58 protein-coding genes (2 of these 58 running past the window's edge) are annotated in these 54,595 nt (G+C 66.8%); 26 read left to right on the forward strand and 32 right to left on the reverse strand.

Features of this window, described 5'->3' with window-relative positions; genetic code table 11:
* The 4 genes from bla to AC07O0_RS13310 all read left to right on the forward strand — a co-directional run.
* Positions 1-3, forward strand: partial view of a class A beta-lactamase gene (gene bla / locus AC07O0_RS13295; RefSeq protein ID WP_494623696.1) — the end only. It extends 1,020 nt beyond the left edge of the window; the window shows 3 of its 1,023 coding nt (coding positions 1,021-1,023); the start codon falls outside the window, past its left edge; its stop codon occupies positions 1-3.
* A 215-nt stretch (positions 4-218) separates the two neighbouring features.
* Complete coding sequence (locus AC07O0_RS13300; RefSeq protein ID WP_091836184.1) at positions 219-428, forward strand: cold-shock protein; 210 nt, start codon at positions 219-221, stop codon at positions 426-428.
* Between the two features lie 148 nt (positions 429-576).
* Complete coding sequence (gene rpsU / locus AC07O0_RS13305; RefSeq protein WP_494623699.1) at positions 577-843, forward strand: 30S ribosomal protein S21; 267 nt, start codon at positions 577-579, stop codon at positions 841-843.
* Positions 844-866: 23 nt separating this feature from the next.
* Positions 867-1,148: a hypothetical protein gene (locus AC07O0_RS13310; protein ID WP_494623701.1), complete on the forward strand. Its 282-nt coding sequence runs from the start codon at positions 867-869 to the stop codon at positions 1,146-1,148.
* Between the two features lie 54 nt (positions 1,149-1,202).
* Here AC07O0_RS13310 and AC07O0_RS13315 read toward each other — a convergent pair whose 3' ends face one another.
* From AC07O0_RS13315 to AC07O0_RS13340, 6 genes are all read right to left on the reverse strand, one after another.
* Complete coding sequence (locus AC07O0_RS13315) at positions 1,203-1,919, reverse strand: cytochrome c3 family protein (RefSeq protein WP_494623703.1); 717 nt, start codon at positions 1,917-1,919, stop codon at positions 1,203-1,205.
* Between the two features lie 12 nt (positions 1,920-1,931).
* The gene (locus AC07O0_RS13320; RefSeq protein ID WP_494623705.1) at positions 1,932-2,435 is read right to left on the reverse strand and encodes a nitrate reductase cytochrome c-type subunit; all 504 of its coding nucleotides are present in this window, start codon (positions 2,433-2,435) and stop codon (positions 1,932-1,934) included.
* Positions 2,402-4,903, reverse strand: a complete 2,502-nt coding sequence (gene napA, locus AC07O0_RS13325) for a periplasmic nitrate reductase subunit alpha (RefSeq protein ID WP_494623707.1) — start codon at positions 4,901-4,903, stop codon at positions 2,402-2,404. The genes AC07O0_RS13320 and napA overlap by 34 nt, the downstream gene beginning before the upstream one ends.
* Positions 4,900-5,247, reverse strand: coding sequence for a chaperone NapD (locus AC07O0_RS13330; RefSeq protein WP_494623710.1), 348 nt, complete (start codon positions 5,245-5,247; stop codon positions 4,900-4,902). Before AC07O0_RS13330 ends, napA begins: the two co-directional genes overlap by 4 nt.
* A gap of 9 nt (positions 5,248-5,256) precedes the next feature.
* Entirely contained in the window at positions 5,257-5,454 is a 198-nt protein-coding gene (napE, locus tag AC07O0_RS13335; protein ID WP_494623712.1) for a periplasmic nitrate reductase, NapE protein, read from the reverse strand.
* A 180-nt stretch (positions 5,455-5,634) separates the two neighbouring features.
* Complete coding sequence (locus tag AC07O0_RS13340) at positions 5,635-6,540, reverse strand: DMT family transporter (RefSeq protein WP_494623714.1); 906 nt, start codon at positions 6,538-6,540, stop codon at positions 5,635-5,637.
* Between the two features lie 114 nt (positions 6,541-6,654).
* Between AC07O0_RS13340 and AC07O0_RS13345 the strand changes: the two genes are divergently transcribed.
* Entirely contained in the window at positions 6,655-7,536 is an 882-nt protein-coding gene (locus AC07O0_RS13345; RefSeq protein ID WP_494623716.1) for a type 1 glutamine amidotransferase, read from the forward strand.
* 115 nt (positions 7,537-7,651) lie between these two features.
* Here the strand turns inward: AC07O0_RS13345 and AC07O0_RS13350 are convergent, their stop codons facing one another.
* Positions 7,652-8,257 carry an NAD(P)H-dependent oxidoreductase gene (locus AC07O0_RS13350; protein ID WP_494623718.1) on the reverse strand — a complete coding sequence of 202 codons (606 nt, stop codon included), beginning with the start codon at positions 8,255-8,257 and terminating at the stop codon, positions 7,652-7,654.
* A 77-nt stretch (positions 8,258-8,334) separates the two neighbouring features.
* Here AC07O0_RS13350 and AC07O0_RS13355 point away from each other — a divergent pair, with 77 nt between their 5' ends.
* The 3 genes from AC07O0_RS13355 (at position 8,335) to AC07O0_RS13365 (ending at position 12,669) form a co-directional block, all read left to right on the forward strand.
* The gene (locus tag AC07O0_RS13355; protein ID WP_494623724.1) at positions 8,335-8,943 is read left to right on the forward strand and encodes a TetR/AcrR family transcriptional regulator; all 609 of its coding nucleotides are present in this window, start codon (positions 8,335-8,337) and stop codon (positions 8,941-8,943) included.
* Between the two features lie 80 nt (positions 8,944-9,023).
* Positions 9,024-10,646 (forward strand): ABC-F family ATP-binding cassette domain-containing protein, encoded by a 1,623-nt coding sequence (locus AC07O0_RS13360; protein WP_494623726.1) that lies wholly within the window; start codon positions 9,024-9,026, stop codon positions 10,644-10,646.
* 346 nt (positions 10,647-10,992) lie between these two features.
* The gene (locus AC07O0_RS13365) at positions 10,993-12,669 is read left to right on the forward strand and encodes a mucoidy inhibitor MuiA family protein (RefSeq protein ID WP_494623728.1); all 1,677 of its coding nucleotides are present in this window, start codon (positions 10,993-10,995) and stop codon (positions 12,667-12,669) included.
* A 5-nt stretch (positions 12,670-12,674) separates the two neighbouring features.
* Here the strand turns inward: AC07O0_RS13365 and AC07O0_RS13370 are convergent, their stop codons facing one another.
* From AC07O0_RS13370 to AC07O0_RS13380, 3 genes are all read right to left on the reverse strand, one after another.
* A complete protein-coding gene (locus AC07O0_RS13370) occupies positions 12,675-13,886 on the reverse strand; it encodes a M20 aminoacylase family protein (RefSeq protein WP_494623730.1) in 1,212 nt (403 codons plus the stop codon).
* Positions 13,887-14,071: 185 nt separating this feature from the next.
* Entirely contained in the window at positions 14,072-14,650 is a 579-nt protein-coding gene (locus AC07O0_RS13375; RefSeq protein ID WP_494623732.1) for a tyrosine phosphatase family protein, read from the reverse strand.
* 87 nt (positions 14,651-14,737) lie between these two features.
* On the reverse strand, positions 14,738-15,304 hold the full coding sequence (locus AC07O0_RS13380; protein WP_494623734.1) for a dihydrofolate reductase family protein: 567 nt from the start codon (positions 15,302-15,304) through the stop codon (positions 14,738-14,740).
* Between the two features lie 287 nt (positions 15,305-15,591).
* Here AC07O0_RS13380 and AC07O0_RS13385 point away from each other — a divergent pair, with 287 nt between their 5' ends.
* Together AC07O0_RS13385 and AC07O0_RS13390 are read left to right on the forward strand one after the other, a co-directional pair.
* Positions 15,592-16,884, forward strand: coding sequence for an adenylosuccinate synthase (locus tag AC07O0_RS13385; RefSeq protein WP_494623736.1), 1,293 nt, complete (start codon positions 15,592-15,594; stop codon positions 16,882-16,884).
* A 31-nt stretch (positions 16,885-16,915) separates the two neighbouring features.
* Complete coding sequence (locus AC07O0_RS13390; RefSeq protein WP_494623738.1) at positions 16,916-18,145, forward strand: serine/threonine-protein kinase; 1,230 nt, start codon at positions 16,916-16,918, stop codon at positions 18,143-18,145.
* A gap of 15 nt (positions 18,146-18,160) precedes the next feature.
* On the opposite strand, the gene AC07O0_RS13395 is transcribed toward AC07O0_RS13390, so the two are convergent.
* Positions 18,161-19,612, reverse strand: coding sequence for a S41 family peptidase (locus tag AC07O0_RS13395; protein ID WP_494623740.1), 1,452 nt, complete (start codon positions 19,610-19,612; stop codon positions 18,161-18,163).
* A gap of 88 nt (positions 19,613-19,700) precedes the next feature.
* Positions 19,701-21,323, reverse strand: a complete 1,623-nt coding sequence (locus AC07O0_RS13400; RefSeq protein WP_494623743.1) for a peptide chain release factor 3 — start codon at positions 21,321-21,323, stop codon at positions 19,701-19,703.
* 176 nt (positions 21,324-21,499) lie between these two features.
* Between AC07O0_RS13400 and AC07O0_RS13405 the strand changes: the two genes are divergently transcribed.
* Entirely contained in the window at positions 21,500-23,182 is a 1,683-nt protein-coding gene (locus tag AC07O0_RS13405; protein ID WP_494623745.1) for a methyl-accepting chemotaxis protein, read from the forward strand.
* 17 nt (positions 23,183-23,199) lie between these two features.
* Here the strand turns inward: AC07O0_RS13405 and AC07O0_RS13410 are convergent, their stop codons facing one another.
* The 5 genes from AC07O0_RS13410 to AC07O0_RS13430 all read right to left on the reverse strand — a co-directional run bounded on the left by AC07O0_RS13410 (position 23,200) and on the right by AC07O0_RS13430 (position 26,420).
* Positions 23,200-23,961 (reverse strand): ABC transporter permease, encoded by a 762-nt coding sequence (locus AC07O0_RS13410; protein ID WP_494623747.1) that lies wholly within the window; start codon positions 23,959-23,961, stop codon positions 23,200-23,202.
* A complete protein-coding gene (locus tag AC07O0_RS13415; RefSeq protein ID WP_494623749.1) occupies positions 23,958-24,884 on the reverse strand; it encodes an ABC transporter ATP-binding protein in 927 nt (308 codons plus the stop codon). The genes AC07O0_RS13410 and AC07O0_RS13415 overlap by 4 nt, the downstream gene beginning before the upstream one ends.
* A gap of 135 nt (positions 24,885-25,019) precedes the next feature.
* The gene (locus AC07O0_RS13420) at positions 25,020-25,184 is read right to left on the reverse strand and encodes a hypothetical protein (RefSeq protein ID WP_494623751.1); all 165 of its coding nucleotides are present in this window, start codon (positions 25,182-25,184) and stop codon (positions 25,020-25,022) included.
* On the reverse strand, positions 25,181-25,681 hold the full coding sequence (locus AC07O0_RS13425) for a hypothetical protein (protein WP_494623753.1): 501 nt from the start codon (positions 25,679-25,681) through the stop codon (positions 25,181-25,183). Before AC07O0_RS13425 ends, AC07O0_RS13420 begins: the two co-directional genes overlap by 4 nt.
* A gap of 112 nt (positions 25,682-25,793) precedes the next feature.
* Positions 25,794-26,420: a hypothetical protein gene (locus AC07O0_RS13430; protein ID WP_494623755.1), complete on the reverse strand. Its 627-nt coding sequence runs from the start codon at positions 26,418-26,420 to the stop codon at positions 25,794-25,796.
* A 150-nt stretch (positions 26,421-26,570) separates the two neighbouring features.
* On the opposite strand from AC07O0_RS13430, the gene AC07O0_RS13435 reads away from it, so the two are divergent.
* Positions 26,571-27,866: a DUF3422 family protein gene (locus AC07O0_RS13435; protein WP_494623757.1), complete on the forward strand. Its 1,296-nt coding sequence runs from the start codon at positions 26,571-26,573 to the stop codon at positions 27,864-27,866.
* A gap of 226 nt (positions 27,867-28,092) precedes the next feature.
* On the forward strand, positions 28,093-29,643 hold the full coding sequence (locus tag AC07O0_RS13440) for an FAD-dependent monooxygenase (RefSeq protein WP_494624212.1): 1,551 nt from the start codon (positions 28,093-28,095) through the stop codon (positions 29,641-29,643).
* Positions 29,644-29,663: 20 nt separating this feature from the next.
* Here AC07O0_RS13440 and AC07O0_RS13445 read toward each other — a convergent pair whose 3' ends face one another.
* The 4 genes from AC07O0_RS13445 to AC07O0_RS13460 form a co-directional block, all read right to left on the reverse strand.
* Complete coding sequence (locus tag AC07O0_RS13445; RefSeq protein WP_494623759.1) at positions 29,664-30,899, reverse strand: FtsX-like permease family protein; 1,236 nt, start codon at positions 30,897-30,899, stop codon at positions 29,664-29,666.
* Positions 30,896-31,606, reverse strand: a complete 711-nt coding sequence (locus AC07O0_RS13450) for an ABC transporter ATP-binding protein (protein WP_494623761.1) — start codon at positions 31,604-31,606, stop codon at positions 30,896-30,898. Before AC07O0_RS13450 ends, AC07O0_RS13445 begins: the two co-directional genes overlap by 4 nt.
* A complete protein-coding gene (locus tag AC07O0_RS13455) occupies positions 31,599-32,000 on the reverse strand; it encodes a hypothetical protein (protein WP_494623763.1) in 402 nt (133 codons plus the stop codon). The genes AC07O0_RS13450 and AC07O0_RS13455 overlap by 8 nt, the downstream gene beginning before the upstream one ends.
* A gap of 77 nt (positions 32,001-32,077) precedes the next feature.
* Positions 32,078-33,817: an alkaline phosphatase gene (locus AC07O0_RS13460; protein WP_494623765.1), complete on the reverse strand. Its 1,740-nt coding sequence runs from the start codon at positions 33,815-33,817 to the stop codon at positions 32,078-32,080.
* A gap of 211 nt (positions 33,818-34,028) precedes the next feature.
* Here AC07O0_RS13460 and AC07O0_RS13465 point away from each other — a divergent pair, with 211 nt between their 5' ends.
* Together AC07O0_RS13465 and AC07O0_RS13470 are read left to right on the forward strand one after the other, a co-directional pair.
* Positions 34,029-34,664 (forward strand): class I SAM-dependent methyltransferase, encoded by a 636-nt coding sequence (locus AC07O0_RS13465; protein WP_494623768.1) that lies wholly within the window; start codon positions 34,029-34,031, stop codon positions 34,662-34,664.
* A 152-nt stretch (positions 34,665-34,816) separates the two neighbouring features.
* Entirely contained in the window at positions 34,817-35,434 is a 618-nt protein-coding gene (locus tag AC07O0_RS13470; RefSeq protein ID WP_494623770.1) for a glutathione S-transferase family protein, read from the forward strand.
* A gap of 21 nt (positions 35,435-35,455) precedes the next feature.
* Here the strand turns inward: AC07O0_RS13470 and cynS are convergent, their stop codons facing one another.
* Positions 35,456-35,944 (reverse strand): cyanase, encoded by a 489-nt coding sequence (gene cynS, locus AC07O0_RS13475; RefSeq protein WP_346362232.1) that lies wholly within the window; start codon positions 35,942-35,944, stop codon positions 35,456-35,458.
* A 100-nt stretch (positions 35,945-36,044) separates the two neighbouring features.
* A complete protein-coding gene (locus tag AC07O0_RS13480; protein WP_494623773.1) occupies positions 36,045-36,986 on the reverse strand; it encodes a pentapeptide repeat-containing protein in 942 nt (313 codons plus the stop codon).
* Between the two features lie 243 nt (positions 36,987-37,229).
* On the opposite strand from AC07O0_RS13480, the gene AC07O0_RS13485 reads away from it, so the two are divergent.
* From AC07O0_RS13485 to rnk, 4 genes are all read left to right on the forward strand, one after another.
* Complete coding sequence (locus AC07O0_RS13485; protein WP_427363008.1) at positions 37,230-37,598, forward strand: DMT family transporter; 369 nt, start codon at positions 37,230-37,232, stop codon at positions 37,596-37,598.
* A gap of 141 nt (positions 37,599-37,739) precedes the next feature.
* The gene (locus AC07O0_RS13490) at positions 37,740-38,732 is read left to right on the forward strand and encodes an NAD-dependent epimerase/dehydratase family protein (protein WP_494623776.1); all 993 of its coding nucleotides are present in this window, start codon (positions 37,740-37,742) and stop codon (positions 38,730-38,732) included.
* Positions 38,729-40,177: an aspartate aminotransferase family protein gene (locus AC07O0_RS13495; protein ID WP_494623778.1), complete on the forward strand. Its 1,449-nt coding sequence runs from the start codon at positions 38,729-38,731 to the stop codon at positions 40,175-40,177. Before AC07O0_RS13490 ends, AC07O0_RS13495 begins: the two co-directional genes overlap by 4 nt.
* A gap of 328 nt (positions 40,178-40,505) precedes the next feature.
* Entirely contained in the window at positions 40,506-40,931 is a 426-nt protein-coding gene (gene rnk, locus AC07O0_RS13500) for a nucleoside diphosphate kinase regulator (protein ID WP_494623780.1), read from the forward strand.
* Between the two features lie 6 nt (positions 40,932-40,937).
* Here rnk and AC07O0_RS13505 read toward each other — a convergent pair whose 3' ends face one another.
* From AC07O0_RS13505 to AC07O0_RS13515, 3 genes are all read right to left on the reverse strand, one after another.
* Positions 40,938-42,248 (reverse strand): FAD-binding oxidoreductase, encoded by a 1,311-nt coding sequence (locus AC07O0_RS13505; RefSeq protein ID WP_494623783.1) that lies wholly within the window; start codon positions 42,246-42,248, stop codon positions 40,938-40,940.
* The gene (locus tag AC07O0_RS13510) at positions 42,245-43,153 is read right to left on the reverse strand and encodes a UbiA family prenyltransferase (protein WP_494623785.1); all 909 of its coding nucleotides are present in this window, start codon (positions 43,151-43,153) and stop codon (positions 42,245-42,247) included. The genes AC07O0_RS13505 and AC07O0_RS13510 overlap by 4 nt, the downstream gene beginning before the upstream one ends.
* A 155-nt stretch (positions 43,154-43,308) precedes the next feature.
* Positions 43,309-44,355: an MBL fold metallo-hydrolase gene (locus AC07O0_RS13515; RefSeq protein WP_494623789.1), complete on the reverse strand. Its 1,047-nt coding sequence runs from the start codon at positions 44,353-44,355 to the stop codon at positions 43,309-43,311.
* 93 nt (positions 44,356-44,448) lie between these two features.
* Here AC07O0_RS13515 and AC07O0_RS13520 point away from each other — a divergent pair, with 93 nt between their 5' ends.
* Together AC07O0_RS13520 and AC07O0_RS13525 are read left to right on the forward strand one after the other, a co-directional pair.
* Positions 44,449-45,375, forward strand: coding sequence for a tyrosine recombinase XerC (locus tag AC07O0_RS13520; RefSeq protein ID WP_494623791.1), 927 nt, complete (start codon positions 44,449-44,451; stop codon positions 45,373-45,375).
* Positions 45,376-45,456: 81 nt separating this feature from the next.
* Entirely contained in the window at positions 45,457-46,038 is a 582-nt protein-coding gene (locus AC07O0_RS13525) for a DUF4337 domain-containing protein (protein ID WP_494623795.1), read from the forward strand.
* Positions 46,039-46,058: 20 nt separating this feature from the next.
* On the opposite strand, the gene AC07O0_RS13530 is transcribed toward AC07O0_RS13525, so the two are convergent.
* Entirely contained in the window at positions 46,059-46,859 is an 801-nt protein-coding gene (locus AC07O0_RS13530) for an SDR family NAD(P)-dependent oxidoreductase (protein WP_494623797.1), read from the reverse strand.
* Between the two features lie 199 nt (positions 46,860-47,058).
* Between AC07O0_RS13530 and AC07O0_RS13535 the strand changes: the two genes are divergently transcribed.
* From AC07O0_RS13535 to AC07O0_RS13555, 5 genes are read left to right on the forward strand one after another with little or no spacing between them, the layout of a single operon-like run.
* Positions 47,059-47,382, forward strand: a complete 324-nt coding sequence (locus AC07O0_RS13535) for an ArsR/SmtB family transcription factor (protein ID WP_494623799.1) — start codon at positions 47,059-47,061, stop codon at positions 47,380-47,382.
* Positions 47,379-47,807, forward strand: coding sequence for an SRPBCC family protein (locus AC07O0_RS13540; protein WP_494623801.1), 429 nt, complete (start codon positions 47,379-47,381; stop codon positions 47,805-47,807). The genes AC07O0_RS13535 and AC07O0_RS13540 overlap by 4 nt, the downstream gene beginning before the upstream one ends.
* A gap of 38 nt (positions 47,808-47,845) precedes the next feature.
* A complete protein-coding gene (locus AC07O0_RS13545; RefSeq protein ID WP_494623803.1) occupies positions 47,846-48,067 on the forward strand; it encodes a hypothetical protein in 222 nt (73 codons plus the stop codon).
* 10 nt (positions 48,068-48,077) lie between these two features.
* The gene (locus AC07O0_RS13550) at positions 48,078-48,533 is read left to right on the forward strand and encodes a DUF1801 domain-containing protein (RefSeq protein WP_494623806.1); all 456 of its coding nucleotides are present in this window, start codon (positions 48,078-48,080) and stop codon (positions 48,531-48,533) included.
* A 22-nt stretch (positions 48,534-48,555) separates the two neighbouring features.
* Complete coding sequence (locus tag AC07O0_RS13555; protein ID WP_494623809.1) at positions 48,556-48,969, forward strand: DUF1801 domain-containing protein; 414 nt, start codon at positions 48,556-48,558, stop codon at positions 48,967-48,969.
* Here the strand turns inward: AC07O0_RS13555 and AC07O0_RS13560 are convergent, their stop codons facing one another.
* From AC07O0_RS13560 to AC07O0_RS13580, 5 genes are all read right to left on the reverse strand, one after another.
* A complete protein-coding gene (locus AC07O0_RS13560) occupies positions 48,970-50,367 on the reverse strand; it encodes an amidase (protein ID WP_494623811.1) in 1,398 nt (465 codons plus the stop codon).
* 28 nt (positions 50,368-50,395) lie between these two features.
* Complete coding sequence (locus AC07O0_RS13565) at positions 50,396-51,253, reverse strand: ABC transporter permease (RefSeq protein ID WP_494623813.1); 858 nt, start codon at positions 51,251-51,253, stop codon at positions 50,396-50,398.
* Positions 51,250-52,197 (reverse strand): ABC transporter permease, encoded by a 948-nt coding sequence (locus tag AC07O0_RS13570; protein ID WP_494623815.1) that lies wholly within the window; start codon positions 52,195-52,197, stop codon positions 51,250-51,252. The genes AC07O0_RS13565 and AC07O0_RS13570 overlap by 4 nt, the downstream gene beginning before the upstream one ends.
* A 208-nt stretch (positions 52,198-52,405) precedes the next feature.
* Positions 52,406-53,896 carry an ABC transporter substrate-binding protein gene (locus AC07O0_RS13575; protein ID WP_494623817.1) on the reverse strand — a complete coding sequence of 497 codons (1,491 nt, stop codon included), beginning with the start codon at positions 53,894-53,896 and terminating at the stop codon, positions 52,406-52,408.
* Positions 53,897-54,084: 188 nt separating this feature from the next.
* On the reverse strand, positions 54,085-54,595 hold the 3' portion of the coding sequence (locus AC07O0_RS13580; protein WP_494623819.1) for a GntR family transcriptional regulator. Its footprint extends 227 nt past the window's final position; only the last 511 of its 738 coding nucleotides appear in the window; its start codon lies beyond the right edge, outside the window; it ends in the stop codon at positions 54,085-54,087.

Consider the following 54,595-nt stretch of genomic DNA (forward strand, 5'->3'; position numbering starts at 1 on the left):
TAACCGTCAGCCGGGCGGCGGCCCGGACCAAAGCCGCCACCTACGCACGGGAAAGTTGCATTGACAAATCGGGGACAAGCCCCCATTTGTAGCACTCGATCTAGGCCGAACGAATTGGCCCGCGCCTTTGTGCGCTTTGCTGACGACATTCTCCTCATCGAAACACGCATGTGCGGTCGCCATGCGTGAACGATCACTTGCGACAAGGGAGCATGGCCATGGCCAACGGCACCGTAAAATGGTTCAACGGCACCAAGGGTTTCGGCTTCATCCAGCCGGATGATGGCGGCCAGGACGTCTTCGTCCACATCAGCGCCGTCGAGCGTGCTGGCCTGCGCGATCTCCGCGACGGTCAGAAGATCTCGTACGAGCTCGTCCAGGACAAGCGTTCTGGCAAGATGTCGGCCGATAATCTGCGCGCCGAGTAAGCTGACACGCTGTCCAGCGAGAGATCAGGGACAGGCGACCGCGGATGTACCGGCGCCAGACCCACTCCAGGCCGGATAGCTGAGGAAGGGTCGGGATCAGCCCGGCCCTTTTTTGTTTCGAACAGACGTTTTCAAGAAGGAAGCCCGAATGCAGGTTCTCGTCCGCGACAACAATGTCGAGCAGGCGTTGCGCGTCCTGAAGAAGAAGATGCAGCGCGAAGGCGTGTTTCGCGAGATGAAGCGGCGCTCGGCTTATGAGAAGCCCTCGGAGAGGCGCGTTCGCGAGAAGGCCGACGCCATCCGCCGCGCCCGCAAGCTCGCCCGCAAGCAGGCGCAGCGCGAAGGTCTGCTCCCCGCTCCCAAGCCGAAGCCGCGTCCGGTCCGGCCCCCGCGTCCGGCGGTCGCTGCATCCTGACCCTGACCAGAGGAGCCGCTGCCATGTCGACCAAAGGGCTCACCGCCGAACAGGCCAAGCTTCGCGCGGAACGCAACTTCGCCAAGACCGAGCAGCGGCGACAGGAGGCGGAGAGCGCGCTCGAAGCCGTCCGTGCCGAACAGCAGGCCGTCGCCGAGAAGACGGCCAGGCTGCGCGCGCTGCGCCTCGCCAAGGAGGCAGCTGACGCACAGACGGCAGCCGCCGAGGCTGCGACGAAACAGACGACTGCGAAGAAACCTGCAGCCGCTCGCCGTACGATACGGAAGGTCAGCCCGGCGCGCTGACCCGCAGGCGGCGCAACAGCATGCCGCCCTACCCGCTGCCGCCGCTACCCACGACTATTTCGGCTGGCTTTCGAGCCCGGCGAGATAGGCGCTCAAGGCCCGCTCCGGCCCGTGCCAGGAGGCGCCCTTGCCCTGCAGCTCCGGCGCCTCCTTCCAGCCGGGCTCGATCCCGGTCATGTTCGGCAGCAGATGGGCGATGCCCTTGTGGCAGTCGATGCAGGTCTTTTCCTTCGTGACTAGATAGCGGCTGTGAATATCGGCGGCGCGGCGCGTCTGTTTGGTGAAGTCCATCGCCACGGATGAATGGCAGTTGCGGCATTCGAGCGAGTCGTTCGCCTTCAGCCGCGACCATTCGTGCTTGGCGAGCTCGAGGCGCATGTCGAGGAACTTCTCGCGCGTCGAGATCGTGCCGAAGATCTTGCCCCAGACCTCCTTTGACGCCTGCATCTTGCGGGCGATCTTGTCGGTCCAGTTATGCGGCACATGGCAGTCCGGGCAGGTCGCGCGCACGCCCGAGCGGTTGGAGAAGTGCACCGTCGACTGCAGCTCCTGATAGACGTTGTCGCGCATCTCGTGACAGGAGGTACAGAACTTCTCGGTATTGGTGATCTCCAGCGCCGTGTTGAAGCCGCCCCAGAAGATCACGCCGCAGACGAAGCCGCCGAGCGTCAGGAAGCCGAGCGGCAGATAAGCGCTCGGCCGGCTGATGATGCGCCAGAAGGCGACCACCATCCCCCAGAGCCGCCAGAAGAGCGCCTTGAGCTTGCCCATCACCGCGCCCCGCTACGGTTTACGGCCGACATCTTGGGCATCCTGAAAGAGATTGGGCACGAGCGGCGGCACATCAGTCTGCTGGACATGGCAGGCGGTGCAGAAATAGCGCCGCGGCGTCACGTCGGAGAGCACCTGCCCGTCGCGATCCTGGAAATGGGTGACGCTGATCATCGGCGCGCCCGAGCCTTCGGTGAACTCGCGCTTGTGGCAGTCCATGCAGCGATTGGTGTTGAGGGTGAGCTGGTAGCCGTCGATCGCATGCGGGATCACCGGCGGCTGCTCCGGGTAGTTGCGCATACGCCTGACGTCGTCGACGATCGGCCGGCCGAGCGCCGGCACCCGCTCCAGCTCCATGGGTTGCGGCGTGCCGGTCAGCCGCGGCACGGTCTTCACCGGCGCGCCGTCCTGCGAAAAGGCGGCGCCGAAGGCGAGGACGAGGCAGGCCGCGAGCGCGGCCTTAAGAACGGTCGGCGCGCGCATCAGGCGGTGACCGGCAGGATCTTGACCGCGCATTTCTTGAAATCCGTCTGTTTGGAGATCGGATCGGTGGCATCCAACGTCGTCTTGTTGATCAGCTGGCTCGCATCGAACCACGGGACGAAGACCACGCCCGGCGGCATGCGGTTGCGCCCGCGCGTCTCGACGCGGGTGCGCATCTCGCCGCGCCGGGAGATGATCCGGACTTCGGCACCCTGATTCAGCCCGCGGCTGCGGGCGTCCTCCGGATGCATGAAGCAGCGCGCGCCCGGGAAGGCTTTGTAGAGCTCCGGCACGCGCATGGTCATCGAGCCGGAATGCCAGTGCTCGAGCACGCGGCCGGTGACCAGCCAGACATCGTACTCGCTGTCCGGCATCTCTGCCGGCGGCTCGTAAGGCACGGCGATGATCCGCGCCTTGCCGTCCTTGTTGCCGTAGAACTCGACGCCCTTGCCGGGCTTCACATAGGGATCGAGCCCCTCGCGATAGCGCCAGAGCGTCTCCTTGCCGTCGACCACCGGCCAACGCAGCCCGCGCACCTGATGATAGGTGTCGTAGGGCGCAAGATCATGGCCATGGCCACGACCGAAGGCGGCATATTCCTCGAACAACCCCTTCTGCACATAGAAACCGAAGGCCTTCGCCTCCCGGTTCTCATAGCCGGGATCGATCTCGGAGATGTCGAACCTGTCGACAGTGCCGTTGCGGTAGAGCACGTCGAACAGGGTCTTGCCCTTGTAGTTCGGATTGGCGTTCAGGATCTCCGCCGGCCAGACCTCATCGGTGGTGAAGCGCTTCGAGAACTCCATCAATTGCCAGAGATCGGAGCGCGCCTCGCCCGGCGCGTTGACGAGCTGGTGCCAGACATGGGTGCGCCGCTCGGCATTGCCGTAGGCGCCCTCCTTCTCGACCCACATCGCCGCGGGCAGGATCAGGTCGGCCGCCATCGCGGTCACCGTCGGATAGGCGTCGGAGACGACGATGAAATTGTCGGGGTTGCGATAGCCCGGATAGGCCTCGTTGCTGTTGTTCGGCGAGGCCTGCAGGTTGTTGTTGACCTGGATCCAGTAGAAATTGAGCTTGCCGTCCTTGAGCATCCGGTCCTGCTCGACGGCGTGGTAGCCCGGCTTCTCCGGGATGATCCCGTGCGGGACGCGCCAGATCTCCTCGGCATGCTTGCGATGCTCGGGATTGGTCACCGTCATGTCGGCCGGCAGGCGATGGGCGAAGGTGCCGACCTCGCGCGCCGTGCCGCAGGCCGAGGGCTGCCCAGTCAGCGAGAACGGGCTGTTGCCGGGCTCGGAGATCTTACCGGTCAGCAAATGCAGGTTGTAGACCATCTGGTTGGCCCAGACGCCGCGCACATGCTGGTTGAAGCCCATCGTCCAGAACGAGGTGACCTTGCGCTTGGGATCGGCATAGAGCTCGGCGAGCTGCTGCAGGAAGCCGGGCTCGACACCGGTCAGCGCCGAGACCTTCTCCAGCGTGTAGTCCTTCACGAAGGCGGCGAAGGCCTCGAAGTCGATCGGCGTCGTCGCAGCGGGATCGGCCGCCTTCTTCGCCTTGACCTCGCGCGGATCGTCGGGCCTGAGGCCGTAGCCGATCTCGGTCGCGCCCTTCACGAAGGTGGTGTGCTTGTCGACGAAGTCCTTGTTCACCCGCCCGGTCGTGATGATGTGGTTGGCGATGTAGTTGAGGATCGCCAGGTCCGTGCCCGGCTTGAACACGATCGGGATGTCGGCGAGGTCGGAGCTGCGATGGGTGAAGGTCGAGAGCACCGCGACCTTGACATGCGGGTGGCCGAGGCGGCGATCCGTCACCCTGGTCCACAGGATCGGGTGCATCTCCGCCATGTTCGAGCCCCAGAGCACGAACGCATCGGCATGCTCGAAATCGTCATAGCAGCCCATCGGCTCGTCCATGCCGAAGGTGCGCATGAAGGCATAGGCCGCCGAGGCCATGCAGTGGCGGGCGTTGGGGTCGAGATTGTTCGAGCGGAAGCCGGCCCGCATCAATTTGGTCGCGGCATAGCCCTCGAAGATCGTCCACTGGCCAGAGCCGAACATGCCGAGCGCGGTCGGCCCCTTCTCCTTCAGCACGCGCTTGGCCTGAGCCGCCATGGTGTCGAAGGCCTCGGCCCACGACACCGGCGTGAACTCGCCATCCTTGGCGTAGGCGCCGTTCTTCTTGCGCAGCAGCGGCTGCGTCAGCCGGTCGTTGCCATACATGATCTTGGAGAGGAAATAGCCCTTGACGCAGTTGAGGCCGCGATTGACCTCGGCCTTCATGTCGCCATGGGTGGCGATGACCCGGCCCTCCTTGACGCCGACCATGACGCCGCAGCCGGTGCCGCAGAAGCGGCAGGGCGCCTTCGACCAGGAGATCTTCAGCGCGTCGACGCCACCGGCGACGGGCTGCGCCACGGCTTCGCTGCTGACATTGGCGGCCAGCGCGGCGATCCCTGCCGCCTGGGCCTTGAGCAACTCGCGACGGGACAGGCTCATCTGTCATCTCCTGTGTCGTCGAAGGGTTCGATCTGCTCGAACACCATGTTGGCCGAGAACACACCGTCCATCAGCGCCATGGTGGTGAGCCGGCTGCCGATCTCGCCGCTGTTCTCGCCCTCCATCACCACCACGATCTTGCTGCCTTCGACCGCGCGCACCTCGGTGTCCGGCATGGCGGCGATCAGGCGCGCGATGTCGGCGCAGTGCTCGGGGCGGGCCGTGACGACCGCGCTGGAGATGTGGAAGAAGCGCTGCGGGCGAGCGGACGTGGCGTCGCGCTCGGGCAGGATGTCGCCGGTGAGGAATTTGCGGCGGTCGATCTCGCGCTTGCCTGTCAGCATGGCGGGACCTCAGTGCGGCGATCCGGGAGGTCCGGGCGGTCCGAGGATCAGCTGCGACATCCAGACGAGGAAGCCGTAGCCGCCGACGATCCCGACAGCGACGATCGGCCAGATCAGGACCGCAAGCGTCAGAAAGGCCAGGATCTCGGCCCTTCTGGTTGGCTGCACCGGGTGCACCCCGCCGGTGCCGGTGGTGTCAGTCCCCATCGCCGCCCTCCATTCTCGTCGGCGTCGGCGATCACATATCGCCGTCAGCCAGATTGGAGCTTGTCAAAGGAGCCTAGTCCTCACTCACAAGTTGTCCAGCCCGGCGCTGCCGCAAAGTTAGCGGGATGGCGCCGGACTGCTTTGACATGGATCAATTACAGGAAGACCGCGGGCGCGGCTTCAACGCTTGCGTTCGGCGATCCAGATGCCGCCCAGCACCAGCGCCAGCGCGAAGCCGTGATAGAGCGCGATCTGCTCGCCGAGGATCGCGACGGCGAGCAATGGCGCGAACACCGGCACGAGGTTGACGAAGACGCCGGCACGGCCGGGGCCGATCAGCTCGATCGCCCGCATGAAGAAGAGCTGCGACAGGATCGAGGGGCCGATCACCACATAGATCAGGATCAGCCAGCCCTTCAGCGTCGGCCAGAAGGCCTTGCCGGTCGCGATCTCGACGCCGAGCAGCGGCAGCGAGACCAGGCAGGCGACGATCGCCATCGCCGTGAAGAAGATCAGCCCGGGCATCGGCGGGCGCGTGCGGATGCCGACCGTGTAGCCGGCATAGAACACGCAGGCGATGATCATCCAGAGATCACCCGGCACGAAGCTGAGCTGCGCGAGGATGTGCCAGTCGCCGCGGCTCGCCGTGACCAGCACGCCGACGATGGTGACGGCGACCCCGAGTGCCTGCAGGCCGCCGATCGGCGTGCGGAAGGCGAAGAAGGCGCCCACCAGCACGAAGACCGGGATCGAGCCCTGCAGAATGCCGATGTTGATCGCCGTGGTCGAATAGGCCGCGATGTACATCAGCGTGTTGAAGGCGGTGAAGCCGAAGGCGCCGAGCAGGATCACCTTGAGCCAGTTCGCCTTCAGCGCCGGCCAGTGCTCGCGCAGGCCCTGCCGGAACATGTAGGGCATCACCGCGCAGACCAGGACCCAGCGCAGCGCGGTCAGCGTCATCGGCGCGATCTCGCCGACAGCGAGCCGGCTGGCCACGGCATTGCCGGCCCACATCAGCGTGGTCAGCGTCAGCAGCAGATAGGCGTTGGCCCAGATTCGCTGCGGAAGGGAGGCGGCCGGCTGCAAGATGCATGATCCTCATGTCTGCGGAGCGCTTGCATAGCCTTGCACGCAGCGCTTCTCCTATGAGAGGAGGCGCAAAGCAGACCGTCGCCGCACGCAAACGTGCCGAGGAAGATCATGAACGTGTTCAGCCGCAAGCCGCTCCGCGTCCTCGTCGTCGACGGCTACAAGCGCGAAGGGCGCGAGGAGTATATCCGCGACGCCGGCGCGACCCCGTCGGAGGCCTATGCCGCCGAGCTGCGCCGGATCGAGCCCTCGCTGATCACGGATATCTGCCTGCCGGCCGACGAGGGCGCCAACCTGCCCGACGGCACCGGCCTTTCCTCCTATGACGGCATCGCCCTGACCGGCTCCTCACTGCATATCCACAGCCCGGAGCCAGCGGTGACGCGGCAGATCGAGCTGATGCGGGCGATCTACAAGAGCGGCACGCCCTGCTTCGGCTCGTGCTGGGGCATCCAGATCGGCGCCGTCGCCGCCGGCGGGACGGTGGCGCTCAATCCGAGCGGCCTCGAGATCGGCTTTGCCCGCCGCATCGCCGTCAACGAGGTCGGCGCCAGGCATCCGCTGCTCGCCGGCCGGCCCGCCGCCTTCGACGCGCCGGCGATCCATTTCGACAGCATCGTCGCCCCGCCTACCGACGCCACCATCCTCGCCTCGAACGCGATGAGCCCGATCCAGGCGGCCGAGTTCCGCCAGGACGGCGGCAGCTTCTGGGGCGTGCAGTACCACCCGGAATTCTCGCTGCGCCTCGTCGCGACGATCCTGCGGCGGCACAGCAAGATCCTGATCGAGCGCGGCTTCCGCAGGGACGAGGCCGATACGGCAGCCTGGCTCGCCGATCTCGATGCGCTCGACGCCGATCCCGCCCGCCGCGATCTCGCCTGGGCCCATGGCCTCGACGAGGAGGTTCTCGATCCGGTCAAGCGCGTGACGGAGCTGCGCAACTTCCTGGAGATACGGGTGAAGCCGCAGGCGAGCGTGCGCGGACGGGCGTAACTCCGTCATGCTCGCCCTTGTGGCGAGCATCCACGTCTTGAACACGACGTTCGACTAGCCAAGCAAAGACGTGGATGGTCGGGACAAGCCGATCATGACGAGCAAATGCACAGGCTCACGCCGCTTCGGCGGTCCTGTTCGCCGCCGCCCCGAACACCTTGCCGCCGAGCGCCCGCGCCGTGGCGAGGTGCTCGGACATCTCCGGCACCGGCACCAGGAATTCCGAGGTCACCACCGGCGCGCCGCAATAGCCGAAGATGCCGTGGTCGATCTGCGTCTTCATCGCGCCGTAATAGCCGTGGCGGGCGAAGGTGCGCATGTCGGCGCCGGCGAGCGCGACGAGATGGACCGGCAGATGCTGCAGCTTCTTGACCGTCTTCATGTCCTCGAGCTCGTCATAGGCCCAGCCATTGGCGAAGACGCGGTCGATCCAGCCCTTCATCAGCGCCGGCATCGACCACCAGTAGATCGGATAGACCAGCACCAGCGCATGGGCCCGGTCGACCCGCGCCTGCTCGAAGGCGATGTCGGCGGGCTGGACGATCTCGCGGCGGTGGACGGCAAGATCGTTCGGCGAAAAGCGCGGATCGAAGCCTTCCTTGGCGAGGTCGGCGATCTCGACGCTGTGGCCGGCGCCGGAGACGCCGTTGGCGAGCGCCTGCGCCACGGCGTGGCTCAGCGAATTGGGATCGGGATGGGCGACGACAACGAGGGCATGCATGGGATGTCTCCTGCAGTGATTGCGATCCGCCAGGGATCATTATATACTTTTAGTAAGTTACTTTTGGTACATAAGATATGTCAAGCCTCGATATCGACCGACCGCGCCGGCAACGCCTGACGCGCGAGGATCGCCAGCGCCAGCTCATCGAAACCGCCTGGCGGATCGTCGGCGAGGAAGGCACCGATGCTCTGACGCTCGGCCGCCTCGCCGAGCGGGCCGGCGTCACCAAGCCGGTGGTCTACAGCCACTTCGTCACCCGCAGCGGATTGCTGATCGCGCTCTATCGCGACTTCGACTTGCGGGAGTACGCGACCATGAACGCCGCGATCGATGGAAGCGAGGCGACCCTTGCCGGCAAGGCCGGGGCGATCGCCTCCTCCTTTGTCGATTGCGTGCTGACCCAGGGGCGCGAGATTCCTGGCGTCGTCGCAGCCCTGGCCGGCTCGCCCGAGCTCGCCGCGGTCAAACGCGATTGCGACCTGATCTTCCTGGAGCGCTGCCGCAGCCTGCTCGCGCCTTTCGCTGAGGGCCAGCCGATCGCGACCGCGGGCTTGCGCGCCATGCTCGGCGCCGCCGAAGGGCTGTCGCATGCCGCCGCGACCGGCGAAATCGACGCTGACGAGGCGAAGCGGGAGCTGTTCGAGACGATCACCGCCATAGTCGCGCGCAGCGCGAAGGGCTAGCCAGCCGCCTGCGGGCTTCCACGGACCCCGCTAGCCCTGTAAGTGCGCGGGAGCTCCAGTCTCTCAGCGTCCCGGACATCATGATTCGCCTCGAAAGCATCGGCAAGCAGAACGGCCAGCAGATCATCTTCATCGAGGCCTCGGCGGCGCTGCAGAAGGGCGAGAAGGTCGGCCTCGTCGGCCCAAACGGCGCCGGCAAGACCACGCTGTTCCGGCTGATCACCGGCGAGGACCTGCCTGACGAAGGCCAGGTCAGCGTCGATCGCGGCACCACCATCGGCTATTTCAGCCAGGATGTCGGCGACATGAAGGGCCGCAGCGCCGTCTCCGAGGTGATGGACGGCGCCGGCCCGGTCAGCGCCATCGCGGCCGAGTTGAAGGAGCTCGAGGCGGCGCTGGGCGATCCCGACCGAGCCGACGAGATGGAGGATCTGATCACGCGCTATGGCGAGGTCCAGGGCCGCTTCGAGGAGCTCGACGGCTATGCGCTCGACGGGCGCGCCCGCGAGGTGCTGGACGGCCTCGGCTTCAGCCAGGAGATGATGGAGGGCGATGTCGGCGCGCTCTCCGGCGGCTGGAAGATGCGCGTCGCACTCGCCCGGATCCTGCTGATGCGGCCCGACGCCATGCTGCTCGACGAGCCGAGCAACCATCTCGATATCGAAAGCCTGATCTGGCTGGAAAGCTTCCTCAAGGGCTATGATGGCGCGCTTCTGATGACCTCGCACGATCGCGAGTTCATGAACCGCATCGTCGGCAAGATCGTCGAAATCGATGGCGGTACGCTGACCAGCTATTCCGGCGACTACGAGTTCTACCAGCAGCAGCGCGCGCTCGCCGAAAAGCAGCAGCAGGCGCAGTTCGAGCGCCAGCAGGCGATGCTCGCCAAGGAGGTCGCCTTCATCGAGCGCTTCAAGGCGCGCGCCTCGCATGCGGCGCAGGTGCAGAGCCGGGTCAAGAAGCTCGACAAGATCGAGCGCGTCGAGCCGCCCAAGCGCCGCCAGACCGTGCAGTTCGAGTTCCAGCCGGCGCCGCGCTCCGGCGAGGATGTCGCCACCCTCAAGAACGTGCATGTCCGCTATGGCGCCAAGACGATCTATGACGGGCTCGACTTCCAGGTCCGGCGCAAGGAGCGCTGGTGCGTGATGGGCGTCAACGGCGCCGGCAAGTCGACACTGCTGAAGCTGATCGCTGGAACCTCGAAGCCCGATAGCGGCTCGGTCGCGGTCGGAACCAGCGTCAAGATGGGCTACTTCGCCCAGCATGCCATGGAGCTGCTCGACGGCGACGCCACCATCTTCCAATCGCTCGAAGGCTCGTTCCCGCAGGCTGGTCAGGGCTCGTTGCGCGCGCTCGCCGGCTGCTTCGGCTTCTCCGGCGACGATGTCGAGAAGCGCTGCCGCTTCCTCTCCGGCGGCGAGAAGGCCCGGCTGGTCATGGCCAAGATGCTCTATGACCCGCCGAACTTCCTGGTGCTCGACGAGCCTACAAACCATCTCGATATCGCCACCAAGGAGATGCTGATCACGGCGCTAGCGCAATATGAGGGCACCATGCTGTTCGTCAGCCACGACCGCCACTTCCTGGCGGCGCTCTCCAACCGTGTGCTCGAGCTGACGCCCGAGGGCGTCCATCTCTATGGCGGCGGCTACACCGAATACGTCGCCAGCACCGGCCAGGAGGCGCCGGGACTAAGGGGATGAGTGCTTAGCCGCGCCTTCTCCTTTCTCCCCTTGCGGGAGAAGGTGGCCTGCAGGGCCGGATGAGGGGTCGCGCAGGTCTTGAAAGCTTCGGACGATGTCGCGCCGGGTCGGCGATCGATGGCGCGCGCCCTCACCCTGACCCTCTCCCCCAAGGGGAGAGGGAATATGGCGTGAATACCCCCTGACGCTGCGAAAACCCTGCTGGTGGCGGCAAGGATCGGCTACAACCGATGGATGGTGGCTGCACCCTGTGGTGCGCCTTCCACCTTCCGGCCCAATTCCGCCCTCGCCGCGCCGAAATCCACCGGACAAATCGCGGCCACTTGATTTGTCGGGGGACAGCATGATGAAGAATGGACTGGCAGCAGCCTTGATTTTTGCACCGAGCCTTGCCGGCGCTGCCGAGATCGAGCTCGCCTCGAAAATCGACCGCGTCACCGTCTACCCCGACGGTGCAGTGGTGACCCGTCTCGGCAAGGCGTCCCTGCTGGAGGGCGCTTCGCAGATCGTGCTGCGCGGCCTGCCCGCCAGCGTCGATCCTGCTTCGATCCGGGTCGAGGCGCAGGGCAGCGGCGCCTTCTCGATCGGCGCGGTCGATGTGCGCCAGGTCCCGGGCGAAGCACGCCCCGCGCTCGACCAGGTGCTCGAAGGCAAGATCCGGGCACTTCAGGGCGAGAAGGCGAAGCTCGCCGGCGAGGTCAGCGCGACTGAAGCCAAGCGCGCCACGATCGAGAATTTCGGCAAGGTCGGCCCCGACAAGCTGGGCGAGGGCGGCAAGGTCCTGCCCGTCAGCGACTGGCCGGCGGTGTTCGACGCGATCGGCACCGCGCTGGTCAAGGTGCAGGGCGAACTCCTCGCGCTGCGTAACCGCATCTCCGATCTCGACGCCGAGATCGCCGCGCTGGAGCGGGCAAGGCCGCAGGCTCCGCGCGCCAGCCAGCCCAAGCGCGACGTCGCCATCGCCGTCGAGGCCAGGGCGCCGGTCGCGGCCGACATCTCCGTCAGCTACCGCGTCGCCGGCGCGAGCTGGCTGCCGGTCTACGAGGCGCGGCTGACGACAGGGAACACCAATGGCGGCGCCGAGATCGCCTTCACCCGCCGCGCCGAACTGCGCCAGCGCACCGGCGAGGACTGGAGCGAGGTCGCGGTCGAGCTCTCGACCACACGCTCGGCGCAAGGCACGCGCGCGCCGGAACTCAACCCGTTGCGCATCGCCTTCTACGAGCCGCCGGTGGTTTATGACGGCCGCGCCCGCAGTCTGCCGGCTCAGGGGCTGGTACTTCGCTCGCAGCCGATAGCGCCCGCTCCCGACGTCGAGATGGCGGAGGTGCCGGTCCCGGCTGCGCCGAAGCAGGCCGAGGTCCAGACCGCGAGCGTCAGCGCCGGCGCCTATCAGGCGAGTTTCAATGTGCCCGGCCGCGTCAGCGTGCCCCAGGACGGCTCCAGCAAGGCGGTCGTGCTCACCCAGACCAGGATCAAGCCGGAGCTCTCTGCCCGCGCCACGCCCGAGCTCGAGGAAAAGGCCTATCTCGAGGCCAGCTTCAGCCATGATGAGGAGGCGCCGCTGCTCGCCGGCGAGGTCTTCCTGCATCGCGATGGCGCCTATATCGGCAAGGGCCGCCTCGGGCAGGTCGCGCCGGGCGACAAGGTCGAGCTCGGCTTCGGCGCCGACGACCGCCTCAAGGTGACGCGCGTTCCGGTGCGCCGGCGCGAGAACGATTCCGGCTGGCTCGGCTCGACCCGCACCGACCAGCGCGAGTTCAAGACTGTGGTGAAGAGCCTGCACGCCCAGCCGGTCAAGCTCATCGTCACCGAGCGCGTACCCTTCTCGGAGAACAGCGCGATCACGGTCGAATTGCTGTCGCAGAGCACGCCGCCGACCGAGAAGCAGATCGGCGACAAGCGCGGCGTCTCGGCCTGGAGCTTCGAGCTCGCACCGGGCGCGCAGAAGGAGATCCGCCTCGCCTACCGGATCAAGTATCCCGGCGACCGCGAGGTCGTCTTCGACCAGCCGCGGCGGTAGGCGCCCTACTCCGCCGCGATCGCCTGCCAGCCCTGGCCGAGCTCCTGCTCGACCAGGCCGACCCAGTAGCGCACGCCGGCCGGGATGATCTCGTCGTTGAAATCGTAGAGTGGGGTGTGCAGGCCCTTGAACGACCCGTCCGCCGCGACGCCGTTGCCGATGCGCATGAAGGCGCCGGGGCAGACCAGCATCATTTCGGCGAAATCCTCGCCGCCCGTGCCGCGCAGCATCTGGCCGTTGACATGCTCCGGCCCGACCGCGGTCGAGGCCGCCGCGACCGCGACCCGAACCTGCTCGGCCGCGTTGACCAGCGGGCTGGTGCCGCGATGGTAGTAGGCGTCCGCCTCGCAGCCCCAGGCCTGCGCTGTCGCTGACGCCAGCTCGGCGATGCGGCGCTCGACCAGATCGCGCACGTCCTTCGAATAGGTCCGCGCCGTACCGCCGATGACGAGCTCCGACGGGATGACGTTCGAGGCGTTGACATCGCCGCCATGGATGAAGCCGACGCTGATCACGGCCGTGTCGAGCGGTGCGACATTGCGACCGATGATACCCTGCAGGCCGAGTACGAAATGCGCCTGCGCATAGGTGATGTCGGTCGAGCGGTGCGGCTGCGAGCCGCCATGGCCGCCGACACCGCGGAAGGTCACCCGCCAGGAATCCGCCGCCGCCAGGAAGGGGCCGACCGCCGTGCCGAAATGCGATGCGGGCACGCCCGGCGTATTGTGCAGGCCGTAAATCGCATCGCAGGGGAAGCGCTCGAACAGCCCGTCGGCGAGCATGGCGTTGGCACCGCCGCGGCCTTCCTCGGCCGGCTGGAAGATCAGGTTGACCGTGCCGCCGAAATCCCGGTTCTCGGCGAGATAGCGCCCGGCGGCGAGCAGCATGGTGGTGTGGCCGTCGTGGCCGCAGGCATGCATGCGGCCGGGAAACTTCGAGGCGTGCGGCAGCCCGGTCAGCTCCTCCAGGGCAAGGCAGTCCATGTCGGCGCGCAGGCCGATGGCGCGCTGGCCCGGCTGATTGCCGCGGATGACGCCGACGACGCCTGTCTGCCCGACGTTTTCAGTCACCTCGACGCCCCATTCGCGCAGCTTGTCGGCAACGAGTTTGGCCGTGCGATGCTCTTCCAGCCCGAGTTCGGGATGCGCGTGAATGTCACGGCGGATCGCCGTGAACTCGGCGTGGTGCGCGCCGAGCCAATCGTCGAACTTCGTCATGATTGTCGTTCCCCAGCCTGCGGCGTTCTTTTGCAGGCATGGCTCATGCCATCGCCTGTCGCCGCCCCCTCCTTCTCATACGACTGAACGCCGCCAACTCATTCTGCGAACACGGCAAAACAGCCATGCTCCAGGAGACTGACGGGCCGTCAGGGGAGCCGTGAGCGAGAGGCTAGGAAGGGAGTTCAGCCCGCCATCGCGACTTCGGCACCGCGGCCGAGATCGGCCATCCACTGGCGATAGCGCGGCTGCATCTCGAGCTGATGGGCGTAGTGCCGGCCGAGAGCGGCGGTAAGCTCTCCGCCGCGCTTCAACTGTGCGTCGGCGAAGCCGATCATCACCGAATTCGGCCAGGCCTGCGGCCGGATCGTCCTCAGGCGGGCGAACAGCGCGTCCTCGCTTTCGTCGGGGTTCACCAGCGCCATCAGCGACAGCATCGCCGCGGTCGAGCGCGAAATGCCCATATGGCAATGCACCAGCAGGTGCCCCTCCTGCCGCTTCAGCGCCGATTCCCGCAGCTTCGCGCCGAAATCGAGAATCTCGGCGACATGGGCGTCGGTCGGATGCACGCGGCCTTCCTGCGGCGTAATGATGTCGTGAAAGCGCAGCGTCGTCCGCTCATGCGCTTCATAGGCGACAAAGGACTGCAGCTCGGGCAGATCGGGATCGAGCAGCGACAGCACATGGCTGACCTTGCGCGCGCACTGCGCCGGCAATTCCTCGATACCGCAGATGGTGAGAGTCGAAATGGCGATGGGCAGCATCGGCGTTTGTCCCTGCTCTGTAAGGCGCCGGGTTAATCCTCCCCGGCCACCGCCGCAACCGCGATCGCCGCAAGGCTGCCCTGCCCTTCAGGGCCTGACCTCGTAGCGCAGCCACTGAATGCCCTCGCCCAGGGTCTTCGCTCCGGCGAGCACAAGATTGCCGCGCACACCGTCGGCGAAGAGCCGGCCGCCGGCACCGAGCGCGACGGGATAGACCATCAGGTTGTAGGCATCGACCAGCCCGGCGCGCTGCAGGCCATGGACGAGCTTGCGGCTGCCATAGACCAGGATGTCACCGCCTGCCTCTTGCTTCAGCGCCGCAATGGCGGCGAGCGCATCGCCCGCCAGGATCGAGGTGCCCTGCCAATCGGCCTTGGTCAGCGTTGTCGAGGCGACATGCTTCGGCAGCGCGTTGATCTGGTCGGCGAAAGGACTGTCCGTCACATGCGGCCAGACCGCGGCGAAGGCGTCATAGGTCCGGCGGCCGAGCAGCAGGGAACCTGCGGCATCGAGCTCCTCCTGCTTCAGCCGCTCGCCTTCCGGCCCGCGCGTGAACGGCCCGGTCCAGTCGCCGAGGCCGGAACTCTCCATGCCGACCGGGTCCTCGATGACGCCATCGAGCGAGATGTACTGGGTGACGACGAGCCTGCGCATGCTGCTTCTCCTGCGTTCGCGAAGCAGTGCTGCACCGCTCCCTCTGCCAGCACGTCGAACCGGAAGCGGCGGAATCGACGGCGTTCCGGAAAATTCTTTCTCCGGCTTTGCCGCTGTCAGCCTTGACCTTGCCATCCTCTTGGACGAAGAGGGCTTGCAAGGACCCACCCGAAACCCCGGCCTTGCGCCGGGGTTTTTATTTGTGCGGGCGCTTGCGTCGGCGTGTTTCCGGTCGAGCAATCGGAAGCGGCGCCGACCCTGTAAGTCAGCGAGAGGGAATCATCCCCATGGCGAACGTGGTCGTGGTCGGCGCCCAGTGGGGCGACGAGGGCAAGGGCAAGATCGTCGACTGGCTGTCGAGCCAGGCCGATGTGGTGGTGCGCTTCCAGGGCGGCCACAATGCCGGGCATACCCTCGTCATCGACGGCACCGTCTACAAGCTCTCGCTACTGCCTTCGGGTATCGTGCGCCCGGGCAAGCTTTCGGTGATCGGCAACGGCGTCGTCGTCGATCCCTGGCACCTCGTCGAGGAGATCGCCCGGCTGCGCGGCCAGGGCGTCGCGATCAGCCCTGAGAACTTGCGCATCGCCGACAATGCAACGCTGATCCTGCCGCTGCACCGCGAGCTCGACCATTTCCGCGAGACCTCGAATTCGGCGCTGAAGATCGGCACCACCAAGCGTGGCATCGGCCCGGCCTATGAGGACAAGGCCGGCCGGCGCGCCATCCGCGTCATCGACCTCAAGGACGAAGCGGTTCTGAAGGCCAAGATCGAGCGCCTGCTCGCCCACCACAACGCGCTGCGCCGCGGCCTCGGCATCGACGAGGTCAACGGTGGCGAATTGCTGAAGCAGCTGACCGGGATCGCGCCGCAGGTGCTGCCCTATGCCGACACGGTCTGGGCCTTGCTTGACGCCCAGCGCCGCGCCGGCAAGCGCATCCTGTTCGAGGGCGCGCAGGGCGCGCTGCTCGACGTCGACCACGGCACCTACCCGTTCGTGACCTCCTCCAACATCGTCGCCGGTCAGGCCGCGACCGGCTCGGGCCTCGGCCCCTCCGCCGTCGGCTACGTGCTGGGCATCGCCAAGGCCTACACCACCCGCGTCGGCGAAGGCCCGTTCCCGACCGAGCTCTTCGACGAGATCGGCGAACTGATCGGCCAGAAGGGCAAGGAGTTCGGCGTCGTCACCGGCCGCAAGCGCCGTTGCGGCTGGTTCGACGCCTGCCTGGTGCGCCAGACGGTCAAGACCTCCGGCATCGACGGCATCGCGCTGACCAAGCTCGACATCCTCGATGGCTTCAAGGAGATCAAGGTCTGCACCGGCTACAAGCTCGACGGCGAGATCATCGAGCACCTGCCTGCCGGCCAGAGCGATCAGGCCCGGGTCGAGCCGATCTACGAGGTGATCGAAGGCTGGGAAGGCTCGACGGCGGGCGCCCGTTCCTGGGCCGAATTGCCGGCGCAGGCGATCAAATACGTGCGTCGCATCGAGGAGCTGATCGGCGCTTCCGTCTCGGTGCTGTCGACCAGCCCGGAGCGCGACGATACGATCCTGGTCCAGAACCCGTTCGAGGGTTGACGGGCCGGGCCAACGCGGACATGTGAGGCCAATGGCCGACTTCCACCCCATTCTGGCGCGCGCAATCGCCGGGCTGACCGACAAGTCGCCCGAAGCGCGCCGCTCCGTCTATGACCGGGCGCGCACGGCGCTGCTGGCGCAACTGCGCAGCCTCGATCCGCCGCTCTCCGAAGCCGACATCACCCGCGAGCGGCTCTCGCTCGACGAAGCCGTGTCGCGCATCGAGGCGGAGATCGCGCTCGCCGAGGCGATCGAGCCGAGCCTGCCTCCCCTGCCCATGGATGAGCCGGCGCCCGCGCCGGCTACCCCACCCGCACGGCCGCAGCCCGAACCCAAGCCGCGCCAGGCCACCCCACAGGAGATGCCGCGCTTCGATGAGCGGGCCGCCTCCGCCGAGGATGCGCAACCCCTCCGTCCACGCGTCGCGCCGCCACGCAAGCGTGGCGTCGATCCCGGCCATGTCCGCACCGCCATCGTCGGCGGCGGCGTCGCACTCGCCGTCGCGCTGATCGCCGGTGCAGCCTATTACGTCAACAAGGTCGCCCCGCAGGACCAGCCCGTCCGCCAGCGTGTCGAAGCCCCGGCAGCGCCGGCGCAGCAGGACCAGGCCGGCAAGATCAGCGAACGCGCCGGCGGCGAGTCCACTCCGACGCCGAGCCAGCAGTCCGGCCAGCGCCCGAACCAGCAGGCGGGCTCCCAGCCGGGCAGTGACATCGCCGTCGCCCAGCGCGCCATCCTCTACATCGAGGTGCCGGAAGCCCCGCAGCAGCCGCGCACCGTGCAGGGCCGCGTCCTCTGGCGGCTCGACAGCGACATCGCGGGTCCCGGCCAGCCGGTCGAGACCATCGTCCGCGGCACTATCGAGATCGCTGATGCAGGTCTGGCGCTCGACTTCACCATCCGGCGCAACACCGACACGGCATTTCCAGCCTCGCACATCATCGGCATGCGCTTCACCACCTCGGGCGAAGCAGCGAACGACGCGATCCGCGAGGTCGGCGTGCCGCAATTCAAGCTCGAAGAAGGCGAGCGCGGTGCCCCGCTCTCGGCGATCTCCTCCGCGCTCGGCGAAAACCTCTTCGTCGCGGCTCTGTCGAACGTCCCGGTCGAGGCCGGGCGCAACATCGACCTGCTGCGCAACCGCAACTGGATCGACCTGCCGGTGCGCTTCGCCTCCGGGCGGCGCGGCATCATCACCTTCGAGAAGGGCGGCGCCGGCAACCAGACCATCGCCGAAGCCCTGAGCCGCTGGCAGGGCTGAGGCGTATCCGCCGCCTCAGCGCCCCTGGCCTGACGCCAGCTGCCGCATGACCTCGGACATCACGGCGTCCTTGCCAGTGGCGTAGTCGGCGAAGCCCGGTGAGATCGTGACAGTCGGCCGGAGGTCGCCGGCCGGCACGCCATAGACATAGTTCAGCAGGAAGCAGGTCGTGATCTGCGACAGGCTGCAGCCATGCTCCCAGTCATGGAAGGCGGTCGTGTAGCGCACCGCGAGCTTCGAATTGGGGAGGAAGGTGAGCCCGCCCTCGCCCCAGAACTGCAAGCGATCACCCATCGCCTCGCCGACTATGACGACGCGCGCTCCGGCGAAGTGCTTCAGCCTCGCCGCCGTGCTGATCGCTGCCGAAAACGTGTTCGCGCTGGTCAGGATGAAGAGCTTGCCCTCCGGCGGCAGGAGCTGCGGCAGCCGGCGCGTGAAGTCAGCCGTCAGCGTATAGTCGCCGCCGCGGTTGAAGCGCAGATCGACAATCGCATTGCGAACGGGCTTCTTCACCGCTTGATCCAGCATGTCGGACAGGTAGCGGGACACGCCGACGGGGCCCTGATCACCCACCCGGTTTATCTGGACGTAGAGAAGCTCCTCTGCCGGATAGGCGTGCCAGTAGTTGGTGTCGAGGCGCGCGAGGTACGGTGGCAGCGCGACACCATCGAGCACATGGCGCCAGCCCGTTGCGCCGCCGGCTGGCGCGATCGAGCTGAGGTGACGTCTCGGCCAGAACTGAGCGTTCAAAGGCGGGAGAGTGGCGGCATGGGCAGCAAGCTCGACCGATCTTGCGCTCCCATTGGCGAAGCGGACCTCGTAGGAACTGGCCTTCACCGTCTCGGCGAGACCGGCCGCATGCAGAAGCTCCGGCGAGATCACCAGGTTCGGCACGAATTCGCGGGCGAGATTGGCGGGGCCGCCGACATAGGGACGGAGCGCCTCAACCAGTTCTGCCGTGCTGCGCCCATTCACGCCGACGATCTGCCCGCCGAGGAGCTGGCGACGCTCGTCATCGGCAGCGATCACGAACAGCCCGTCGGCGAACCAGCCGAGGCGGATCGGCACGGCGTTGAAGCCATGGTCGCCGACGAGCCCGAGCACGTTGGTGTGGCCGTTGTCCGCCAGGGCCACGGCCTTCGCCGCCGCCATCGCCAGGCCGGCCCGGTCGAGCTCACCGGCTCGCAGTTCGAGAGCAGCGATGGCCTGCATGAACGCTGACCGGCTTTGCGCGGTGAAGCTGCGCTCGACCTCCGGCAAACGCCGCAGATGCGCGAGGTCCTGCAGATTCCTGTCCCGCTGCGAGGTCGCCGCGGGAAAATCCGCCTTCGGATAGGATTTCAGCGTCGGGTAGAAGATGATGGCGAGCGGAATCGCGACGAGAGCGAACAATGCCGCCACGATCGCCAGCAGCTTGAGCCCACGTCGGCGCCACGATCGCCTGGGAACCTCACCGTCTCGTCGCATGCCCTGAGCGATCTCCAGCGGATGGCTTCACGCTTACCACTGCCCGGGACAGATGGCGGCAGCACGAAACGGCGCTGCCGCCGGCCGCTCAGCCCCCCGCCACCTTCTGGTAGTCCTTCACGTCGGAGAAATTGATCTCCGGCGCGCGCTCGGCATCGTATTTCAGGGTGAACTGCGACGAGGCCATGAAGACTGGGTCGCCGTCGAGATCGTCCGCCATGGACGACGGCTTGGCGGCCGTGAACTTCTGCAGGGCTGCCTTGTCCTCGCTCGAGATCCAGCGCGCGATCGCGAACTGGCAGGGCTCGAAATCGACGGGGAGCGAATACTCCGCCTCCATGCGCTCTTTCAGCACGTCGAGCTGCAGCGCGCCGACGACGCCGACGATGGCGGGGGCGCCGTCATGCGGCAGGAAGAGCTGGACCACGCCCTCCTCCGCCATCTGTTGCAGCGCTTCGCGCAGCTTCTTCGCCTTCATCGCATCCTTGAGCTTGACGCGGCGCAGGATTTCCGGCGCGAAGCTCGGCACGCCGCGGAAGACGATGTCCTCGCCCTCGGTCAGCGTGTCGCCGATGCGCAGCGTGCCATGGTTCGGCAGGCCGACGATGTCGCCGGCATAGGCTTCTTCCGCGATCGAGCGGTCCCGGGCGAAGAAGAACTGCGGCGCGTTCAGCGGCAGCGGCTTGCCGGTGCGCACCAGCTTCGCCTTCATCCCGCGCGAGAGCTTGCCCGAGCAGACCCGCATGAAGGCGATGCGGTCGCGATGGTTCGGGTCCATGTTCGCCTGAATCTTGAAGACGAAGCCGGTCATCTTCGGCTCGTCCGCCTCGATCGGCCGCTTGTCGGCCGATTGCGCGCGCGGGCTAGGCGCCAGGCGCCCGAGCGCGTCGATTAGGTCACGCACACCGTAGTCGCGCAGCGCCGCGCCGAAATAGACCGGGGTCAGATGGCCCTCGCGGAAGGCCTCGAGATCGAAGGGCTTGCAGCCCTCGCGCGCCAGGAAGACCTCCTCGCGAAAGGTGTCGGCAGCACCATGGGGCAAGAGCTCGTCGAAGAGCTTGTCGTCCTCACCGGCGACCTTCTGGCCGGCATCGCTTTCGTCGCCCTTCTGGTTGCGGCGCAGTGTGTTGCTGGCGAGGTCGAGCGTGCCGACGAACTCGCGCCCGCGCCCGACCGGCCAGGTCATCGGCGCGACGTCGAGCGCCAGCGTCGTCTCGATCTCGTTGAGCAGGTCGAAGGGATCGCGCGTCTCGCGATCGACCTTGTTGATGAAGGTGACGATCGGGATGTCCCTGAGACGGCAGACCTCGAACAGCTTCTTGGTCCGCGCCTCGATGCCCTTGGCGGCGTCGATCACCATCACGGCCGAGTCGACCGCAGTCAGGGTGCGATAGGTGTCTTCCGAGAAGTCCTCGTGGCCGGGCGTGTCGAGCAGGTTGAAGACGTGCCCGTCATATTCGAAGGTCATCACCGAGGTGACGACCGAGATGCCGCGCTGGCGCTCGATCTTCATCCAGTCGGACGAGGTCTGGCGCCGGCCCGCCTTGGCGCGGACTTCGCCGGCGAGCTGGATGGCGCCGCCGAAATAGAGCAGCTTCTCGGTCAGCGTGGTCTTGCCCGCGTCCGGGTGCGAGATGATGGCGAAGGTGCGCCGGCGCGCATGGGGCGCCGCGGCAGCCGCCGCGTTGTCGAGGGTCGAAAGATCGGTCATGGCGTGGTCAAGACAGGATGCGCCGCGCAAGTCAATCGGGCGAGCCGTCATTACGCCATCGCGTCGCGCGCATCGCGCACATTCCAACCCAAATTTAACCAAGCCATGCTCTGATCGGCGATGGGTTCCCAGCCGCGCACCGTGACGAAGCCGTGGCCTCCTGACGCGCGACACAGATGGCCACCCTGCGCACGATCTCGAGCCAGATTCTCGGCGCGATCTCGCTTCTCGTCATAGCCGCCGCCCTCGCCATCAGCCTGGGCATCCACAGCCTTGGCCAGTACGCCAGGGTGACGGACGAGATGCAGTCGATCACCCACCGCTCCGCCCTGGCCGAGCGGATCAATGGGCTGGTGAACGCGGTCGTGATGGAATCGCGTGGCATCTATATGAGCGAAGGCGCCATCGGAGCCGAGCGCTTCGCGCCGCCGCTGCTGCAGAACCTCGTCGAGATCGAATTGCTGATGGCCGAATGGCAGCCTCTGATCGAGGAGCAGGAACGGTCCGACTTCGAAAATCTCAAAACCCGCGTTCGGGAATTCCTCCACTTCCGGCGCGACATCGTCCGGCTCGGTCGGCAGGGCGCCACCCAGGCAGCCCGCGCAGCCGGCAACGACGACGCCAATCGCGACAATCGCAAGGCGCTCAACGAGACGCTGAAGCGCATCGCCGGCAGCTATGACGGGCGCAGCGCCGCGCTCGACGCCAGGCTCGAAGCGATGCAGCGCGACAGCGTCAACCTGCAGATCGGCGTCGGCGCCCTCTCGATCCTGGTCGGCCTCGGCCTCACCATCCTGGTCGTGCATCGCCGCGTCTCCCGCCCGCTGCGCAAGCTCGCGACGACCATGCGCAGCCTGGCCGCTGCCGAACCCGTCACGACCATCCCGCTCGTGCGGCGCCAGGACGAGATCGGCGACATGGCACGCTCGGTCGAGGTCTTCCGCGACAACGCCCTCGCCCGAGAGGCGCTCGAAGCTGGAGCTGCGCGCAATGAGGCCGGGCGGGCAGCGCGCCAGCAGCGCATCGCCGAGATCGTCGCGGCCTTCGACGCCAGGCTCGCCGATGCGCTTCAGACCGTCGAGACCGGCGCCCATACGCTCGAGGGCGCGGCGCGGGCGGTGAGCGAGATCGCCAGTGCGCGCACCGTGCAGATCGACGGAGCGCAGAACGCCTCGCAAGACGCGTCCGGCAAGGTCCAGCACGTCGCGGCGGCGGCCGAGGAACTGTCCAGCTCGATCGCCGAGATCGCCGATCGCGTGATGCGCGCCAGCGCCATGGTCAGCAGCGCCGCAGCGGATGCTCAAGGCGTGAGCCGGCGTGTCGACGGGCTGGCACGCGCCTCGGAGCGTATCGTCAGTGTCATCGACCTGATCCGCGACATCGCCGAGCAGACCAATCTGCTGGCGCTCAATGCCACGATCGAAGCTGCCCGCGCCGGCGAGGCCGGGCGCGGCTTCGCCGTGGTTGCCACCGAGGTCAAGACGCTGGCGAGCCGCACCGCCGAGGCGACGAACGGCATCGCCAGCCAGGTCGAGGCCTTCCGCGGCGAGGCTGCGGGGGCCGTGGCGGCGATCGGCGCGATCGCCGCCACGATCACTGAAGTCTCGCAGCATACCAGCGCCATCGCCGCCGCGACCGAACAGCAGAAGAGCACGACCTCCGAGATCGCCCGTAACGCCCATGCGACCGCCGATGACGCGGCGACCGCGGCCCTGGCGCTCGACAGCCTCGCCGCCGCCTCCGGCGAGGCGACCGGCGCCGCCGTCGATACGCTGCGCACCGCCGAGAACCTGGCGCGCGAAGCGGAAGCGCTGCGCGGCGCCGTCGCGACCTTCTTCGGCCAGATCAAGGCGGCCTGAAACGGCCTCGTCGGATTTCAGTTCTTCAGCCGGTAGCCGGTCTTGAAGATCCAGGCGATCACCGCGATGCAGGCCCCGAGGAAAACCAGCGTCATCGCCAGGCTGACCTCGATGCCGACATCGGCGACGCCGTTGAAGCTCCAGCGGAAGCCGCTGATCAGGTAGACGACCGGGTTGACCAAAGTCACCGCCCGCCAGAATGGCGGCAGCATGTCGATCGAGTAGAACGAGCCGCCGAGGAAGGTCAGCGGCGTGATGATCAGGAGCGGGATCGCCTGCAGCTTCTCGAAGCCATCGGCCCAGACGCCGATGATGAAGCCGAACAGGCTGAAGGTCGCCGCCGTCAGGATCAGGAAGAGCAGCATCCAGATGGGGTGGGCGATCTTCAGCGGCACGAACAGGAAGGCGGTGGCGAGGATGATCAATCCGAGGATCACCGACTTCGTCGCCGCCGCCGCGACATAGGCGAAGACCGCCTCCCACCAGGCCACCGGCGCCGAGAGCAATTCGAAGATCGTGCCGACGAATTTCGGGAAGTAGATCGCAAAGGAGGCGTTGGCGATGCTCTGCGTCAAGAGCGAGAGCATGATCAGGCCGGGCACGATGAAGGCGCCATAGGGCACCCCGTCGATCGCGGCCATGTGCGATCCGATCGCCGCGCCGAAGACGATGAAATAGAGCGAGGTCGAGATCACCGGTGAGAGGATGCTCTGCAGCGGCGTGCGCCAGGTACGGGCCATCTCGAAGCGGTAGATCGCCTTGATTGCGTGCAGGTTCATGCGTTCGCCCTCAAAAGGCCGACGAAGATGTCCTCGAGCGAGGACTGGCTGGTGCGCAGGTCGCTGAAGCGGATGCCGGCCTCGGCGAGATCCTTCATCAGCGCGGTGATGCCGGTGCGCTCGGCCTTGGTGTCATAGGTGTAGACGAGCTCCTCACCCTCGGCCTGGAGGGCCAGGCCGTAGCCGGAAAGAGCCTCGGGGACCGCGTCCAGCCGGGTCTGGAGATGCAAAGTGAGCTGCTTCTGGCCGAGCTTGCGCATCAGCTCCGCCTTCTCCTCGACCAAGATGATCTCGCCCTTGCTGATCACGCCGACCCGGTCGGCCATCTCCTCGGCCTCCTCGATATAGTGCGTGGTCAGGATGATGGTGACGCCGCTGTCCTGCAGGCGCCGCACAAGCTTCCACATGTCCTGACGCAGCTCGACGTCGACGCCGGCGGTCGGCTCGTCGAGGAACAGGATCTGCGGCTCATGCGCCAGCGCCTTGGCGATCAGCACGCGCCGCTTCATGCCGCCCGACAGCGTCATGATCTTGCTGTCGCGCTTGTCCCAGAGCGAGAGGTCGCGCAGCACCTGCTCGACGATGGCCGGGTTCTTCGGCTTGCCGAACAGGCCGCGGCTGAACGACACCGTCGCCCAGACGGTCTCGAAGGCGTCGGTGGTGAGTTCCTGCGGCACGAGGCCGATCCGGCTGCGCGCGGCGCGGTAGTCGCGGATGATGTCGTGGCCGTCGGCGAGGACCGTGCCTGTGCTCGGATTGACGATGCCGCAGACGATGCTGATCAGCGTCGTCTTGCCGGCGCCGTTCGGTCCGAGCAGGGCGAAGATCTCGCCGCGCCTGATGTCGAGATTAATGGTCTTGAGTGCCTGGAAGCCCGAGGCATAGGTCTTCGACAGGCCGGATATCTGGATGATCGGTTGCATGGGCGAACGCTATACTCGCAGCACGGCAAATGGGTGAAGGCGGGATGGTGCCGTTTCGCCCTGCCGGCACGACATCCCGCGGAAGAAGAATGGCCGGGCGAGCCCGGCCATAGCAAGTCCTTCTACAAGATCCTGTCAGCGCATGAAGAACCAGAGCAGGATGATGATCGGAATCGGAACGCCCACCAGCCACAGAATGATCGAACGCATCGACGCTAACCCCTTGATTGTCATCGGATGAAGATGACGGGACAACGTCGCGAGGCCGCCGGCGGTTCCGCCAACGGCCGTCGATCTCATTTGTAGGCGATGCTGTCGATGATCGCCTTCATCGCCGCATCATGCGTCTTGTGGCCGTCGAGCGAGGCCCAATAGGTCATCATGATGATCTTGCCGCTCGGCACGTTCGGATTGATCGCGACGTAGCGGATCAGTGAGTCTCCGTCCTTGCTCTTGGCCTTGAGCTCGGTGAACGACCAGGCCTTGCCATTGACCTCCTGCTTGATCGTCTCGGAAGCACCGGTGACGGTGACGCCCTCCTTGTCGAAATAGCCATTGTGCTCCTTCTGCACGGTATCGATCTCACCCGGTGCGACCACTTCGAACCAGAGATAGATCTCCTCGTCCGGCGTCTTGATCTCGACGCCGCGCTTGATCTTCGCCGTCGTCCAGGCGTCCGGCACCGTGACGACCGCAATAGGGTCCGCATCGGTGATCTGGAGGGCACCGGCGAGCGCCGGCAACCCGCTGAAGCCCGCGAACGCGACCGCGAGCGCGCAAACCATCTTCCGCAACATGGGTGTCTCCTTGCCCCGCCTGGATCGGCCGGGCAGACGCGTTCGCGGCCGGCGATCCACGGTCGCGACGTTGCGGCAACGAGCGTGAATGACAAGGGTCGGAAGGGGCGATTCAGGCGAGTTCGGCAGCCGAAGGGTGCCAGAGGGGTTGATAGCCATTCACAAGCACCGCCAGAGACGACGGCGGCGTGACAACGGCGACGAAACCGGCGGGCAGCGGCCGGCTCGCGACATAGCCGGACGGCGACCAGAGCAGCGCCTTGCCGCCGCGCACGGCGAGGAACTCGCCCTCGCCCGTGGCGATCATCGCCCCATCCGGCAGGCTCTCTGCCGAGAGCCTGTGCAGGCGCTTGCGCCGGCCGTCGCGCCGCTCGCGATCGAGTCGCTCGTCGATCACGGAGAAGAGCGGCACTTCGGCGAGCCCGAGCCCCGCGACCAGTGCCGCCCGATAGGCATGTGCGTCGGCGCGCCGGCATTCGACGCAAGGGCGATGCCCGGCGGCCAGTGCCGTCACCTCGTCGCAGAAGAACAGCTCGGTGTAATAACGGCCCCAGACATCGCGCTGCCGGCCCTTGAACGAGAGCACGCAGCAGATCCACTGCCTGGTCGCATAGAGCCGCGCCGGCAGTACCTGCGTCGCTGGATCATGGAACTTGCCGCCGCGATTGCCGAACAGCAGCCCGCGCGCCGGATCGGCGAAGAGCGAGCCATCGGGACGGATGCGGTTCGGCAGCGGCATGGGGCGAGCCTAGGCAATGATCACGCCGGATCATGTCACCAGCGCACTGCCCTTGCGACACCTTGCCGGACTCGCCCCGCCCCTGGCTTTCCGGCAAGCTCCCGGAGCGCAGAAAAAGCCGAAGGCGGATGCGCACAGGGGCAGGACAGCATGGACCGGACCACCGAAAACGGCGCGCCGCCGCTGATCGCGCACCCGTCGCGCGGCGCCATCCTCGGCGAGATCCATGCCCGCCCCTTCGCGCCGCTGGCGACGCCTCAGCGGCTGCTGCACTTCGCCTTCATGACCGACCAGGCCCAGGCCGCCGCCGATCGCGAGGCGCTGGCCCGCTTCTGCGCCGAGCGCGGCGTGCCAGGTCCCGCCGAGGGCGCCAAGCACCATCGCACGAGGCTCGGCGAGACCAGCCTGCGCTGGGAGCAGCACAGCGAGTTCACGACCTATACCTGGGAACTGCCCTCTCCCGGCACGGTCCCGTTCCTGCCGGCAAGCCCGGTCCTGCCGCATGGCATGCACGCTCTGCCGCAGCCGGGACCGCATCTGGTCGCGGTCGACCTGCATCTGCTGCCTGAAGCGACTGCCATCGATCTGGAAACGCTCTTCGATGCGGCGAGCCTCGCCGCATCGCGGGTCGATGGCGAGGCCGCCATCGCCGCAACCGACTTCCGCGCCGGCGCCGACGGCTTCGTCCGCATCCTCGTGCTCGACCGCGAGCTCACCCCGGCAAAGGCCGGCGCACTGGCGCAACGCCTGCTGGAGGTCGAGACCTATCGCGTGCTCGCTTTGCTCGGCCTGCCGGAGGCGCAGCGCCTCGCGCCTTCCGTGCGCCGCACCGAGGAGGTGCTGGTGCGCATCGCCGGCACGATGATGCAGACCGACGGGCTCGCCGCCGACAATGCCCTGCTCGACGAGATGACGGCGATCGCCGCGACGATGGAGTCGGAGGCCGCCTCGGCGAACTATCGCTTCGGCGCCAGCCGCGCCTATGACAGCATCGTCGGCCAGCGGCTGGAGGCGATCGGCGAGGCGCCCTATGGCGGCTGGCCGACCATCGCCGCCTTCCTGTCGCGGCGCATGGCGCCGGCGATGCGCACCTGCCAGATGCTGCAGCAGCGCCAGCTCGATCTGTCGCGCCGGCTCGCCCGCGCCGCCAACCTCCTGCGCACCCGCGTCGACGTCGCGCTCGAACAGCAGAACCGCGACCTGCTCGCGGCGATGAACGACCGCACCCGGCTGCAATTGCGCCTGCAGCAGACGGTCGAGGGGCTCTCGGTCGCGGCGATCGGCTACTATGTCGTCAGCCTGTTCGGCTACCTCGCCAAGGGCGCCAAGGATGCCGGCTATTTGCCGGTCGATGTCGGCATCGCGACCGCATTGTTCGTGCCGGTGGCGATCATCAGCGTCTGGCTGATGGTCCGGCGCATCAGGCGCGGCCACAGCGACGTGTGAGCTGCCGTTGTAGAGCGATCGTCGGAACGCTATATCGCCCCTGTCGGAAAAGGCAGACTTGGTCTGGTGAGCCCAAGTCCTTTCGGTAACGAAAGCTCTGGTCTTTGGCTTCGTGCTCGAGATCCCCACGACGAACAGCGGACACCATCCCGGTGCCCAATCGTTCGTCCGTGAGGTTCTGAAGTTCGAGGAACGCTCCGGTCGAACATCGACCCAGGAGCAGTTCATGCACAGCCCCCATTCGGCCCCATATGATGTCGTGATTGCCGGAGCCGGCCCCGTCGGCCTGTTCCTCGCCTGCGAGCTGCGCCTCGCAAACCTCACGGTCCTCATGCTGGAGCAGGCCGAGGATCCGCGCTCGCCCTTGAAGCGGCTCCCCTTCGGCATGCGCGGCCTGTCGGCGCCCACCATCGAGGCCTTCCATCGCCGCGGATTGCTGGACGAGATCGCGCCGCCACGTCATGCGAAGGACGCCCCCGGCAAATCTGCGGCTGCGGCGCATTGGATGCAGCAGCCGCGCCGTCCTGCCGGCCATTTCGCCGGCATCCAGTTCTATCTCGACGATGTCGACGCCTCGAAATGGCAGTACCGCCTGCCGAGCCCGGCCGGCACCAACATGGCAGTCGAGATGGAGGCCCTCGAAGCCGCCTTGACCATCCGAGCACAAGCAATGGGTGTCGAGATCAGGCGCGGCCTCGGCGTCACCGAACTCGACCAGTTGGATGAAGAAGTGGCCATCCGCGCCGGCAAGCAGGTCTTTCGCGGACGCTGGCTGGTCGGTTGCGATGGCGGCCGGAGCACCGTGCGCAAGGCGGCCGGCTTTGAGTTTGTCGGTACCGAGCCGGAGTTCACCGGCTATTCCGTCGACGTCGAACTGGCAGATCCGGACGAGCTCGATCCAGGCCGGCATTATACGCCGGCGGGCATGTACACCTATGCGCGGCCCGGAACGATCGCGATGGTCGATTTCGACGGCGGCGCCTTCCACCGGACCGAGCAGATCACGCTCGAACATGTGCAGGCGGTGCTGCGCCGGGTCTCCGGCACGGACGTCACCCTTGCAGCGCTGCGGCTCGCCACCACCTGGACCGACCGCGCCTTCCAGGCGAGCGCCTACCGCAAGGGGCGGGTGCTGCTCGCTGGCGATGCCGCGCACATCCACTCTCCCCTCGGTGGCCAGGGACTGAACCTCGGGCTCGGCGACGCGCTGAACCTGGGCTGGAAGCTGGCGGCTACGATCCGCGGGGATGCGCCGGCCGGGCTGCTCGACAGCTATGCGAGCGAGCGGCATCCGATCGGGGCGCAGGTTCTCGATTGGTCCCGCGCCCAGGTCGCGCTGATGCGGCCGACAAGGAGCACGCGCGCACTCGAAGCCATCATCCGCGATCTCATCGAGACCCGCGATGGTGCGACCTACTTCGCCGAGCGCGTCTGGGGCATCTCCCTCCGCTACGACCTCGGTGACGGCCATCCCCTCGTGGGCCGCAGCGTTCCCGATTTCGAACTGCTGGACGGAATGAGGATCGGCGAGCTCCTGCGCGGCGGGCGAGGCCTGCTGCTGGACTTCGACACGCGCGCGCCGCTGCGGGCGCTCGCAAGCCGCTGGCACGGACGGATTGCCTATGTCGCGCACGACGCCGTAGATCGGCTTGGCTTGTGCGCGGTGCTGGTGCGGCCCGACGGTGTCGTGGCCTGGGCCAGTGAGGTCGCGCCTGTCGAGCAGGAGGCTTCCGAGGCGGCGCTGCGCTGGTTCGGCGAACGCCAGCGAGGCGGCTGAAATGCCGCCGCCGCAGCGCTTTAGCCGCGCAGGCCGGCCGTGATCGAGCCGCGATAAGACAGCGCTGCCGGGATCAGCGCGGCGAGCGAGCCGAGGAGCAGGATCAGCCCGACCTGAACGAGCTCTGCCGAGCCCAGCGCGAAGGAGAGACGCAGGCCCGTCTGCGCCTCGAACAGGCCGGAGACCGCGAGCGTCGCGACAGCCCCGAGCCCGAGGCCGAGTGCGCACCCCGCTGCGACCAGCCCGGCCATGCCGAGCCAGACCACCAGCAGCACATAGGCTCGCGGCGCGCCGAGAGCGCGCAGCACGGCATAGCGCCGCCGTCTCAGCCCGGTGACCGCAACGAGCAGCAGGAAGATCGCCGCCAGGATCAGCACGGCATTGAGGACGGAGGCGACGCTCAGCACCTGCCCGACGTCGCCGAGCGTGCGGTAGAGCCCGACCAGCACCTCAGCCGGGAAAAAAGCCATGGTGCCACCCTGCCGGTAGCGCGCCCTGAGCGCATAGGCGTCGGCGACGGCCTTCGGTTTCACCACCAGCGCGGGAACGCCGGGAATGCGCTGGCCGTCGAAGGGCTGCCCTAGCGCAGCGTCCTCGCTGGCATGGCCGTTGCCGAGCCCGTGCACCTCCCAGACGCTCTCGACCGGAACCAGGATCGCCCGGTCGAAGGGGGAGCCGAGCCGCGGCAGACGGCCGACCGCGACATAGGCATGGCCCTCATGGCGATGGCTCGCCTCCTCGGCATCGGCGACGCCGCGCTTCGGCCAATGCCCGGCGATGGCGTGCGACGGCTCGATCTTGTCGCCGAGCTTGTAGGTGACGTCGGCGCCAAGCACGGCCTCGCCCTCGCGGGCGAACAGGCGGCCCTCGTTCGGCTGCAGGCGGCCCCAGCGGCCGGCGAAGGCGAGCGTGGTGCCGATCACCGGATGGCCGCGGGCGATGTCGCCGAAGGCGAGCGGCGCGACCGCAGCGACGCGAGGATCGCGCGCGAGCTCGTTGAGCAGGCGCCCGTCGACGAGCGGCAGCGCCTCGGGCTGCAGGTAGATCGCCGACATCACCAGCTGCGTCTGGCTGCCGGGCGCGCCGATCAGCAGGTCGAAATCATCGGCGGCGCGGGCCGAAGCCTGGCGCAGCGCCCGCTCCTGCGCGCCGATGGAAACGCCGATCGCCACCGCCAGCGCGACCAGCGCCACGATCGCCGCGGCCGTCCAGCGCAGCGCCCGCAGATCAGCGATGACCATCGGCAGCGGGTTCATGCGGCAGCTTTCAGATGAAGCGGCCCGTCGCCGATCGCTACGACATGCTGCATCCGCGCCAGCAGTGCCGGATCGTGCGAGGCACAGAGCAGCGTCGCGCCGCTCTCTTTGGCCACTTCGACCAGCAACGCTCCGACCTCGGCCGCATGCGCCGGGTCGAGGCTCGCTGTCGGTTCGTCGGCGAGGATCAACGCCGGCGCATTGAACAGGGCGCGCGCGATCGCGACGCGCTGCTGTTCGCCGCGCGAGAGCACGGCGGCGCGGCGGCGCAGATCGGTCAGCCCCATCCGCCCGGCGAGCGCGGTGGCGCGCGAAACCTGGCTCTTGGTCCGCTGCCAGCGCGAAAAGCTCGCCGGCAAGGTGATGTTGGCGAGCACGTCGAGCTCGGGCACGAGATGAAAATCCTGGAAGACGAAGCCGACCGTCTCGCGCCGCCAGCGGTCGCGCTTCGCACCCGGCAAGGTCGAGACCACGATGTCGCCCCAGCCGACGCTGCCGGCATCGGGCGAGAACAGCCCGGCGGCGAGGTGCAGCAGCGAGGTCTTGCCGGAGCCGGACGGGCCGCGCAGGCCGATCAGAGCGCCGGGCGACGCGATGAATTCGGGAATGTCGAGCACGCGAAAGGGCCGCCCGTCGCCGTCGCGATGCTCGACCTCGATGCCGGAGAAACGTAGGGACCGAACCGCGCCGGCCGCTCGCTCAGACACTGTGGAAGCCGGCATCGACCAACCTGATCTGGCTGACGAAGCCGGTCTCGGCATCGGTCGAGGAGCCGATCTCCAGCCGGCCGCTGACCGCGACCTTCTGGCCGGCGCTGACCATCGGCGTCGCCGCGCGCATGAAGACCACGACGATGTCGACCGGCCAGTCGGCGTCCGACTGGCAGAACGGGCAGATCGCCAGCGGCTCGCGCGTCAGCACGAAGAAATGGCTCTCCGGCTTCAGTGGCGGTGCCATGTAGCCGGTCATCCTGACCGGCTTGCCGCGCAGCGAGGTCGCCCGGTCGGAGAACTGGAAGCCGAGCACGCCGAAGGATTTGTAGAGCCCGTCGAAGGTCAGCGTCTCCGCCTCGGCCGCGAACGCGCGCAGCGAGACGGGCAACGCCGCGAGCCCCGTGAGGAGCCCGCGGCGGGAGAGCGTGCGGCGCCCTTGCGGGCGCCGATCTGGTGAGCGATGGCTCACTTGCCGCCGAGGGCCAGCGCCTCCGCCATGACGCGGAAGACGAAGACGTTCGGCTTGTGGCCACGGAAGCGCTCCGAGCCCGGGCCCATGGCGGTGAGCAGCACGTCGTCGGCCGCGTGGACGCCGGAGTTGGCGTCGAAGGGCAGGTTGCCCTGCTTGCGGGTGGCGAGCGGACCGGTGCAGTCCTTCTCATTGGCGATGTTGGTCTTGCCGTCCGGGCCCTTCACGGCCGGGACGCGCTCGCCATCGAGATAGGGACGGCCGGTGTCGCAGGTGTCCGGATAGCTGCCGAAGGCGACGGCGAGGCGGCGCGAGGTGTCGACCTTGGTCGGGTAGCCGTCGGCATCGCGCGGGCCGTAGTTCGGCGGCAGCGACTCGTTGTAGGTGCCGAGCTTGTCACGCAGCAGCTGGCCCGGGCGATCGTCGTCATAGGTGCCGATGATTGAGATCGGATGGGCGTGGTCGGGCACGACGATGATCAGCGTGTCGTTGCGATCGCCGGCGAACTCCTTGGCGACCTTGACGGCGTTATCGAGCATGATCGTGTCGAACACCGCGCGCTCCCAGTCGAGCGAGTGGCTGTATTTGTCGATACGGGCCGATTCCACCATCAGGAAGAAGCCGTCCTGGGCGCCCTTCAGCATCTCGATCGCGGCCTTGGTCTGCTCGACCACGTCCGGCTGATCCGGGAACTTCGAGATCGAGCCCTTCTTGGCAAGACGCAGGTCGAAGGCGCCGTCGATGTTCGAGGTGTTGTAGAGGCCGAGCAGCTTCTTGGAACCGCCGGCGACCGCGGCGTTCATCTCGGTCTTGGTGGTGGCGAGCGCGTAGCCCGCCTCCTTGAACTTGGCGATGAAGTCGAGATCGTCGGTGCGCTTGGTGCCCGGCGTCGACTTCGGCAGGAAGTTCGGCGAGCCGCCGCCCATGATCACGTCGGGCTGCACGTCGAAGAACATCTTGACGATGTCGTTGTAGTCCGAGCGGCGGCGGGTATGGGCGACCATCGAAGCCGGGGTCGCATCCTCGATCTCGGCATTGGTGACGACGCCGATCGCCATGCCCGCGCGCTTGCGCTTGATCACCTCGGAGATCGTCTCGACCTTGGGGTGGTCGAGCGTCAGCGCGTTCTTGGCGCAGTAGATGCCGAGCGCGTTGACGCAGGATTTGTGACCGGTGGTGTAGGCGCTGGCGGAGTTGGCGCTGTCGGTCACGACCGAGTCGGTGCCCGAGGTCGAGATCAGCGCCATGTTCGGCATGTCGTCGATGGCGAGCTCGCCGCCATAGAGGCCCTGCTCCCAGCCCTTAGACAGGATACGCGCCGCGGTGCGGTGCGCGATCGACATGCCGTCGCCGACGAAGAGGATGACGTTCTTGGCCTTGCGCTCAGCGGTCGGGTAGACGGTCCAGTTGACGGTGGCCTTGTCGTTGCCCTGCGTCGCCTCAACGACGTACTGGCCGGCCGGCAATTGCGCGCCGCGCAGCCAGAGCGCCGAATGCTTCTGGCCTTCCTCGTTCTGGACGAACTGGACCTCGCGGCCGAAGGCTTCGGCGACGGGCTTGCCGTTGATCGTGACCTTGACGTCGGCGGAGGCCGGCGCATTCGGGAACTCGACCTTGAAGTCGAAGCGCGAGCCTTCAAGGATCTCGGCGCGGGTCAGCGGATAGATGGTTTGCGCCGTCGCCGGCGCCACGCTGGCGAGCATCGCCGCCGCCATCAGCCAGGTTCGCTTCTGCATGATCTTCTCCGCCCCATGGGAAAGCCAGGTCGGCGGAGCGTTAGGAGCGTCAGATGACAGTATGATTACTGCGACCAAGGCATATTTGTTATGTTATAACACATCGATTTATTATCACCGCGAGCTTGAATTTCGACCTACCGTCCGCGCCGCAGGCAACGAACTGTAGCAGGAGCTGTGCTAAGTCGCGCACCGTGATGGGAGACGACGCATGAGCACTGCGAGCGATGCCCGCTTCTGGGACCGGTCTTCGAAGAGCTACGCCAGATCACGGATCTCGGATCAGGCCGGATATGAGCGCACGCTCGAACGGACAGGCGCCCTGTTGAAGCCGAGCGACAGCGTGCTCGAACTCGGTTGCGGCACCGGAACGACGGCGCTGCGGCTCGCAGACGGGGTCGAAAGCTATCTGGCGGCGGATCTCTCCGCTGGCATGATCGCCATCGCACAGGAGAAGCTCGCGGCGAATCCAGTGGAAGGTCTCTCCTTCCGGGCAGCGACGGCCGAGGCGCTCGCTTCCGAAACCGCTCGGTTCGATGCGGTTCTCGGCTTCAACTATCTCCACATGGTCCGCGATCTCCCCGGCACGCTGCGCAGCATCCATGCCCTGCTCGCGCCCGGCGGCCTGCTCATCACCAAGACGCCCTGCCTCGGCGACATGAACCCGCTGATCCGGCTTGCCCTGCCGCTCATGCAGATGATCGGAAAGGCACCCCATGCCGGCGTCTTCAGTGCGCAGGAACTGAGCAGTCTCATCGCCGCCGCAGGCTTCGAGATCCTGGGCACGGAACGCCATGCGAGCAAAGGCAAGGACAGCCGGCCTTTCATCGTGGCGCGCAAGACATAGCGCTGGAAGCTTGGGCTGAGTGGAGCAATCCTCGCTCAGCGACGTTTCGTTCCAAACGATCGGGCAAGTACAGGCCACTCCTGACAACTGCTGACACCCAACACCCTTATCAGCCCGCCCATCGCTTGAGGAAACGCCGAAAGGGACATCGCATGCTGACCTTCTATCACTCGCCGCAGTCGCGCTCCTTCTCGATCCTCTGGCTGCTCGAGGAGCTCGGCCAGCCCTATGAGATGGAGCTCGTCGACATCCGTGCGCAGGGCGGTCCGCCGGAGAGCTATCGCACCATCCAGCCGCACAAGAAGGTGCCGGCAATCGTCCATGACGGCACCACCGTCACCGAACGCGCCGCGATCTGCCTCTATCTCACCGAGCAGTTCCCCGACGCCGGGCTGGCGCCGGCCGTCGGCGATGCCGACCGGCCGGCCTTCCTGACCTCGCTGGTCTATACAGACGCGGTGCTCGACCCGATCATCGCGACCTCCATGCACAAGTTCCAGTACGAGGCGCGCGGCTTCTCCTTCGGCTCGCATGCCGACACGGTCGCCAATCTCGCGAAGAAGCTCGGCGAGCACCCCTATGCCGCCGGCGAGCGTTTTACCGCCGCCGACACCCAGCTCGGCGCCGGCATCCATTTCGGCATGAACATCGTCGGTGTGTTGCCGCGCCTGCCGGTGTTCGAGGCTTATATGGGCCGGATGATGGAGCGGCCGGGGCTGCAACGAACCCTGCAGAAGGATGGCACGCTCGAGCCCGGCCAGGTGCCCTGAGAGCAAGCGCCCTGATAAGGCTCACTCCTCCTTGAAGCCGTAGTCGGGAATGCCCTGCTCGTTGCCGTAGTATTTGTACGGCAGGAACTTGCCCGACATGGTGATCCTGACCCGGTCGCCTTTGGGGTTCGGCTCACGCTCGAAGGCGATGTTGAAGTCGATCGCCGACATGATGCCGTCGCCGAACTCCTCCTCGATCAGCGCCTTCCAGGCGGGACCGTTGACCATCACCATCTCGTAGAAGCGGTAGATCAGCGGATCGGTCGGCGGCATCGGCGTGCCGGTGCCGCGATAGGGCACCTCGTTGAGCATGCGCTTCTCGGCCTCCGACAGGCCGAACAGCGCCGCCGCCTTCTCGGCGAGCGGCTTCACCAGCTTCATCTGGCCGAGCAGAGCGCCGATCACCAGCACCTCCGACATGCCGCCGATCTCGTCGGTGATCTGTTTCCAGCTCCAGCCCTTCTCGCGCTTGATGTCGAGAATCTTCTCGGTGAGCTCTTCGCGCTTCATCTCATCCTCGCTGATCGCAGCCGCTCATGGCGGCCGTCGGCGAGCGGCTAGCAAGGTGCGGGCCAGACTGGTCGGGAGATGAGAAGTGGTGCGCGTTCGGTCAGCGCCGGCCGAACTGCAGCTGTTCCAGTGCCGCGATCTGCTGCGCTACGGGAGAGACCTGAGCCGCCAGCGAGATCCCCTCGAAATGGCGACGGCCACGGAAGCGGGCACGCTCGAAATTCGAGCGACCGTCGAAGGCGGCGTTGCTGAACCAGGCGCCACGATCGAAACGCGCGCTGGCGAAGCTCGCCATCTGCCCGAAACGAGCCTCCTCGAAGCCGGCATTGCCGGCGAACTCGGCCTCGCCGAAATCGGCGGCCCCGGCGAAGTTGCAATCGCCGAAACCTGCCTCGCCTGAATGGCGCGCGCCGCGGAACTGCGTCACCCCGTCGAAGCGCGAGCCGCGGAACCAGGCGTCGCCGATGAATTCCGCCTCGACGAAGCAGGCCGTGCCCTCGCAGCGCATGTCGCGGAACTCGGCGGTGCCATGCAGAGTCGCCGCGCCGAAATCGGCGTCACCGGCGAAATGCGCCTTGTCGAAGAAGGCGTCGGCGCGAAAGCTCGCGTCGCGGAAGCTGGCCGGGCCGTGGAAATGCGCTTCGGAAAACCAGGCATCGCCGCAGAAGGCGCTGCCGGCGAAGCGGGCAGCGGCCGGGAAGATGATGCCGCCGACGTTGAAGTCACCTTCGAAGATCTCGTCGACCAGCTCGACATCGGCGAAGAGGCGCCAGAGGGCGAGCAGAGGGCCGTCGGCACCGATGCGGCCGCGCAGCCGCAGCATCTCGCCAGCCCAGCCATTCCAGCTCGCTGCCCCCTCGCCGAGCCGCGCCAGCACCGCCTCGCGCCGCGCCGCCATGAAGGCCGACGCCTCGGGCCCGGCCGCGCCATAGCGCGCCGCGCGCTGCGCCGCGGCGAAGCCGGCCTGATGCGGCCGCGCCCAGGAATTCACCTGCAGAAGTTCGGCGCGTGCATCGGGCACGAGCCGGAACAGGCTGGCCATGTCGGAAGGCGCCCTCTGGTTAACGATTCATTAGCCATAAGCGAGCCGTCGAAATGGTTCAATCGCTGCTTTCGCCATCGGCGCTACGGCCCCCACGCTCCGGCCGTCGACCAACCCACGAGTTTCATCGTTCGGTGCAGCACACTCTTAACGTTACAGGCCGATAACCTTCTGTAGCGTAAGGCATTTGAAGTATTTTCCACGCGATCAAAGGGCATAAGCCACGCGGAACACCGAGCGCCGATGAACGCCTATCTGCCGTTGATCCTGTTCACGGTGCTGACCAATGCAGCGGCGCAACTGATGCTGAAGCGCGGCATGGGCGGCGTGGGGCACCTCGATGTCGGTAATGACGGGCTGATTCCCACCGTCTTCCGCGTCGTCTTCAACCCCTTCGTCTTCGCTGGCCTATGCACCTTCGTGGTCAGCATGGCCTCGCATCTGATCGTGCTATCGAAAGTGCAGATCAGCTACGCCTATCCTTTCCTGAGCCTCGCCTACGTCGTGGTCGCCGTCTACGCCTACTTCGTCTTCCAGGAGGATCTGAGCCCGGCCCGCATCGCCGGCATCGGCTTCATCGTCCTGGGCACCATCTTCATCGCACAGAGCTGAGGGACGTCATGGACCTGTTCGCCCGCTTCATTCTCCGCCTCGGCGCGCTCTTCGCTCCGGCGCAGCCGCAGCTGAAGCCGATCCCGGTCCCGGCGCGCCGCCCCGACCAGCGACGCTGACGCGAAACCGGCGAAACGCGACATGAAGCACATCATCATCGGCGGCGACGGCTTCGTCGGCTCGCATCTGGCGGCGGACCTCGCGGCGATGGGCGAGGACGTCCTCGTCTGCGACATCCAGAAGAGCGCCCATCCGCACTATGGCAAGGTGCCGTTCCAGCGCGTCGACGTGACCGATCCGGCGAGCCTCAACGCGATCGCGCTGGCGCCTGATGATCTCGTCTACAATCTCTCGGCCAAGATGCTGTCACCGATCGTGACCCGGAAGGAGCGCTACGACTTCTTCTGGCCGGTGAACTTCCATGGCACGCAGAACATCCTGAGCTGGATGGAGGCAAACGGCGCCAACCGGCTCGTCCACTTCACCACAGACATGATCTACGGCCATTCGGTCACCGTCCCGCAGGACGAGGATCATCCGGCCAGGCCCCTCGGCGAATATGGCGAGAGCAAGCTCGCCACCGAGACGCTGGCCCAGACCTATCGCGACAAGGGCTTCCGCATCCCGATCTTCCGGCCGCGCCTGATCATCGGCCCCGGGCGTCTCGGCATCCTGGTCAAGCTCTTCCGGCTGATCGATATGAACCTGCCGGTGCCGATGATCGGATCAGGCAACAACCCCTACCAGTTCATCTCGGTCTTCGACTGCGCCAGCGCCTGCATCGCCGCCTGGAAGGCCGATTTCCCGAACAGCGCCTATAATCTCGGCTCGGACGATCCGCCGCCGGTGAAGAAGCTGCTCGGCGACCTGATCCGCCATGCCGGCTCGAAGTCGATCCTGCTGCCGACGCCGGCTTCGCTGGTCAAGCTGACGCTCGACACGCTCGATGCGATCAACCTGCCGATCATGGATCCCGAGCAGTACAAGATCGCCGACGAGATCTGCATCCTCGACACCTCCAAGGCCAAGCGCGAGCTCGGCTGGGTGCCCAAGCACCGCGACGAGGACATGCTGCTGGCAGCCTATACCGAATACCGCAAGGCCAAGGACGAGCTGAGGAGGAAGGCCGCATGAGCATGCCCGCCTACAAGACGGACGAGGCGGCTCCGCAGCCCTCGCGCCCGCAGCTGATCAGCGTCGAGGCCGCCAAGCAGCTCGATGCCCAGCAAGTCAAGGAGCTGTTTACCGCCCATATCAATCCGGGCCAGGTGCATTTCCTCAAGCTGCTCGGCTTCGACAGGATCATCGTCGATCGCGCCGAGGGCATGCACTACATCACCCGGGACGGCCGCAAGATCCTCGATTTCTTCGGCGGCTTCTGCTCGGTCGCCTTCGGCCACAACCATCCGCGCATCGTCGCCGCCCGCAAGAAATTCCAGGACGAGAACCGCCATGAGATCTGCATGGCGTTCATGTCGCAATACGCCTCGGCCCTGGCCAAGAACCTCGCCACCATCGCGCCCGGCGATCTCGACATGGTCTTCCTCGGCTCGACCGGCTCGGAGGCGATGGAAGCGGCGCTGAAGGTCGCCGAGCAGGTCCAGGGACCGGGCAAGTCCAAGATCCTGCACGCTGCCAACTCCTTCCACGGCAAGACCAAGGGGGTACTCTCGGTCACCGATTCCACGCTCTACCAGTCTGGGTTCAAGCTGGTCGAAAACCGCGTGAAGGTGCCCTTCGGCGACATCGAGGCGGTGCGCCAGGCGCTGGAGAGCGATCCCTCCATCGGCATCGTCGTGATGGAGACGATCCAGGGCGGCGGCGGCATCGTCGAGGCTCCCGAAGGCTTCTGGCGACAACTGCGCGCGCTCTGCGACAAGCACGGCGTGCTCTGGGTCGCCGACGAAGTGCAATGCGGGCTCGGCCGCACCGGCCAGTTCTTCGCCTTCGAGCGCGACGGCGTCGTCCCCGATGTCACCGCCCTCGCCAAGGCGCTCGGCGGCTCCAAGGCGGCGATGAGCGCGATGATCGCCCGGCGCGACATCTACATGAAGGCCTATGGCAAGCCGAAGACGGCGCTGATCCACGCCCAGGCCACCTTCGGCGGCATGGGCGAGGCCTGCGTCTCGGCGATCGAGGCGCTCAACGTCCTCTATGACGAGGACCTGATGGGCAATGCCAGACGCCAGGGCGACTACCTGATCGAGCGCCTCAACGAACTGCGCGCCAAGCATCCGACCCTGCTCAAGGAGATCCGCGGCCGCGGCCTGATGATCGGCGTCGAGTTCCAGGACATCAGCGAGACCATGCCCTTCGGCGTCAAGCACATGGTCGCGCTGCTCGACGACAAGCTGAAGGGTTCGCTCTGCGGCTTCATCGGCGCGCTGCTGCTGAAGGACTACGACGTGCTCGTCGCCTTCACCGAGTACAATCGCAACGTCATCCGGCTCGAGCCGCCGCTGATCGTCACCCGCGAGCAGTGCGATCAGTTCATCGATGCGCTCGACGACCTGCTCTCGCGCGGCATCACCCGCATCGTCACCGATTATCTGCGCAAGGTCGCGGTGGCGAAGGGCTGAGCAAGAAGGTTACTCCGCTTGTCGAAGGGCCGGCCCGCGCCGGCCCTTTTGCTTTGGGCATGAAGCTTCAGCCAGCCTTGACAGCAAGGCCTCAGCCCCCAAGTCTATGGGCATGACGACGAAGCGCAGCCTCGTGATCCGGATCGCCCCGATCGCGGAATCCTAGCCCCGGACTCGGCCCGAGCGCGCCCCGAGTCCAGGGGCGCCGTCGATGCTGTTCCCGAGTGGAACAGCGCGGCTTCCAAGGCGTCTCTCCTCAGAAGCTTTAAGATTAGCCGTTCGCGCTCTGGCGCCGCCGTCGCGCGCGTCATCGCAGGATACCAAACCAATGACCCAGTCGACCCAGAAGACCCATCGCAAGCCGAAGATCATCGTCGGCGAGATCGACCATGAGCGCCTCACCGGCCTCGCCACCACGGCCCTCGAGCGCGTGCCCGAGGTCGCGGAAGAGCTGCTCGCCGAGATGGACCGCGCCAAGGTCGTCGCGCCTGGCAAGCTGCCGGCCGACGTCGTGCGCATGGGCTCCTTCGTCACCTTCGATTCCGATAGTGCCCAACATCGCCGCGTCCAGCTCGTCTATCCCGGCGAGGCGGATATCGAGCAGGGCCGGGTCTCGGTGCTGACCCCGATCGGCGCGGCCCTGATCGGTCTCGCCGCTGGCCAGTCGATCGCCTGGACCGCCCGCGACGGCAAGAAGCACGTCCTGACGGTGACCGCAGTCGAGCAGGCGGCGGCCGCGCTGGCGGCCTCGTAGGCCGGATCAGGCGGTGGTCACCCGCCGCCAGAAGCTCGACGAGAAGGCCGGATCGATATGGCGCGCGAAGTCGCGCCAATGCGGGAACGAGGCCTCGAAGGTCGCCGCCGACATGCGGGCATCCTTGTAAGGATTGACCCGCCCGCCGGCCTCGATCGCGATACGGTCGAGCCCATCAAGCAGCTTCAGCGTGCGCTCGCCGCGATGCGGAAAATCGAGCGTCAATGTCGCGCCAGGAAGCGGAAACGACATCATCCCCGGCGAGGGCACGTCGCCGAACAGTTTCAGCACGGTGAGGAACGAGCTCTCCCCCGCCTGCAATGTCAGTCGCAGCATCGCCTCGACCGCCTCGCGCGCACTCGCCATCGGCACGGCGCACTGGAACTGGCGCAGGCCCCTTGGCCCATAGGCGCGGTTCCAGTCGCGGACGCGGTCGAGCGGGTAGAAGAACGGCCGATAGGCGATACGCCGCGGCTCAGGCGTCCGTGGCTGGGCGGCGCGATAGAGCGCGTTGAACGCGCGCAAGCTCAGCCGGTTGATCAGGGGAAATGGCGGCTTCAGCGGGAACGGCAGGGTCGGCCCGGCCTTCGCCGGCTGAGCGTCGGAGGCCGGCGCGTGATTGGCGCGGAAGAACACGCCGCGCCCAAAATGCCGTCCGCTGGCGAGCGAGTCGACCCAAGCGACGGTGTAGTCATGCGTCGCATCGGCTTCGGCGGCGATGGCGAAGAACGCGTCGAGCCCGTTGAAATGGAACGCCTCCTGCAGCATCTCGGCCGAAGCGACCGGCATCAATTGCAGCTGGACTTGGGTGATCAGCCCGGTCAACCCCATGCCGCCGATTGTCGCGGCGAAGAGTTCGGCATTCTCAGTCGGCGTGCAGGTCAGGATCGAGCCATCCGAGCGGGCAAGCTCGAAGCGGCGCACATGCCGGCCGAAGGTGCCGGCGCGGTGATGGTTCTTGCCGTGGACGTCATTGGCGAGCGCGCCGCCGATGGTAACCAGGCTGGTACCGGGCGTCACCGGCGGGAACCAGCCGGCGGGGACGCAGAGCTTCAGCACCTCGTCGAGCAGCACGCCGGCCTCGCAGAGGATGATCCCGGTCTCGACGTCGAAGGAGAGGATGCGGCCCAGCCGGCGCGCCGCGATCAGGCCGCCACCATCGTTCAAGCAGGAATCGCCATAGGAGCGGCCATTGCCATAGGCCAGGACCGGATTGTTGGGCTTGCGCCCGGCGAGCCAGTCAGCCGGTTCGACCAGTTCGGAATCCGTGGCGTCCAGCCCACCCCAGGAGCGCAACGAAGCGGGCTCCCCGCTCACGGCAACACCTTCGCTCCGACCATGATGAGCACGACGACCGCACCCATGAGCTGGCTGCGCCAATCCCGGATCATGAACATCAGCGGATCATCAGGCATATTGCCGCGCCGGGCCAGGAACCACATGCGCGCTATCTGGTAGAGGATGACCGGGCAGACCAGCCAGATCATTTCGGGATGGCGGTAGAGCTGCTTGACCGCAGCGCTGTCGACATAAAGCGCCATGATCAGCACGCAGGTGCAGCCTGAGGCCATACCGAGCTGCGACAGCGCCTCGATATCCTCGGCCTGATAGCCGCGGCCAGCCTTCTTCAGCCCTGATTGGTCATGGGTGATGCGCAATTCGGCATAGCGCTTCATCAGGGCAAGGCTGAGGAACAGGAACATCGAGAAGGCGAGCAGCCAGGATGAGATCGGAACCGCGGCCGCGGCATTGCCGGCGATGATACGCACCGTGTGCAGGGCGGCGAGACCGAGGACGTCGACCAGGAGCTTGCGCTTCAGCACGAAGAGATAGGCGAGCGCCAGCAGCAGATAAGCGCCCCAGGCCATCAGGTAGAGGTCAGGCCGCGGCAGCAGTGCCGCCAGCGCGACCGAGACGACCAGCAGGCCCGGCACCATCGCATAGGCTTGGCCCTTGCTGATCTCGCCGGCCGCGAGCGGACGCTTGCACTTGGTCGGATGACGCCGGTCGGCTTCGACGTCCAGGATATCGTTGAGCAGGTAGATCGACGACGCCATCAGCGAGAAGGAAACGAAGGCGACGAGGCCGTAGAGCAGCGCGTTCGAGGCGAAGACGTCGTGATTGAGCAGGATCGGCACGAAGACGAGCCCGTTCTTCGCCCAATGATGCGGCCGCATCGCCCGAAGCATCGCCGGTAGAGCCATCGTCCCCGTCTTCGCCACCCTGCCGAACAGATGACACGGTCCGGTCCGGCTTGTTCCGGACGGTCCGCGCGCTCATGACGCGCATTGATGCAGCAGGAATCCTAATTCCGCGTGGATCGGCGGATGCGGGGTCCTGACCTTCTCGGATCATCCTTAATTTTAAATGCCCGACCTCAGCCGGCCGATATCACCCGCATGATGCCGGCGGTCGGTTCCGCCCAGCGCAATTCGCCCAGCCGCAGCATCGCGTTCACATGCGCGAAGACCTCGCTGAAGGCGAAGGAGAGCTGGTGCGGATCGAGCGGCCGCGTGAACATCACCGGCACCAACTCGGCGACCGAATGCGGCCCCTTGGCGACCGCTCCGGCGATCAGCCGGCAGCGTTCGGCGTGATGGGCGCTGAGCGCGGCGCAGCGCTCGGCAAGACCGTAGAACGGCAACTGGTGCCCGGGCAGGACCAGCGTTCCCGGCGGGATCGCCCGCGGCAGTACGCTCAGCGAGCGCAGATAGAGGCCGAGCGGATCGCCCTCGGGATCGACGGCCCAGACGCTGATGTTCGGCGTGATCTTGGCCAGCACCTGGTCGGCCGCGAGGAAGACGTTCGCCTCCGGGCAGTGGAACATCAATTGCTCCGGCGCATGGCCGTCTCCCGCCAGCACGAAGAAATCTCGGCCGCCGATCCTCAACACGTCACCGGCGACGACGCGGGTGAAGGTCGGCGGCAGCGGCGTGACTTGACGAAGATAGCCATGGCCCAGCGTCGAGACGACCAAAGTCACCTCGGCCGAGAGCCCGTGTCGCAGATAGAAATCCTTGTAGACCGGCGCCTCCGCCGCGCCCGGGCTGAGCGAGATGTTGAGGCAGCCGAGATAGCTGGTCTGGCTGGTCAGAAGCGGCGTGCCGAAGCGCTCATGCAGCCAGCCGGCAAGCCCGATATGGTCGGGATGGAAATGCGTGACGAAGAGCCGGGTCAGCCGCTTTCCTGCGAGCGCCCCCGCCATCAGCGCGAGCCAGGCCTGCTTCGTCGCCTCGTCGCCGATGCCGGTGTCGATCACCGCGAAGCCATCGCCGTCCTCGATCAGGTAGATGTTGACGTGGTCGAGCCGGAACGGCAGCGCGATCCTGGCCCAGAAGATGCCGGGGGCGACCTCGATCAGCTGGCCAAGCGCCGGCGGTTCGGGGAACGGAAAGATCAGGCCGTGCGGATCGGGAGCGTGCAACTTGGTCAGCCCTGAACAATATCTGCAGGGTTCATAGCAGGCGACTATCGGGCCGGACAACGGTTGTTAAGCCTCGAGCGGCAAGATCGTATCATGAGCGATTTCGACACCCTGCGGCGCGACTGGCTCGCCCATCTCGGCCATGAGCGCCGGCTCTCGCCGAAGACGCTCGAGGCCTATGGCCGCGACATCGACCAGTTCGCCACCTTCCTCACCCATCATCTCGATGCCCCGCCCTCGCTGAAGGCCGTCGCCGCCCTGAAGCCGGCGGATCTGCGCGCCTTTCTCGGCTATCGCCGCCGCGACGGCGTCGGCAACCGCACGCTGATGCGGCAGCTCGCGGCGCTGCGCTCGCTCGCCCGCTTCGGCGAGCGCAGCGGCCGGCTGACCGCCGCCGCCTTCGCCGCGACGCGCGGGCCGCGGCTTGGCAAGGGCCTGCCGCGCCCGCTCGACGCCAAGGCCGCCGCGGCCGTGACCAGGGCCGACAGCCGCGCCGGCGAGGAGCGGCCCGACTGGGTGCTCGCCCGCGACGCGGCCGTGCTCTCACTGCTCTATGGCAGCGGCCTGCGCATCTCGGAGGCGCTCGGCCTGAAGCGCTCGCAGGCGCCGGTGAGCACCGCCGATGCGCTGACCGTGCTCGGCAAGGGCGGCAAGACCCGGATGGTGCCGGTGCTGCCGGTCGTGGTCGGCGCGATCGCCGATTATCTCGCGCAATGTCCGTGGCGGCTCGCGCCCGAGGGGCCGCTCTTCGTCGGTGTGAAAGGCGGGCCACTCTCGCCGCGGATCATCCAGCTCGCGGTCGAAGGCCTGCGCGGCTCGCTTGGACTGCCGGGCAGTGCGACGCCGCATGCGCTGCGTCACTCCTTCGCCACCCATCTGCTTGGCCGCGGTGGCGATTTGCGCGCCATCCAGGAACTGCTCGGCCACGCCTCGCTCTCGACGACGCAGATCTATACCCGCATCGATTCCACCCGCCTGCTGGCAGCCTATGATTCCGCCCACCCGCGCGCCCGGGGATAAGCTCCTTACCTTCGGTAAAATCGTCTTGATTCCGTCACGCGGACCGGCCATCACGCCCGGCCTTTCCGGGGGGAATCACTGATGGCTTCAGCCGCACCAGACGTCACCGAAGACAACCAGCCGACCAGCAAGGTCAATAAGCGCATCGCGCTCCTGATCGGCATTCTCGCGCTCCTGCTCGCCTTCTCCGAGATCGGCGGCAAGAATGCCGAGCAGGACGCGCTCGCCAGGAACATCGAGGCCTCCAATCTCTGGGCCTTCTTCCAGGCCAAGACCATCCGCGGCACGACGCTGCGCACCGCCGCCGACGCGATGGAGGTCGAGCTTGCCGGCGCGACCGACCCGGCCCTGCGCGAGCGCCTGCAGAAGCGCATCGACGGCTGGAAGGCGACGATCGCTCGCTATGAATCCGAGCCGGAGACCAATGAGGGCCGCAAGGAGCTGATCGTCCGCGCCAAGGCGGCCGAGGCCAGGCGCGATATCTCCAGCGCCCGCGACGACAAATACGACATCGTCTCCGGCCTGCTGCAGATCGCCATCGTCGTCGCCTCGGCTGCGATCATCACCGGCGTCGCCCTGCTCGCCTGGACCGGCGTCGGCCTGGGCGCGCTCGGGCTCGCGCTGATGGTGATCGCCGAGGTCGCACCGACCGCACTGTTCTGATCACGCAAGGGCGCGACCGCTCAGTAGTGGATCGCGCCCTTCGAGCCGCCGCCGCAGGCGATCGCATCGCCATTGATCGCGACGCTGCGCGGCGAGGCCAGGAAGGCGACGATGTCGGCGACCTCGGCCATGTCGACCAGCCGGCCGATCGTGACATTGGCGGCCATGCGGCGCTCGACCTCCTCGGCCGCCAGCCCTGACGCCGCAACCCGCGCTGCGACCACGCCCGGCGTCTTCTCGGTGCGTGTCGTGCCGGGATGCACCACTGTGACGTTGATCCCCTTCGGACCGAGCTCGTCCGCCAGGTTCTTGGTCAGCGCCGCCACCGCGACATTGCGGATCGAGCCGATGGTCGAGCCGGTCAGGCGCGCCGCCAGCCCGCTGATGTTAATGATCCGGCCCCAGCCATTGGCTTCCATCACCGGCGCGGCCTCGCGGGCCATCCTGAGATAGCCCATCACCTTGACGTTGACGTCGTCGAAGAACAGCGCGTCGGTGATTTCGGCGAGCTTGGGCGGCGTCGCCTGCCCGCCGGGCTTGGCTGCGGCGTTGACCAGGATGTCGAGCCCGCCCAGCGCCGCGACGGTGCCGGCAATGACCGCTTTCACCGAGGCATCGTCCTGCGTATCGACGGTGAGCCCGACGATCCTGCGGCCAGTCTCGCGCGCCAGTTCGGCCGCGGCGGCATCGAGCTCCGCCTGGTTGCGCGCGGCGATGACCACGTCGACGCCCTCGAGCGCCAGCTGCCGCGCAATGGCGCGGCCGATTCCCTTGCTGCCGCCCGTGACCAGAGCGCGTTTGCCGTTCAGCATTAAATCCATGGTGAGGTTCCTCGAGGGCGTGGTCGCGGGCCCACCAACGCAGGTGCTCCCGGCAGTTTCGAGCGCATCCTGCGGGAGCGGTGCGGCCCGGTCCAGCGCGCCTCTCACACCCCGTTCTGCTTTGCCCGCGAGAGCACTTGACCAACTCATATCTCTGTGGTTATGAATAAACTCATAGCCAACGAGTTATCGATCTCAGATGCCAGACGCTCACGACATGCTGTTCAGGACGCTCGCCGATCCGACGCGGCGCGCCATCTTCGAGCGCCTGTGCCGGGACGGCGAGCTGACGGTCGGGGCGCTGACCGCGCAGGCAGGCGTCTCGCAGCCGGCCGTCTCCAAGCATCTCGGCGTGCTCAAGCAGGCCGGGCTGGTGCGCGACCGGCAGGCCGGTCGCCAGACCCATTACAGCGCCCAGCTCGGCGCACTCAGCTCGCTGATCGACTGGACCAGCCAGATGGCCGGCTTCTGGGAGGCGCGGTTCGATGACCTCGAAAATTTGCTTGCAAGGATGGATCAATGACCACCGCCACGCAGACACGCTCCGTCACCGTCGAGCGCGAGATCGCCCATCCGCCGGAGAAACTCTGGCGCGCCCTGACCCAGCCGCATCTGATCGCGGAATGGCTGATGAAAAACGACTTCGCGCCGACAGTGGGCCACCGCTTCAAGCTGCGTGGCGAGTGGGGTGGCGTGCTCGATTGCGAGGTCCTCGACATCGAGACGAACCGGATGCTGTCCTACACTTGGGACTTCGCCCATGACGACCCCGCCTTCGACATGAAGAGCGTCGTGACCTTCACGCTCACCCCGACTGCCAAGGGCACCCTGCTGCGCATGGAGCAGGCCGGCTTCCGGCCGGAGCAGAAGCAGGCCTTCGGCGGCGCCAGGGCCGGCTGGCAGGAATTTCTGGGCAAGCTGGAAGAGCTGCTGGCACGCGAACCGTGAACGCTCGCCCCCGCCCTCATCTCGAGAAGGAGGTTTCGTTGACTTGGAGCAACGCCATCCGGCAGGGCCATCGCTGGCTCGCCCTCATCTTCACGGCGACCGTCATCGCCAATTTCGTCGCCATGGCGCAGGGGCAGCCACCAGCCTGGATCGTCTACTCCCCGCTGCCGCCGCTTTTCCTGCTGATGTTCTCGGGCCTCTACATGTTCGCGCTGCCCTATGCCGCCGGCTGGCGCAGCGGGCGGCGGGCAGGAGGCTAGGAAGAGCGCGATGGCTGGCAAGACCTCGAAGGCGGCAGCGAAACCGAAGGCCGGCGAAGGCGGGCAGCCCGTCCTACTCTCGGGCGGCAATCCGCAGATCGCCAAGGGCTATGGCGAAGAACCGGTGCAGGCCTACATCGCCGCAATGCCGGGCTGGAAGAGCGCGCTCGGCGCCCAGCTCAACGCACTGATCACTAGCGCCGTCCCTGGCGTCAGGAAGGCGGTGAAGTGGAACTCGCCACTCTACGGCATGGAGGACAATTACTGGTTCCTCGGCATCCATGTCTTCACCAGATATGTGAAGGTCGCCTTTTTCCGCGGCGCCTCGCTCGATCCGCTCCCGCCCGGCACCTCCAAACAGAAGGAGGTGCGCTACCTCGACATCCACGAAGATGACGAGCTCGACGAGGCACAGTTCACCGCCTGGGTGAAGCAGGCCGCCGCCTTGCCGGGCGAGAAGATGTGACGACGACGAGGATATTGGCCCCATGAAGCAGGCGAACGACAAGACCGGCGACGCAATCTCGGCCTCCGAACAGATCGATGCCCGGATCGCGGAACTGACCGACTGGCGCGGCGCGACGCTCGCTAAGGTCCGCGCCGTCATTAGGCAGGCCGATCCCGAGGTCGAGGAAACCTGGAAATGGCGCGGCGTCCCGGTCTGGGAGCATGCCGGCATTATCTGCACCGGCGAGACGTATAAGGGCGCGGTCAAGCTGACCTTCGCCAAGGGTGCCTCGCTCCCCGATCCCGCCGGCCTGTTCAATTCCAGCCTCGACGGCAACACAAGGCGCGCCATCGACATCCATGAGGGCGCTGCGATCGACGAGGCGGCGCTGACGGCGCTGATCCGCGCGGCGGTGACGCTGAACACCGCCGGGAAGAAGCCGAAGAAGGCGTGATCAACCGGTGCGCTGGGGAGCGCGCGGCCATTCCGGCCCCTGCCCGCGCAGTCGCTCCCAGGCGCGTGCCATCTGCAGCACGCCGAGATCATCGAAGCGTTTTCCGGTGATCTGCAGGCCGATCGGTAGGCCGGATGCGGTCATGCCGGCATGGACCGAGATCGCCGGCTGGTCCGACATGTTGGCCGCGACCGTAAACACGATGTGCTCGAAGGGCCGCTCGGGATCATGGATCGGCGAGGCCAGCTCGGCGGCAAAGCTCGGCACCGGCGACACCGGCGAGAGCACATAGTCGAAGGGCGCGATCGCCTTCAGCGCCGCATGGCGGATCGCCAGCATCTGGCTCATGCCGCGATGCACCTGCGCCCCGGTGAGCGAGCGCCCGCGTTCGGCCCAAGCGTAGATATAGGGCAATACCTTGTCCTGCCGCTCCCTGGGCAAGGCGCCGATCTCTGCCCAGGCGCGCTGGCGCCAGAAATCGTCAAGCCCGTCGAGCATGTCCTGCGTCAGGAAGGGCGGCGCCAGTTCGACGATCGCCCCAGCCTTGCGGAAGGCGTCGGCCGCCTTGACGATCGCCGCCCTCACCTCCGGCTCGACCACCAGACCGATGCCGGCTTCCAGTTGCAATCCGATCCTGAGCCCGCGCGGCTCGCGCTCCAGATCAGTCCAGGCGATCTCCTGTGGCGGCAGGCTCATCGGGTCGCGCTCGTCCGGCTTCGAGATCTCTCGCATCATCAGAGCCGCATCGGCGACCGTGCGCGTCATCGGCCCGGCGACGCGGCCATAATAGGTCGGGTCGATCGGCACCCGGCCGAAGCTAGGCTTCAGCCCGACCAATCCGCACCAGCCGGCCGGCAGGCGGATCGAGCCGCCGATATCGGTGCCGACATGAAAGGGGCCATAGCCGGCCGCACCGGCCGCACCAGCGCCCGCCGAGGAGCCGCCCGGATTCTTGCTGAGGTCGAACGGGTTGCGCGCCAGCTCGTGGAAGCTCGACAGGCCGGAGGAGAGCATGCCGTAATCCGGCATGGTCGTCTTGGCGAAGATGACGCAGCCGGCTTCGCGCAGGCGCTGCGCCGGCGGCGCGTCGGCCAAGGCCGGACTGAGTTCCATCGCCGCCGTGCCGAGCGGCACCGCTACGCCCTTGGTCGCGATATTCTCCTTGATCGTGCACGGCACGCCATCGAGCGGCAGCGCCTCGCCGCGACGCCAGCGGCCTTCGCTGTCCTTCGCGGCGATACGTGCGCCCTCGGGATCATAGGCGTAGAGCGCCTTCAGTGACGGCTCCCAGAGCGCGATGCGCTGGATCACGGCTTCTGTGACCTCGACCGGCGAGAGCTCGCGCGAACGGAAGGCCCGGAGCATGTCGACGGCGCTGAGATCGGCGAACTCGATCATGACTGAAACTCCGCAAGCATATCCATAATCAATCCCGCGAGCGGCGCATGCGCGGATCGACCGCGTCGCGCAAACCATCGCCCAGCAAATTGAAGGCCAGCACCGAAAGTGCGATCGCAGCGCCCGGGAAGATCGCGAGCCAGGGCTGCGCCGCCATGAAGGTCTGCGCTTCGTTGAGCATCCGCCCCCAGCTCGGTGCTGGCGGCTGCGTGCCGAGGCCGAGATAGGACAGGCCGGCCTCGGCCAGGATGGCGAGTGCGAACTGGATCGTCGCCTGCACCACGAGCACGCCAGCGATGTTGGGCAGGACATGCTGGCGCGTGATCGCCATCTCGGTCAGCCCGGCCGCACGCGCCGCCAGCACATAATCCAGCGCCCAGCACTGCAGCGCCGCTCCCCGAGCAAGTCTCGCGAAATAGGGCAGGCTGAACAGTGCGATCGCGATCACGGCATTCATCATGCCGGGCCCCCAGACCGCGCTGATCATGATCGCCGAGAGCACCGCCGGGAAGGCGTGGCTGAAATCGGCCATGCGCATGATCAGATTGTCGAGCAGGCCGTCGCGCCGGATCGCGGCAATCAGCCCGAGCGCGCTGCCGATGGTCAGGCCGAGGCCGACCGCGCCAAGGCCTACCGCCAGCGAATTGCGGGCGCCGACCATGATCATCGAGAACACGTCGCGGCCGAACTGGTCGGTGCCGAACCAGTGCTCGGCCGAAGGCGGACGCAAGCGCTTCAGGATCGCCATCTGGGTCGGCTCATAGGGCGTCCAGAGATAGGAGACCAGCGCCATCGCGACCACGAGCCCGCCGAGCAGCAGCCCGGCGAGGAAGGATGGTGAGGCCCACCAGCGCCGTGGGTGGGAACGGGGCGCGACCGCGCTCATGACGCCTGCCGCAGGCGCGGATCGATCAGCCCATAGAGCAGTTCGATCGCGAAGTTGATGAAGACGACCAGCGCCGAAAACAGCATGACGAGGTCCTTGACCACGATCAGGTCATGCTGGGCGATCGACTGGAAGACGAGCCGCCCAAGTCCCGGCAGGGCAAAGACGTTCTCGATGATGATCGCGCCGGCCAGCAGCACTGAGAATTGCAGGCCCAGCACGGTGACGACCGGGATCAGCGCATTGCGCAGAACATGGCGCAGCATGGTCCGTCGCCGGCTCACTCCCTTGGCCCGGGCGGTGCGGACATAATCCTCCTGCATCGTCTCCAGCATGGCCGAGCGGGTGACGCGGGCGAGGATCGCCGCCTGCGGCAGAGCGAGCGCGACGGCCGGCAGCAGGAGTGAGCGCAGCGCCGGCCAGAAGCCGGCCTGCCAGCCCGGAAAGCCGCCGGCCGGCAGCCAGCCGGCACCGACCGCAAAGACCAGCACGAGCAGTAGGCCGAACCAGAAATTCGGGATGGCGAGCCCGGCCTGGGCGAAGACCATCACCGCCGCATCCCCGGCGCGGTTGTGGTTGGCCGCGGCGAGTGCCCCGAGCGGAATGCCGATGGCGGACGCGAGCAGGATCGCCATCGAAGCCAGCGGCAGCGTCACCACCATGCGCTCGCTGATCAGCTGCGTCACCGGCACGCGATAGGTGTAGCTGAGGCCGAGATCGCCGCTGACGAGCCCGCCGATCCAGGAGAAGAAGCGCAGCAGCGCCGGCTGGTCGAGCCCCATCTCGGCCCGCAGCGCGGCGAGCGCCTCCGGCGCCGCGTTCAGCCCGAGCGTCACCGCCGCCGGATCGCCCGGCAGGATCTCCAGCACGAGGAAGATGACGATCGCCGCACCGAGCAGCGTCAAGGCGAAGGCGAGGAGGCGGCGGAGCAGGTAGGCGGTCACAGCTTCACCTCGCAGCGAGAGGGTCGGACGGTGCTCTGCTCGCCGTCATTCCGGGGCAGGCCGATAGGCCTGAACCCGGAACCCAGAACCGATACCGTCACCGGAAGGAGCGGCGATCTTCGTGACTTTCCGAGAAACCATATCGGTTCTGGATTCCGGGCTCGCTGCTGCGCAGCGCCCCGGAAAGACGAAGAGGACGTCATAAGCGTCAGCGCCAGCGCACCTCCGCAAGCGGGGTCAACGGCAGCGGCCAGTCGGTCCACATGCCCTCCAGGTCGGCCCTGGTCACCGTGATCTTCGGCAGAATGAACAGGAAACCGTTGACCGCATCGCGCGCCAGCATGCGCTGGGCGTCGCCATAGAGCTTGTTGCGCTCGGCCTCGTCGACGGTGCGGTCGATCTTTTCGATCAGCGCCTTGAACTCGGGATTCCTGTACTGGAAGTAGTAGTCGTCGCGGGCGTAATTGGCGATGTCGAGCGGCTCGGTGTGCGAGATGATCGTCAGGTCGAAATCCCTGGCCTTGAACACCCGCTCCAGCCATTGCGGGAATTCAAGCGGCTCGATCTTGGCGGTGATCCCGATCTGCGCAAGCAGCGCCGCGACGATCTCGCCGCCGCGCCGGGCATAGGCCGGCGGTGGCAGGCGTAGCGTACACTCGAAGCCCTTGGGGAAGCCGGCCGCCGCAAGCAGCGCCTTCGCTTTGGCGAGGTCGACCGGATAGGTCTGGGTCAGGTCGACATAGGCCGGGTGCAGCGGCGAGAAATGGCTGCCGATATAGTCGAGATCGAAGCCATAGATGCCGAGCGCGATCGTCTTACGGTCGAGCACGTGCGAGATCGCCTGGCGTACCCGGACATCAGTGAATGGCGCCTTGGCGTTGTTGATGGCGAGGATGGTCTCGCCCTCGGTCTTGCCGAGCGTGACCTTGAGCTTGGGATCGGCCTTGAGCTGCGGGATCGCCTCCGGCGCCGAGAGATTGGTGAAGACGTCGATGTCGCCGGCCCTGAGCGCCGCGACCTGCGCCTGCGGGTCGGAGATGAAGCGGAAGGTCGCCTTTGCCAGAGAAGGCTTGGTTCCCCAGTATTCGTCATTGCGCGCCAGTTCGAGCCGGTCGCCGCGGTTCCAGCGTGCGAACTTGAACGGGCCGGTGCCGACCGGATTGGTCTTGTTGTTCGCCGCCGTCGCCGGCGAGACGATGATCGCGTCGCCCCATGAGAGCCCGTAGACGAAGTTCGCCGTCGGCTGCTTCAGCTTGATGGTGACGGTGACCGGATCGGGCGCCTCGATGCTCTCGATCGGGGTGAAGATCCAGCGCTGGGCATTGGTCGAATCGGGCGCGACCGCGCGCTCGAAGGAGAACTTCACATCGCGTGAGGACAGCGGCGTGCCGTCATGGAAGCGCGCATTCGCCCGGAGCTTGAAAGTGTAGGCGAGGTTGTCGGGCGCAAGCGTCCAGCTCTCGGCCAGCGCCGGCACGAGCTTGCCGGTGCGGTCCATCGCCACCAGCCCCTCGAAGATGTTCTGCAGCACGACCTCGCGGATCGCCTGCGCCGCGCCCGAGGTCGGATCGAGCGTCGGCGGCTCCAGCGTCATGCCGATGGTGACGGCGTCCTTGGCCTGTGCGAAGGCGGAAAGCGGAAGCTGGGTTGCGAGTGCGGCAAGGCCCGCTCCCGCCAGAAGATCGCGCCGCGTCGTCATCGTCCCGCCTCCATAGTCGTTGCGGGGCAAGATGGCGCGGGAGACGGGAGCGAGGCAAGAGCACTGAAGAGCGCGTCATGCTCGGGCTCGCCGCGAGCATCTCAGGCCGGAAGAGGCTCAAGTAACGCCTTCTCGTCACGCGATTCTCGGGTCTGCGCTACGCTTCGCCCGAGAATGACGCGCTCTTATCAAACAAAGTAATCCGGATAGCTCGCCTTGAGATGCACCAGATCGGGCAGCAGCGTTCCCAGATGCTGGCGCATCGCCACGACTGCGGCGGAGGCGTCATGCCGCCTGATTTCGTCGACGATGGCGAGGTGCTCGCGGATCACCATCGCCATCCGCCCCGGCACTGGCAATGTCATGCGCCGGCAGCGGTCGATCTGGCTCTTGGCCGCCTGGGCGAGCTTCCAGACGCCGGGATAGCCGGCGATGTCGGCGAGCACCTCGTGGAATTCCTCGTCGGCGAGGTGGAAGCGCTCCTGATCACCAGCCTCATGCGACTCGTGCAGCACGGCGATCGTCGCATCGAGCCGGGCGATGTCGTCCGCGCTCGCCATCCGCGCCAGCACCTCGACCGTGGCGCATTCCAACGCCTGGCGGATGAACACCGCCTCGGGGATCGCGCTGGTCGGGATGCGGGCGACGAAGGTGCCGGCCTGTGGAAAGATCTCGACCAGCCCCTCCTCCTTCAGCCGA

The sequence above is a fragment of the Allobosea sp. GW821-FHT10B12 genome, from assembly GCF_059415545.1.

Coding starts and splice junctions, on each gene's coding strand:
- AC07O0_RS13300 (WP_091836184.1), top strand. CDS start 219: ATGGCCAACGGCACCGTAAAATGGTTCAACGGCACCAAGGGTTTCGGC.
- rpsU (WP_494623699.1), top strand. CDS start 577: ATGCAGGTTCTCGTCCGCGACAACAATGTCGAGCAGGCGTTGCGCGTC.
- AC07O0_RS13310 (WP_494623701.1), top strand. CDS start 867: ATGTCGACCAAAGGGCTCACCGCCGAACAGGCCAAGCTTCGCGCGGAA.
- AC07O0_RS13315 (WP_494623703.1), bottom strand. CDS start 1,919: ATGGGCAAGCTCAAGGCGCTCTTCTGGCGGCTCTGGGGGATGGTGGTC.
- AC07O0_RS13320 (WP_494623705.1), bottom strand. CDS start 2,435: ATGCGCGGTCAAGATCCTGCCGGTCACCGCCTGATGCGCGCGCCGACC.
- napA (WP_494623707.1), bottom strand. CDS start 4,903: ATGAGCCTGTCCCGTCGCGAGTTGCTCAAGGCCCAGGCGGCAGGGATC.
- AC07O0_RS13330 (WP_494623710.1), bottom strand. CDS start 5,247: ATGCTGACAGGCAAGCGCGAGATCGACCGCCGCAAATTCCTCACCGGC.
- napE (WP_494623712.1), bottom strand. CDS start 5,454: ATGGGGACTGACACCACCGGCACCGGCGGGGTGCACCCGGTGCAGCCA.
- AC07O0_RS13345 (WP_494623716.1), top strand. CDS start 6,655: ATGAACGTGTTCAGCCGCAAGCCGCTCCGCGTCCTCGTCGTCGACGGC.
- AC07O0_RS13350 (WP_494623718.1), bottom strand. CDS start 8,257: ATGCATGCCCTCGTTGTCGTCGCCCATCCCGATCCCAATTCGCTGAGC.
- AC07O0_RS13355 (WP_494623724.1), top strand. CDS start 8,335: ATGTCAAGCCTCGATATCGACCGACCGCGCCGGCAACGCCTGACGCGC.
- AC07O0_RS13360 (WP_494623726.1), top strand. CDS start 9,024: ATGATTCGCCTCGAAAGCATCGGCAAGCAGAACGGCCAGCAGATCATC.
- AC07O0_RS13365 (WP_494623728.1), top strand. CDS start 10,993: ATGAAGAATGGACTGGCAGCAGCCTTGATTTTTGCACCGAGCCTTGCC.
- AC07O0_RS13370 (WP_494623730.1), bottom strand. CDS start 13,886: ATGACGAAGTTCGACGATTGGCTCGGCGCGCACCACGCCGAGTTCACG.
- AC07O0_RS13375 (WP_494623732.1), bottom strand. CDS start 14,650: ATGCTGCCCATCGCCATTTCGACTCTCACCATCTGCGGTATCGAGGAA.
- AC07O0_RS13380 (WP_494623734.1), bottom strand. CDS start 15,304: ATGCGCAGGCTCGTCGTCACCCAGTACATCTCGCTCGATGGCGTCATC.
- AC07O0_RS13385 (WP_494623736.1), top strand. CDS start 15,592: ATGGCGAACGTGGTCGTGGTCGGCGCCCAGTGGGGCGACGAGGGCAAG.
- AC07O0_RS13390 (WP_494623738.1), top strand. CDS start 16,916: ATGGCCGACTTCCACCCCATTCTGGCGCGCGCAATCGCCGGGCTGACC.
- AC07O0_RS13395 (WP_494623740.1), bottom strand. CDS start 19,612: ATGCGACGAGACGGTGAGGTTCCCAGGCGATCGTGGCGCCGACGTGGG.
- AC07O0_RS13400 (WP_494623743.1), bottom strand. CDS start 21,323: ATGACCGATCTTTCGACCCTCGACAACGCGGCGGCTGCCGCGGCGCCC.
- AC07O0_RS13405 (WP_494623745.1), top strand. CDS start 21,500: ATGGCCACCCTGCGCACGATCTCGAGCCAGATTCTCGGCGCGATCTCG.
- AC07O0_RS13410 (WP_494623747.1), bottom strand. CDS start 23,961: ATGAACCTGCACGCAATCAAGGCGATCTACCGCTTCGAGATGGCCCGT.
- AC07O0_RS13415 (WP_494623749.1), bottom strand. CDS start 24,884: ATGCAACCGATCATCCAGATATCCGGCCTGTCGAAGACCTATGCCTCG.
- AC07O0_RS13420 (WP_494623751.1), bottom strand. CDS start 25,184: ATGAGATCGACGGCCGTTGGCGGAACCGCCGGCGGCCTCGCGACGTTG.
- AC07O0_RS13425 (WP_494623753.1), bottom strand. CDS start 25,681: ATGTTGCGGAAGATGGTTTGCGCGCTCGCGGTCGCGTTCGCGGGCTTC.
- AC07O0_RS13430 (WP_494623755.1), bottom strand. CDS start 26,420: ATGCCGCTGCCGAACCGCATCCGTCCCGATGGCTCGCTCTTCGCCGAT.
- AC07O0_RS13435 (WP_494623757.1), top strand. CDS start 26,571: ATGGACCGGACCACCGAAAACGGCGCGCCGCCGCTGATCGCGCACCCG.
- AC07O0_RS13440 (WP_494624212.1), top strand. CDS start 28,093: ATGCACAGCCCCCATTCGGCCCCATATGATGTCGTGATTGCCGGAGCC.
- AC07O0_RS13445 (WP_494623759.1), bottom strand. CDS start 30,899: ATGAACCCGCTGCCGATGGTCATCGCTGATCTGCGGGCGCTGCGCTGG.
- AC07O0_RS13460 (WP_494623765.1), bottom strand. CDS start 33,817: ATGCAGAAGCGAACCTGGCTGATGGCGGCGGCGATGCTCGCCAGCGTG.
- AC07O0_RS13465 (WP_494623768.1), top strand. CDS start 34,029: ATGAGCACTGCGAGCGATGCCCGCTTCTGGGACCGGTCTTCGAAGAGC.
- AC07O0_RS13470 (WP_494623770.1), top strand. CDS start 34,817: ATGCTGACCTTCTATCACTCGCCGCAGTCGCGCTCCTTCTCGATCCTC.
- cynS (WP_346362232.1), bottom strand. CDS start 35,944: ATGAAGCGCGAAGAGCTCACCGAGAAGATTCTCGACATCAAGCGCGAG.
- AC07O0_RS13480 (WP_494623773.1), bottom strand. CDS start 36,986: ATGGCCAGCCTGTTCCGGCTCGTGCCCGATGCACGCGCCGAACTTCTG.
- AC07O0_RS13485 (WP_427363008.1), top strand. CDS start 37,230: ATGAACGCCTATCTGCCGTTGATCCTGTTCACGGTGCTGACCAATGCA.
- AC07O0_RS13490 (WP_494623776.1), top strand. CDS start 37,740: ATGAAGCACATCATCATCGGCGGCGACGGCTTCGTCGGCTCGCATCTG.
- AC07O0_RS13495 (WP_494623778.1), top strand. CDS start 38,729: ATGAGCATGCCCGCCTACAAGACGGACGAGGCGGCTCCGCAGCCCTCG.
- rnk (WP_494623780.1), top strand. CDS start 40,506: ATGACCCAGTCGACCCAGAAGACCCATCGCAAGCCGAAGATCATCGTC.
- AC07O0_RS13520 (WP_494623791.1), top strand. CDS start 44,449: ATGAGCGATTTCGACACCCTGCGGCGCGACTGGCTCGCCCATCTCGGC.
- AC07O0_RS13525 (WP_494623795.1), top strand. CDS start 45,457: ATGGCTTCAGCCGCACCAGACGTCACCGAAGACAACCAGCCGACCAGC.
- AC07O0_RS13530 (WP_494623797.1), bottom strand. CDS start 46,859: ATGGATTTAATGCTGAACGGCAAACGCGCTCTGGTCACGGGCGGCAGC.
- AC07O0_RS13535 (WP_494623799.1), top strand. CDS start 47,059: ATGCCAGACGCTCACGACATGCTGTTCAGGACGCTCGCCGATCCGACG.
- AC07O0_RS13540 (WP_494623801.1), top strand. CDS start 47,379: ATGACCACCGCCACGCAGACACGCTCCGTCACCGTCGAGCGCGAGATC.
- AC07O0_RS13550 (WP_494623806.1), top strand. CDS start 48,078: ATGGCTGGCAAGACCTCGAAGGCGGCAGCGAAACCGAAGGCCGGCGAA.
- AC07O0_RS13555 (WP_494623809.1), top strand. CDS start 48,556: ATGAAGCAGGCGAACGACAAGACCGGCGACGCAATCTCGGCCTCCGAA.
- AC07O0_RS13560 (WP_494623811.1), bottom strand. CDS start 50,367: ATGATCGAGTTCGCCGATCTCAGCGCCGTCGACATGCTCCGGGCCTTC.
- AC07O0_RS13565 (WP_494623813.1), bottom strand. CDS start 51,253: ATGAGCGCGGTCGCGCCCCGTTCCCACCCACGGCGCTGGTGGGCCTCA.
- AC07O0_RS13575 (WP_494623817.1), bottom strand. CDS start 53,896: ATGACGACGCGGCGCGATCTTCTGGCGGGAGCGGGCCTTGCCGCACTC.